This is a genomic window from Parasutterella secunda (genome assembly GCF_023336895.1).
Lineage (GTDB): Bacteria > Pseudomonadota > Gammaproteobacteria > Burkholderiales > Burkholderiaceae_F > Aphodousia > Aphodousia faecalis.
In genome coordinates this window covers 403,701-460,402 of record NZ_JAMBLT010000001.1, presented here as the reverse complement: position 1 = coordinate 460,402, position 56,702 = coordinate 403,701, and the positions used below count along the sequence as shown (strand labels likewise).

General features: G+C 48.4%; 57 protein-coding genes and 5 tRNA genes. 20 read left to right on the top strand and 42 right to left on the bottom strand.

What is annotated here, in order from left to right; translation table 11 throughout:
- Positions 1-82: 82 nt before the first annotated feature.
- The 10 genes from rplA to M3080_RS02135 form a co-directional block, all read right to left on the bottom strand.
- Entirely contained in the window at positions 83-778 is a 696-nt protein-coding gene (rplA, locus tag M3080_RS02180; protein ID WP_249091707.1) for a 50S ribosomal protein L1, read from the bottom strand.
- 1 nt (position 779) lies between these two features.
- Positions 780-1,211 carry a 50S ribosomal protein L11 gene (gene rplK / locus M3080_RS02175; RefSeq protein WP_022472607.1) on the bottom strand — a complete coding sequence of 144 codons (432 nt, stop codon included), beginning with the start codon at positions 1,209-1,211 and terminating at the stop codon, positions 780-782.
- 136 nt (positions 1,212-1,347) lie between these two features.
- Positions 1,348-1,911 (bottom strand): transcription termination/antitermination protein NusG, encoded by a 564-nt coding sequence (nusG, locus tag M3080_RS02170; RefSeq protein WP_249091706.1) that lies wholly within the window; start codon positions 1,909-1,911, stop codon positions 1,348-1,350.
- A gap of 12 nt (positions 1,912-1,923) precedes the next feature.
- The gene (gene secE, locus M3080_RS02165; protein WP_346429222.1) at positions 1,924-2,397 is read right to left on the bottom strand and encodes a preprotein translocase subunit SecE; all 474 of its coding nucleotides are present in this window, start codon (positions 2,395-2,397) and stop codon (positions 1,924-1,926) included.
- Positions 2,398-2,443: 46 nt separating this feature from the next.
- Positions 2,444-2,519 (bottom strand) — tRNA-Trp (locus tag M3080_RS02160).
- A 47-nt stretch (positions 2,520-2,566) separates the two neighbouring features.
- Positions 2,567-3,757, bottom strand: a complete 1,191-nt coding sequence (gene tuf / locus M3080_RS02155; RefSeq protein ID WP_249091705.1) for an elongation factor Tu — start codon at positions 3,755-3,757, stop codon at positions 2,567-2,569.
- Between the two features lie 67 nt (positions 3,758-3,824).
- Positions 3,825-3,899 (bottom strand) — tRNA-Thr (locus M3080_RS02150).
- A gap of 25 nt (positions 3,900-3,924) precedes the next feature.
- Positions 3,925-3,998: transfer RNA gene (locus tag M3080_RS02145), tRNA-Gly, on the bottom strand.
- Between the two features lie 68 nt (positions 3,999-4,066).
- A tRNA-Tyr gene (locus tag M3080_RS02140) sits at positions 4,067-4,152 on the bottom strand.
- Positions 4,153-4,227: 75 nt separating this feature from the next.
- Entirely contained in the window at positions 4,228-4,530 is a 303-nt protein-coding gene (locus M3080_RS02135) for a hypothetical protein (RefSeq protein WP_249091704.1), read from the bottom strand.
- Between the two features lie 81 nt (positions 4,531-4,611).
- Between M3080_RS02135 and cls the strand changes: the two genes are divergently transcribed.
- Positions 4,612-6,075 carry a cardiolipin synthase gene (cls, locus tag M3080_RS02130; protein WP_249091703.1) on the top strand — a complete coding sequence of 488 codons (1,464 nt, stop codon included), beginning with the start codon at positions 4,612-4,614 and terminating at the stop codon, positions 6,073-6,075.
- Positions 6,076-6,080: 5 nt separating this feature from the next.
- Here the strand turns inward: cls and M3080_RS02125 are convergent, their stop codons facing one another.
- Entirely contained in the window at positions 6,081-6,491 is a 411-nt protein-coding gene (locus M3080_RS02125; RefSeq protein ID WP_249091702.1) for a hypothetical protein, read from the bottom strand.
- A gap of 283 nt (positions 6,492-6,774) precedes the next feature.
- On the opposite strand from M3080_RS02125, the gene folE2 reads away from it, so the two are divergent.
- From folE2 to M3080_RS02095, 6 genes are all read left to right on the top strand, one after another.
- A complete protein-coding gene (gene folE2 / locus M3080_RS02120) occupies positions 6,775-7,578 on the top strand; it encodes a GTP cyclohydrolase FolE2 (protein ID WP_249091700.1) in 804 nt (267 codons plus the stop codon).
- 85 nt (positions 7,579-7,663) lie between these two features.
- Positions 7,664-9,382, top strand: a complete 1,719-nt coding sequence (argS, locus tag M3080_RS02115; protein ID WP_249091698.1) for an arginine--tRNA ligase — start codon at positions 7,664-7,666, stop codon at positions 9,380-9,382.
- Between the two features lie 9 nt (positions 9,383-9,391).
- Positions 9,392-9,937: an SPOR domain-containing protein gene (locus M3080_RS02110; RefSeq protein ID WP_249091696.1), complete on the top strand. Its 546-nt coding sequence runs from the start codon at positions 9,392-9,394 to the stop codon at positions 9,935-9,937.
- Positions 9,934-10,560, top strand: a complete 627-nt coding sequence (locus M3080_RS02105) for a thiol:disulfide interchange protein DsbA/DsbL (protein WP_249091694.1) — start codon at positions 9,934-9,936, stop codon at positions 10,558-10,560. The genes M3080_RS02110 and M3080_RS02105 overlap by 4 nt, the downstream gene beginning before the upstream one ends.
- A gap of 15 nt (positions 10,561-10,575) precedes the next feature.
- A complete protein-coding gene (locus M3080_RS02100; protein ID WP_249091693.1) occupies positions 10,576-11,955 on the top strand; it encodes a phosphomannomutase/phosphoglucomutase in 1,380 nt (459 codons plus the stop codon).
- 18 nt (positions 11,956-11,973) lie between these two features.
- The gene (locus M3080_RS02095; protein WP_249091782.1) at positions 11,974-12,750 is read left to right on the top strand and encodes an SDR family oxidoreductase; all 777 of its coding nucleotides are present in this window, start codon (positions 11,974-11,976) and stop codon (positions 12,748-12,750) included.
- A gap of 39 nt (positions 12,751-12,789) precedes the next feature.
- On the opposite strand, the gene recQ is transcribed toward M3080_RS02095, so the two are convergent.
- Entirely contained in the window at positions 12,790-14,703 is a 1,914-nt protein-coding gene (recQ, locus tag M3080_RS02090) for a DNA helicase RecQ (RefSeq protein WP_346429219.1), read from the bottom strand.
- Between the two features lie 55 nt (positions 14,704-14,758).
- Here recQ and iadA point away from each other — a divergent pair, with 55 nt between their 5' ends.
- A complete protein-coding gene (gene iadA / locus M3080_RS02085; protein ID WP_249091692.1) occupies positions 14,759-15,898 on the top strand; it encodes a beta-aspartyl-peptidase in 1,140 nt (379 codons plus the stop codon).
- 51 nt (positions 15,899-15,949) lie between these two features.
- Here the strand turns inward: iadA and sstT are convergent, their stop codons facing one another.
- Positions 15,950-17,224, bottom strand: a complete 1,275-nt coding sequence (gene sstT / locus M3080_RS02080; RefSeq protein WP_249091691.1) for a serine/threonine transporter SstT — start codon at positions 17,222-17,224, stop codon at positions 15,950-15,952.
- A gap of 267 nt (positions 17,225-17,491) precedes the next feature.
- Between sstT and M3080_RS02075 the strand changes: the two genes are divergently transcribed.
- The 7 genes from M3080_RS02075 (at position 17,492) to M3080_RS02045 (ending at position 22,074) form a co-directional block, all read left to right on the top strand.
- Positions 17,492-17,992 (top strand): DUF3455 domain-containing protein, encoded by a 501-nt coding sequence (locus M3080_RS02075; RefSeq protein ID WP_249091689.1) that lies wholly within the window; start codon positions 17,492-17,494, stop codon positions 17,990-17,992.
- 108 nt (positions 17,993-18,100) lie between these two features.
- Complete coding sequence (locus M3080_RS02070) at positions 18,101-18,601, top strand: DUF1801 domain-containing protein (RefSeq protein WP_249091688.1); 501 nt, start codon at positions 18,101-18,103, stop codon at positions 18,599-18,601.
- A gap of 123 nt (positions 18,602-18,724) precedes the next feature.
- Entirely contained in the window at positions 18,725-18,943 is a 219-nt protein-coding gene (gene cydP / locus M3080_RS02065; RefSeq protein WP_249091687.1) for a cytochrome oxidase putative small subunit CydP, read from the top strand.
- A 34-nt stretch (positions 18,944-18,977) separates the two neighbouring features.
- Complete coding sequence (locus tag M3080_RS02060) at positions 18,978-20,546, top strand: cytochrome ubiquinol oxidase subunit I (RefSeq protein ID WP_249091686.1); 1,569 nt, start codon at positions 18,978-18,980, stop codon at positions 20,544-20,546.
- Positions 20,547-20,552: 6 nt separating this feature from the next.
- Positions 20,553-21,689, top strand: a complete 1,137-nt coding sequence (cydB, locus tag M3080_RS02055) for a cytochrome d ubiquinol oxidase subunit II (protein WP_249091685.1) — start codon at positions 20,553-20,555, stop codon at positions 21,687-21,689.
- Between the two features lie 11 nt (positions 21,690-21,700).
- A complete protein-coding gene (locus M3080_RS02050) occupies positions 21,701-21,808 on the top strand; it encodes a cytochrome bd oxidase small subunit, CydX/CbdX family (RefSeq protein WP_022473140.1) in 108 nt (35 codons plus the stop codon).
- Positions 21,808-22,074 carry a cyd operon YbgE family protein gene (locus tag M3080_RS02045; protein WP_249091684.1) on the top strand — a complete coding sequence of 89 codons (267 nt, stop codon included), beginning with the start codon at positions 21,808-21,810 and terminating at the stop codon, positions 22,072-22,074. Before M3080_RS02050 ends, M3080_RS02045 begins: the two co-directional genes overlap by 1 nt.
- A 2-nt stretch (positions 22,075-22,076) precedes the next feature.
- On the opposite strand, the gene M3080_RS02040 is transcribed toward M3080_RS02045, so the two are convergent.
- The 3 genes from M3080_RS02040 to M3080_RS02030 all read right to left on the bottom strand — a co-directional run bounded on the left by M3080_RS02040 (position 22,077) and on the right by M3080_RS02030 (position 24,708).
- Positions 22,077-22,631 carry a YaeQ family protein gene (locus M3080_RS02040; RefSeq protein WP_249091683.1) on the bottom strand — a complete coding sequence of 185 codons (555 nt, stop codon included), beginning with the start codon at positions 22,629-22,631 and terminating at the stop codon, positions 22,077-22,079.
- A gap of 110 nt (positions 22,632-22,741) precedes the next feature.
- Complete coding sequence (locus M3080_RS02035; protein WP_249091682.1) at positions 22,742-24,094, bottom strand: OmpP1/FadL family transporter; 1,353 nt, start codon at positions 24,092-24,094, stop codon at positions 22,742-22,744.
- A gap of 191 nt (positions 24,095-24,285) precedes the next feature.
- On the bottom strand, positions 24,286-24,708 hold the full coding sequence (locus tag M3080_RS02030) for a DUF4870 family protein (protein WP_249091681.1): 423 nt from the start codon (positions 24,706-24,708) through the stop codon (positions 24,286-24,288).
- Between the two features lie 135 nt (positions 24,709-24,843).
- On the opposite strand from M3080_RS02030, the gene M3080_RS02025 reads away from it, so the two are divergent.
- The 3 genes from M3080_RS02025 (at position 24,844) to M3080_RS02015 (ending at position 28,391) form a co-directional block, all read left to right on the top strand.
- Positions 24,844-25,500 carry a response regulator gene (locus M3080_RS02025; protein WP_249091680.1) on the top strand — a complete coding sequence of 219 codons (657 nt, stop codon included), beginning with the start codon at positions 24,844-24,846 and terminating at the stop codon, positions 25,498-25,500.
- A gap of 6 nt (positions 25,501-25,506) precedes the next feature.
- Positions 25,507-26,820: an ATP-binding protein gene (locus tag M3080_RS02020; protein ID WP_249091679.1), complete on the top strand. Its 1,314-nt coding sequence runs from the start codon at positions 25,507-25,509 to the stop codon at positions 26,818-26,820.
- 137 nt (positions 26,821-26,957) lie between these two features.
- Positions 26,958-28,391 (top strand): DegQ family serine endoprotease, encoded by a 1,434-nt coding sequence (locus M3080_RS02015; protein WP_249091678.1) that lies wholly within the window; start codon positions 26,958-26,960, stop codon positions 28,389-28,391.
- A 71-nt stretch (positions 28,392-28,462) separates the two neighbouring features.
- Here M3080_RS02015 and M3080_RS02010 read toward each other — a convergent pair whose 3' ends face one another.
- Genes M3080_RS02010 through M3080_RS01995 form a run of 4 tightly spaced genes read right to left on the bottom strand, consistent with a single transcriptional unit; the run spans position 28,463 to position 34,972 of the window.
- Positions 28,463-29,068, bottom strand: a complete 606-nt coding sequence (locus tag M3080_RS02010) for a TetR/AcrR family transcriptional regulator (RefSeq protein WP_249091677.1) — start codon at positions 29,066-29,068, stop codon at positions 28,463-28,465.
- A 3-nt stretch (positions 29,069-29,071) separates the two neighbouring features.
- Positions 29,072-30,535 carry an efflux transporter outer membrane subunit gene (locus M3080_RS02005; RefSeq protein ID WP_249091676.1) on the bottom strand — a complete coding sequence of 488 codons (1,464 nt, stop codon included), beginning with the start codon at positions 30,533-30,535 and terminating at the stop codon, positions 29,072-29,074.
- A gap of 2 nt (positions 30,536-30,537) precedes the next feature.
- Positions 30,538-33,822 (bottom strand): efflux RND transporter permease subunit, encoded by a 3,285-nt coding sequence (locus M3080_RS02000; RefSeq protein WP_283162502.1) that lies wholly within the window; start codon positions 33,820-33,822, stop codon positions 30,538-30,540.
- Between the two features lie 31 nt (positions 33,823-33,853).
- Positions 33,854-34,972 carry an efflux RND transporter periplasmic adaptor subunit gene (locus M3080_RS01995; RefSeq protein ID WP_249091675.1) on the bottom strand — a complete coding sequence of 373 codons (1,119 nt, stop codon included), beginning with the start codon at positions 34,970-34,972 and terminating at the stop codon, positions 33,854-33,856.
- A 260-nt stretch (positions 34,973-35,232) separates the two neighbouring features.
- Here M3080_RS01995 and M3080_RS01990 point away from each other — a divergent pair, with 260 nt between their 5' ends.
- On the top strand, positions 35,233-35,889 hold the full coding sequence (locus tag M3080_RS01990) for a MarC family NAAT transporter (RefSeq protein ID WP_022473128.1): 657 nt from the start codon (positions 35,233-35,235) through the stop codon (positions 35,887-35,889).
- A 75-nt stretch (positions 35,890-35,964) separates the two neighbouring features.
- On the opposite strand, the gene glmS is transcribed toward M3080_RS01990, so the two are convergent.
- The 9 genes from glmS to hemE all read right to left on the bottom strand — a co-directional run bounded on the left by glmS (position 35,965) and on the right by hemE (position 46,096).
- Positions 35,965-37,791: a glutamine--fructose-6-phosphate transaminase (isomerizing) gene (glmS, locus tag M3080_RS01985; protein WP_249091674.1), complete on the bottom strand. Its 1,827-nt coding sequence runs from the start codon at positions 37,789-37,791 to the stop codon at positions 35,965-35,967.
- Positions 37,792-37,814: 23 nt separating this feature from the next.
- Positions 37,815-39,173 carry a bifunctional UDP-N-acetylglucosamine diphosphorylase/glucosamine-1-phosphate N-acetyltransferase GlmU gene (glmU, locus tag M3080_RS01980; protein WP_249091673.1) on the bottom strand — a complete coding sequence of 453 codons (1,359 nt, stop codon included), beginning with the start codon at positions 39,171-39,173 and terminating at the stop codon, positions 37,815-37,817.
- A 142-nt stretch (positions 39,174-39,315) separates the two neighbouring features.
- The gene (locus M3080_RS01975; protein WP_022473125.1) at positions 39,316-40,281 is read right to left on the bottom strand and encodes a Tim44 domain-containing protein; all 966 of its coding nucleotides are present in this window, start codon (positions 40,279-40,281) and stop codon (positions 39,316-39,318) included.
- Between the two features lie 67 nt (positions 40,282-40,348).
- The gene (gene ubiE, locus M3080_RS01970; RefSeq protein ID WP_249091671.1) at positions 40,349-41,104 is read right to left on the bottom strand and encodes a bifunctional demethylmenaquinone methyltransferase/2-methoxy-6-polyprenyl-1,4-benzoquinol methylase UbiE; all 756 of its coding nucleotides are present in this window, start codon (positions 41,102-41,104) and stop codon (positions 40,349-40,351) included.
- Position 41,105: 1 nt separating this feature from the next.
- Entirely contained in the window at positions 41,106-41,513 is a 408-nt protein-coding gene (locus M3080_RS01965) for a gamma-butyrobetaine hydroxylase family protein (protein ID WP_249091670.1), read from the bottom strand.
- Positions 41,514-41,538: 25 nt separating this feature from the next.
- Positions 41,539-41,613 (bottom strand) — tRNA-Arg (locus tag M3080_RS01960).
- Positions 41,614-41,678: 65 nt separating this feature from the next.
- Positions 41,679-42,632, bottom strand: coding sequence for an autotransporter outer membrane beta-barrel domain-containing protein (locus M3080_RS01955; RefSeq protein ID WP_249091669.1), 954 nt, complete (start codon positions 42,630-42,632; stop codon positions 41,679-41,681).
- Complete coding sequence (gene priA, locus M3080_RS01950) at positions 42,629-44,656, bottom strand: replication restart helicase PriA (protein WP_249091668.1); 2,028 nt, start codon at positions 44,654-44,656, stop codon at positions 42,629-42,631. Before priA ends, M3080_RS01955 begins: the two co-directional genes overlap by 4 nt.
- 372 nt (positions 44,657-45,028) lie before the next feature.
- Positions 45,029-46,096, bottom strand: a complete 1,068-nt coding sequence (gene hemE, locus M3080_RS01945) for a uroporphyrinogen decarboxylase (protein WP_249091667.1) — start codon at positions 46,094-46,096, stop codon at positions 45,029-45,031.
- A gap of 18 nt (positions 46,097-46,114) precedes the next feature.
- Here hemE and M3080_RS01940 point away from each other — a divergent pair, with 18 nt between their 5' ends.
- Positions 46,115-46,417 (top strand): DUF167 domain-containing protein, encoded by a 303-nt coding sequence (locus M3080_RS01940; protein WP_249091666.1) that lies wholly within the window; start codon positions 46,115-46,117, stop codon positions 46,415-46,417.
- An 80-nt stretch (positions 46,418-46,497) separates the two neighbouring features.
- Here M3080_RS01940 and M3080_RS01935 read toward each other — a convergent pair whose 3' ends face one another.
- The 13 genes from M3080_RS01935 to M3080_RS01875 form a co-directional block, all read right to left on the bottom strand.
- Positions 46,498-46,893 carry a universal stress protein gene (locus tag M3080_RS01935; protein ID WP_249091665.1) on the bottom strand — a complete coding sequence of 132 codons (396 nt, stop codon included), beginning with the start codon at positions 46,891-46,893 and terminating at the stop codon, positions 46,498-46,500.
- A gap of 145 nt (positions 46,894-47,038) precedes the next feature.
- Entirely contained in the window at positions 47,039-47,458 is a 420-nt protein-coding gene (locus M3080_RS01930) for a F0F1 ATP synthase subunit epsilon (protein WP_022473117.1), read from the bottom strand.
- 65 nt (positions 47,459-47,523) lie between these two features.
- Complete coding sequence (gene atpD, locus M3080_RS01925) at positions 47,524-48,927, bottom strand: F0F1 ATP synthase subunit beta (RefSeq protein ID WP_022473116.1); 1,404 nt, start codon at positions 48,925-48,927, stop codon at positions 47,524-47,526.
- A gap of 12 nt (positions 48,928-48,939) precedes the next feature.
- Positions 48,940-49,824 carry a F0F1 ATP synthase subunit gamma gene (atpG, locus tag M3080_RS01920; protein ID WP_022473115.1) on the bottom strand — a complete coding sequence of 295 codons (885 nt, stop codon included), beginning with the start codon at positions 49,822-49,824 and terminating at the stop codon, positions 48,940-48,942.
- A gap of 31 nt (positions 49,825-49,855) precedes the next feature.
- Positions 49,856-51,397, bottom strand: coding sequence for a F0F1 ATP synthase subunit alpha (atpA, locus tag M3080_RS01915; RefSeq protein WP_022473114.1), 1,542 nt, complete (start codon positions 51,395-51,397; stop codon positions 49,856-49,858).
- Positions 51,398-51,415: 18 nt separating this feature from the next.
- Positions 51,416-51,970 (bottom strand): F0F1 ATP synthase subunit delta, encoded by a 555-nt coding sequence (locus M3080_RS01910; protein WP_022473113.1) that lies wholly within the window; start codon positions 51,968-51,970, stop codon positions 51,416-51,418.
- Positions 51,971-51,972: 2 nt separating this feature from the next.
- Positions 51,973-52,443, bottom strand: coding sequence for a F0F1 ATP synthase subunit B (locus tag M3080_RS01905; RefSeq protein WP_022473112.1), 471 nt, complete (start codon positions 52,441-52,443; stop codon positions 51,973-51,975).
- Positions 52,444-52,532: 89 nt separating this feature from the next.
- A complete protein-coding gene (gene atpE / locus M3080_RS01900; protein ID WP_022473111.1) occupies positions 52,533-52,775 on the bottom strand; it encodes a F0F1 ATP synthase subunit C in 243 nt (80 codons plus the stop codon).
- 71 nt (positions 52,776-52,846) lie between these two features.
- On the bottom strand, positions 52,847-53,674 hold the full coding sequence (atpB, locus tag M3080_RS01895; RefSeq protein WP_022473110.1) for a F0F1 ATP synthase subunit A: 828 nt from the start codon (positions 53,672-53,674) through the stop codon (positions 52,847-52,849).
- 2 nt (positions 53,675-53,676) lie between these two features.
- On the bottom strand, positions 53,677-54,018 hold the full coding sequence (locus tag M3080_RS01890) for an ATP synthase subunit I (protein WP_022473109.1): 342 nt from the start codon (positions 54,016-54,018) through the stop codon (positions 53,677-53,679).
- A 132-nt stretch (positions 54,019-54,150) separates the two neighbouring features.
- On the bottom strand, positions 54,151-55,038 hold the full coding sequence (locus M3080_RS01885; protein ID WP_249091664.1) for a ParB/RepB/Spo0J family partition protein: 888 nt from the start codon (positions 55,036-55,038) through the stop codon (positions 54,151-54,153).
- A gap of 1 nt (position 55,039) precedes the next feature.
- Complete coding sequence (locus tag M3080_RS01880) at positions 55,040-55,831, bottom strand: ParA family protein (RefSeq protein WP_249091662.1); 792 nt, start codon at positions 55,829-55,831, stop codon at positions 55,040-55,042.
- A 10-nt stretch (positions 55,832-55,841) separates the two neighbouring features.
- Positions 55,842-56,498 (bottom strand): MarC family protein, encoded by a 657-nt coding sequence (locus M3080_RS01875; protein ID WP_249091661.1) that lies wholly within the window; start codon positions 56,496-56,498, stop codon positions 55,842-55,844.
- Positions 56,499-56,702 lie beyond the last annotated feature (204 nt).

The following is a 56,702-nucleotide window of genomic DNA, read 5'->3' as shown; positions in this document are numbered from 1 at the left end:
AACTTCCCACCCAAAGCCCTCGAGGCCTCACGACCTCTTTTTGTGAGCCCGATGACTAAATCGGACTCACGGGTAAATGTTATTAAGCAACAACAGTTGAAACGTCAACGCGAACGCCAACACCCATCGTAGAAGAGACAGAAACCTTACGGAGGTACTGACCCTTGGAGGAGGCGGGCTTAGCCTTGACCAACGCATCGATCAACGCCTTCAAGTTCGTTTCCAAGCGAGCAGCTTCAAAGGAAGCACGACCGATGGAGGCGTGAATAATACCGGCCTTATCAGCGCGGAATTGCACTTGACCAGCCTTAGCGTTCTTAACAGCTTCAGCCACGTTCGGCGTAACCGTACCCACCTTCGGGTTCGGCATCAAGCCGCGCGGGCCTAAAATCTTACCCAATTGACCCACGATACGCATGGCGTCCGGAGAAGCGATCACAACGTCAAAGTCAAGTTGACCGGCCTTAACAGTAGCGGCCAAATCATCAAAACCGACCACGTCAGCTCCGGCAGCCTTAGCTTCATCAGCCTTAGCACCTTGAGCAAACACAGCCACGCGAACCGTCTTACCCGTACCTTCGGGCAACACAGCGGCGCCACGAACAGCTTGGTCGGACTTACGGGGGTCAATACCCAATTGAATAGCCACGTCGACGGATTCATCGAACTTGGCGCTAGCCGTTTCCTTAACTAATGCCAAAGCATCAGCAACGGCGTAAAACTTTTGCGCTTCAACCTTGGACTGAGCGGCTTTCATACGCTTGGTGATCTTAGCCATATTACAGTCCCTCCACAGTGATGCCCATGGAACGAGCGCTACCGGCGATCGTGCGGACAGCAGCATCCATATCAGCAGCCGTCAAATCCGGCATCTTCGTCTTGGCGATTTCTTCGGCTTGAGCGCGAGTAATCTTACCCACCTTGTCCGTATGCGGACGAGAAGAACCCTTCTGAATCTTAGCGGCCTTCTTGATCAAAATCGTGGCCGGAGGGGTCTTCATAATGAAGGTGAAGCTCTTATCAGCGTAAGCGGTGATCACCACAGGAATCGGCAAACCGGGTTCAACACCTTGCGTACGGGCGTTGAAAGCCTTACAGAATTCCATGATGTTAAGACCGCGCTGACCGAGAGCGGGACCGATTGGGGGCGAGGGGTTAGCCTTGCCGGCGGGAACTTGCAGCTTAATATAGCCGACAATCTTCTTAGCCATTTGAGGTTTCCTTTTAGGTTCTAGCGCCTTTACAGATCTCTCTGCTCAGGCTCCCTAGTGTTTGTTTAACAAGAAAGAGCGCGATTATGCCACCGAATTTCTCAAAAAGCAAATTCTTGTCATAACCACGCGAAAATTAAATTTTTTCAACGCCGCTAAACGAAATGTCCACAGGTGTTTCACGACCAAAAATTTCAACCGTGACACGCAGGCGGCTGCGATCGTAATCCACTTCTTCGATGCGACCATTGAAATCGGCAAAGGCGCCCTCTTTAAGACGAACGGTTTCACCAACTTCAAAACTAATCTTGGGACGCGGTTTTTCAGCGGTAGCTTCTTGAGTTTGAAGAATCGCAGCGATTTCGTGATCGGCAAGAGCTGCCGGACGATTGCCGCCCAAGAAGCCGGTTACACGAGGCGTATTCTTAACCAAGTGCCATGTGTCGTCATTCATAACCATATGCACCAACACATAGCCGGCATACATACGGCGTTCGGTCACATAGCGGCGGTTATTGCGGGTTTCGACCACTTCTTCAGTCGGAACCAAAACTTCGCCGAACTGTTCAGGGAATGCGCAACGACCGATTCTTTCTGTCAGCGCTCTTTGCACACTCTTTTCCATGCCAGAATAAACGTGCACAACATACCAGCGCATCTTCGGTGCAGCAACCTGTTGTTGTTCTTGTATTTCAGTCATACGCAGACTCCATTAAAGGCTGAGCTTCAACAAAACGTCGTACAAGCCCCATTCAACGATCATATCGACCAAGAACAAAAATACCGCGACGACGACAACAAACGCAATGACCATACCGGTAGAGTTCAACGTTTCTTTACGTGTCGGCCACACAACGCGACGCAATTCGTCATACGATTCGCGACCATAAACAATGAAACGTTTGCCCGAAGGGCTAAACCATGCAATCACCACGGCGAAAACCAAGCCACCGATCAACACGCCCAAACGAACCAGTAAGGTTTGGTCGCTCAAGAAGCTAAAGCCGCAGACGCCGGCCAACGCCAGAATAACCGCCAACGACACCAGAGCCATGTCCGAGCCAGATGTTTTTTCTTCAGGTTTTGCGTTTTGTGTACTCATAATTTCTTTAGGCGAACCCTCGTTATCAACAACAGCGATTTCGCCAAATTTAATGTCAAAAAAAAAGAGCGTTTCCAACAACACCAAGCCGCGATCTTCTGACCGCGGCTTGCTTGCACTATATCTTGGGTGGCAGGGGCAGAAGGAATCGAACCCTCAACCTACGGTTTTGGAGACCGTCGCTCTGCCAATTGAGCTATACCCCTAACCCTTCTTAAGAGCCGTCATATTAACGACTCTCTTGAATCCGAGATTATTCGATGATCTTGGCCACCACACCGGCGCCAACCGTACGACCACCTTCACGAACAGCGAAACGCAAGCCTTCGTTCATGGCGATCGGGCTGATCAATTGAACCGTCATCGTGATGTTATCGCCAGGCATCACCATTTCGACGCCTTCCGGCAATTCAATCGTACCCGTCACGTCCGTCGTGCGGAAGTAGAATTGCGGACGATAGCCCTTGAAGAACGGCGTGTGACGACCACCTTCGTCCTTGCTCAAAACGTACACTTCAGCCGTGAACTTCGTGTGCGGCGTGATCGTGCCCGGCTTGGCCAACACTTGACCACGTTCCACTTCTTCACGCTTCGTACCACGCAACAACACACCAATGTTGTCACCGGCTTGACCTTGGTCGAGCAACTTACGGAACATTTCAACGCCCGTGCAGGTCGTCTTTTGCGTCGGACGGATACCAACGATTTCAATTTCGTCGCCAACCTTCAACACACCGCGTTCCACACGACCCGTCACCACCGTGCCACGACCGGAGATCGAGAACACGTCTTCAACAGGCATCAAGAACGGATGGTCAACGTCACGCACCGGCGTCGGGATGTAGCTATCCATCGTTTCAGCCAACTTCAAGATGGAGGGAACACCAATTTCAGATTGGTCGCCTTCCAAAGCCAACTTGGCAGAACCCTTCACGATCGGAATTTCGTCGCCAGGGAAGTTGTAGTTGCTCAACAAGTCGCGGACTTCCATTTCCACGAGTTCGAGCAATTCAGCGTCGTCCACCATGTCGCACTTGTTCAAGTACACAATGATGTACGGAACGCCCACTTGGCGAGCCAACAAAATATGTTCACGCGTTTGCGGCATCGGACCGTCAGCAGCAGAAACCACCAAGATTGCACCGTCCATCTGAGCAGCACCCGTGATCATGTTCTTCACATAGTCAGCGTGCCCCGGGCAGTCAACGTGTGCATAGTGACGGTGTTCCGTTTCGTATTCAACGTGGGCCGTGTTAATCGTAATACCACGGGCCTTTTCTTCCGGAGCCGCGTCAATTTGGTCATATGCACGGGCTTCGCCACCGAACTTGGCGGCCAATACCGTCGTGATTGCTGCCGTCAACGTCGTCTTACCATGGTCGACGTGACCGATCGTGCCCACGTTCACGTGGGGCTTGGTGCGTTCAAACTTGCCTTTTGCCATGGCGAACTCCTGAACTTCTATTTGTGAATGTTATAAAGCCCCGATCTATTCGAGACTGATAGAAAACTGGTGCCCATGACGCGGATCGAACGCGTGACCTCTCCCTTACCAAGGGAGTGCTCTACCACTGAGCCACATGGGCTGAATTTGGGACTGTCCACGAACTGTGGAGCGGGTGAAGGGAATCGAACCCTCGTCGTAAGCTTGGAAGGCTTCTGCTCTACCATTGAGCTACACCCGCCTGCGTCGAGAGAGTTTCCACTCCCGCCTGCAATCCTGGTTTCGCTACAGTATAAGCGAGCGATCGCTTGGTGGAGGGGGATGGATTCGAACCATCGTAGGCGTAAGCCAACAGATTTACAGTCTGCCCCCTTTAGCCACTCGGGCACCCCTCCGTAGCGAGAGTGGCATTATGTAGGGTTTTAAAATAAATGTCAAGCTATTTTGAAAAAAAATCTTTGACACGCGATTTATTCGACCAGTAACAAAGCAAAGAGCCCACCCAACATCATGTATGTTGCCAAATCAGATAACCAGCCCAATAGCGGTTTTTCATTATCCAATTCATTTTGAATTTTTTCCATTCGATCTTTGAAATCATCGAATGTTCCGCCGAAGTTATCCCAATCAAAAAGGTCTTTCGGAGTCCTGAAATAGGCCACCACCAATTTCATCGATGCGCCTAACAACATAAAGGCGCCTCCGATGGAACCATTCATCAGCATACCCATCCCGATTCCAGCCATCGGGGCGGACAAACCAATCAGAAGCATTTCAAAAGTCGTTTTCTTCATAGTTTTTATAGATTTTTCCCGCTTTCACGCGCTACACTTTGCCGAGATTTGGATGTGCGTATGAATTTTTCTTTTTCCGAACCAATCAATCTTGTCGGCCTTGCGGCTGTTTTGCTTCAGCTTACCTTGACCATCGGCGTGATTTTGCGCGTCATGCTTACCCGACACCCGCCGGGAAGCTCTTTTGCATGGATTTTACTCACAACCATTGTTCCATACTTCGGCTTTATTCTTTATTTATTGTTCGGAGAACGCACCCTTGGCCGGTGGCATGCCAGAAAATTGCGTCGCGAGATGCGCAAACGCAGGCAAATTTTTCGCCATATCATGCATACGGAAGCCATGGCTCCTGAAAATTATCGAAACATTTCAAAGCTAGCGACCCGCTTAGGCAAGTTTCCGTTGACAAAAAAATCTTCCCTGCGACTGTTAGATGATTCCGAAGAGACACTGACGTTATTGGTTAATGATATTGATAACGCTAAAGAACTTATCACAATGGAGTTTTACATTTGGGATGTCGGGGGCAAAGCCGATGATGTTTCTGCGGCTCTCATAAGAGCTGCACGACGAGGTGTGCAGTGTTATGTTCTCGTTGACGCAATCGGCTCTTCCCGTTTTTTATCCAGTGATTGGGCACGCATGTTCCGCTACGAAGGCATTCATCTTGAAAGTGCCCTGCCTGTTTCGCTTTTCAGCGCTTTGCTTTGTCGTGCAGACATTCGTCTGCATCGGAAGATTGCCGTCATTGACCAAAAAATCGCCTATAGTGGCAGCCTTAATATGGCAGATCCCCACTACTTCAAACGAAATGCCAATGTCGGACAATGGGTTGACGCAATGGTTCGCGCTAAGGGAGAGATTGTTTCCAGTCTCTATCACCTTATCCATTTCGACTGGAAGGTTCTGACCGACTCCGAAATTACCTTTCCAGAGTTCAAAAATAGTGCGGTTGTTGAATTTGACATGCCTGACCAAGCAACGGTCATGATTGTCCCTTCCGGCCCCGGAACAACTAATGATGCCAATCAACGACTGATCATTGAGGCTATTCATCAGGCTAAGAAATCCGTCGAAATTGTCAGCCCTTACTTCATTCCCGGTGAAGCATTGGCACTAGCTTTGCAAAACGCGGCTTTAAAGGGTGTCCAGGTTACACTCATCCTACCCAGAAAAAGCGACTCCATTATGGTCAACTATGCGGCTCAACGCTATTTTGACGAGCTACTGAAATCCGGCGTTCACATCAAACTTTACGAAAAAGGCATGTTGCATACCAAAAGTGTAACCATTGATGGGGAATTATCCCTTTTCGGAACCGTCAATATGGATATGCGTAGCATGCATCTGAATTACGAATTAATGCTTTTGGTTTTTGATGAAGGATTCAGTCAAAAGGTATCCGCCTTGAACGCCAGTTATGCGGAATCTTCATCAGAAATCAACCTATTTCAGTGGTACAAACGGTCCGTTTTTGTACGCATGAAAGAAGGGGCGAGTTATTTGCTCTCACCCCTTCTGTAACCACTTTATTGTGAATCGGAACGTTTGCGTTCTTCTACAACAACGGCGTCTTCTACAACTTGATCACGGCTGCGAAAACGCATTTTTCTGCCCTGTGACTGACGCTCTTGCGCTTCTCTGAGAGGTTGCTGATCGGGAGCTGCGTCCGGATTTATCCTCACTCCCTCTCTTTGTTCTCTTTGCTTGCGGTAGTAATTGTCGATGGGATTACCATAGATCCAGCGATAAATCAGACCTCCGATAACCAAAAGTGCGATAAAACCTAAAATCAGTAAAGCAATCGCACCGATAACCGGCAACAACAAAACACCTAATCCGATAATCACCGCCAAAATAGCCGCACTGACTAAAAATCGAACCAACGGGTTTTGAGGTTGCGGGTTTGGAGAACCGCCACGATAGATGTATATGGGCATCCTTCTTATATTTCCTTATTTTTTGTTGATTTCATTACGCCTTTACAATTTAAAGGTATTGAAAAAACTTTGCGAGAGAAATAGTGTCCATTTTTTACAAGTCTTCTCTTATGTGAGTTAAAAACTCCTTGAAATCCGATCATTAACCCCAATATTTTTCTCTGTCTAAACGTATTGGTAAAAACACTTAGAAACAATTTTTAGCTGCTTGCTCTCGTTTTTTTCATTTTTCGTCACAAAAGGTTCGCAAAATTTCCTGTTTTTAGCGACAATTACGCCAATCATGAATACGAAAAATTTATCTAACAACAACCTGCCCGATGTTCAGTCGAGTATGGATCCTCGCAATATTGCCATCGAATATGTCGGTGTGCGCGGGATCGAACTGCCGGTTACAGTCTCCAGCGCAAATGGCGTTCAGCCCACCGTTGCCCAGATTGGCATGTACGTTGCGCTACCGGCCGAACATAAGGGCACCCATATGTCAAGGTTTCTCGGTTTACTTGAGTCGCATGCCAAACCGTTATGCCGAGACACGCTTGTTGAACTCATCGAAGACATGCTGAAGACGTTGGAATCAGACGCCGGTCGCATCGATTTTGAGTTCCCGTTCTTTGTGAAAAAGAGTGCTCCGGTTTCCCATTTGGAAAGCCTGATGAATTACCGCGTGCACTATAAGGTGGAAAGTAAGGGCGGCGTGAATTGGGTAACCCAAACCGTTACGGTTCCGGTGACAAGCCTTTGCCCCTGCAGTAAAGAAATTTCCGCCTATGGCGCTCATAATCAGCGCTCTCACGTCACGATTTCAGCTCGCTTAAAAGGAAACTTGTCGCTTGAGCAGCAAATTCGTTACGCCGAAGAAAGTGCGTCTTGCGAATTGTGGAGCCGGTTAAAACGAGTCGACGAAAAATATGTCACGGAAAGTGCTTACGAAAATCCGAAATTTGTTGAGGATCTCGTTCGTGACGTTGCCGTTGCGCTCAATAAAGACAGCAATGTTGAGGCCTATTGCGTGCAGGCTGAAAATTTCGAATCAATCCACAACCATTCTGCCTACGCTCAAATTACCAAGGGCTCAATGGATTGATTGATTCTATGAAGCCTTTTCCCGCCTCAAGTGTGGGAGAGGGGGTTTTGTACTGAATATTTTTGTTATTGCTCGATCGAATACCATGTTAAATGAACAAAAAAATGCGATTCTTTCGCTCTTCAATGACGCGCTCGTCTCAATGAGCGTAGACAATGCTCAGATTCTGCTTGAGCGTCCTAAGGTGGCCGCTCATGGCGATTTGGCCTGCAATGTCGCTATGCAACTGGCTCGCCAATTAAAAAAGAACCCTCGTGCCATTGCCACTGAACTCATTGAGAGAATCCAATCGCTTCCTCAATCAAAAGAGCTGATTGAAAGTTTTGAAATTGCCGGCCCCGGTTTCATTAACATGCGTTTGAGCCAGCAGGCTAAGACCTTTGCAATTCGTGAAGTGCTCCGGCTGGGCAGCGACTTTGGCAAAAATAAAGATCATGCCGGCGAAAGCATTCTTATTGAATATGTTTCTGCCAATCCGACAGGACCTCTGCACCTTGGCCATGCCAGACAGGGGGCTTTGGGTGACGTTCTGTCCAATTTAATGAGAACTCAAGGCTGGAATGTTTGCCGAGAGTTTTACTACAACGATGCCGGCGTTCAAATCCAAACCTTAACCGAGTCGGTTCGTCTGCGCATTAAGGAATTATTGGGCGAAACAATCACTTTCCCCGAAAACGGCTATCAAGGTCTTTACATTAAAGACATCGCCAAGGATTTCTTGGATAAAAAAACGATCCGTACCCGTGATGGTCAGGAAATCACCGCCAGCGGCAATGTTGAAGACGTTGATAGTATCCGGGCTTTTTCCGTCGGTTACCTTAAGAACGAACAAGACAGCGACTTGAATGCATTGGGTGTGTCTTTCGACAATTTCTACTTGGAAAGTTCTTTGTACTCCGACGGCTTGGTTGAACGCGCTGTCAACGCGCTTATTGCTTCAGGCCATACCTATGAGCAAGACGGTGCATTGTGGTTGCGCACAACTGATTTCAAAGAATTCGGTGACGACAAAGATCGTGTCATGCGCAAGCAAGATGGTCATTACACCTATTTCGTGCCTGACGTCGCCTACCATTTGAGCAAGTTTGAACGTGGCTTTGTCAAGGCCGTTGACATTCAGGGGTCTGACCATCACGGAACCACAGCCCGCGTGCGAATAGGCGTTCAAGTAGCCGGTCAGCAATTGGGCTTAAATGTTCCGAAAGTCTTCCCCGTCTATGTGTTGCACAAGATGCTCAAAGTCATCAAAAACGGTGAAGAAGTCAAGATGAGCAAGCGCTCGGGTACATATGTTACGTTGCGCGATCTCGTTAACTGGGTCGGCAAGGACGCTGCTCGCTTTTTCCTCGTCAGTCGCAAAGCTGACAGTGAATTCGTCTTTGATATCGATTTGGCTTTGTCTCAATCGGATGAAAACCCTGTGTACTATCTCCAGTACGCCCACGCCAGAATTTGCTCGGTCTTTGCCCAAGCAAAAGAAAAGGGCTTCAGCATTCCGACTCAAGAGGCTATTGCCGAAATGGATCTGTCGGCGCTGTCCGATAAGAATGCTCAAGCGCTTATTGCACGCATTAGCGAATTCCCGGAAACGCTCTCGGTGGCTGCCAAGGAATGTGCTCCGCACACGCTTTGTTTCTACCTCAAAGATCTGGCCGGAGATTTCCACGCCTTCTACAATGCCGAGAGAGTTCTTGTTGAAGATGAGGCTGTTCGCAACGCCCGCTTGGCGCTCTTACTCGCTGCCCGTCAGGTGCTGCGAAATGGCTTGGATCTTCTGGGCGTCAGCGCTCCGGAAAAAATGTAAGGAATTTTTATGGCTGCCAATCAAAAAAAAGGATCTTTTTGGCTCGGTGCCATGTTGGGTGTCTTGGTAGGCTGTATAGCCTGCGCCGCCCTGGCTTTATTTATCACAAATGCTCCGATTCCCTTTGTGGAAAAAGTGCAAAAGCAGTCAACACCTGTGGATGCCGCCGCCCTTGACGGCAAAGACCCTAATACGGCTTTGTACGACTCTGGCACTCGAGGCACCCCAGCTGACGACGCGTTATCTGCCATTAAGACGGTTGAAGCGCCTACTGCCCACCAACGTGCCGATGAACCTGTCAATGCCGCTGAACAAAGCACCGGTGAAAGTTACAGTATTCAAGCGGGTGCTTTCCGCAACGCAAAAGACGCAGAAAAAATTCGAACCGAATTGGCTTTCATTGCTCTTGAAGCCGATGTGGTTAAATCAACGGACGCCGGCATCACGCTTTATCGCGTTTTCCTCGGTCCTTTTGATACGGCCAGAGAAGCCAATGAACTGCAGCAACGCCTGACGTCCAACGGTTTCGATGCCATGGTAATCAAGAACAAATGAGATTTTCCCATTTCATAACGGCCTGTGCCCTGACATTTATCGGAGCACAGGCGATGGCTTTTAATGCCGTCGAAGGTAAAGACTACCGAGTGGTCTCCCCTTCCGTCAGTTCCACTTCTGATTCAATCGAAGTCATCGATTTTTTCGCTTACACTTGTGCTCATTGCCAGCGCCTGGCACCGCTACTTGAAGACTGGATGAAAAAACTTCCGGCCGATGTAAGCGTTCGTCGGGTTCCTGTCGCTTGGGAACCAGCCACCCAATTTCTCTCTCGAATCTACTACACATTTGAAGCACTTGACCGCTTAGAAGATCTTCATCCGGCCTTTTGGCAGGATATTCTCAGCGGCGTCATCACCAGTGAAGCCGATCTGCAAAGTTGGCTTCAATCCCATAAAGTGAACCTGAACGAATGGAATGCTGCATACAATTCGTTCACGGTTACAATGAAAACACAGCAAGCGCTTCAAACTTGGCAAAACTATCGCTTGGATGCCACGCCTTATGTCGCTGTTGCCGGAAAGTATTTGACGGCTCCTCACATGGCTGGCTCCAGACAAAAAACCATTGAAGCGCTTGATTGGCTTGTTCATCATGAACGTCAAGCGCGTCAAAAACATTAATCAAGGCCTATCATCATGCAAATTGATTCTTCCATCTTTAAAGCCTATGACATCCGCGGCGTAGTGGATAAAACGTTAACTGAGGAAGCTGTTCGGGCAATCGGTCAGGCATTAGGCGCTTTAGCCAAAGAAAAAAATGTTGACACGATGTGCGTCGGCCGTGACGGTCGTCTTTCGGGCCCCAAACTCTCCCGTGCACTCATGGAAGGTATCACGGACATGGGTATCCATGTCAAGTCAATCGGCATGACGCCTACTCCGGTTCTCTATTTTGCGACAGTGCTCACAAAAACCGGTTCCGGTGTTGCCGTAACGGGAAGCCATAACCCACCTGAATACAACGGCTTAAAGATGATGATGGGTAAAGAAACGCTTTACGGCGATGGCATTCAGGCTTTGCGCGAGCGAATTGAAAAAGGAATTTCGGTCTCAGAAACAAAAGGAAAGATTGAAGAAATCGATGTTCTGACTCCTTACCTTGAAAAGATTTTGGGCGACGTTAAACTGGCCCGTCCGATGAAGATCGCCATTGATTGCGGCAACGGCGTCACCGGTCCGACAGCGTTGGAACTTTTCAAACGCCTGGGCTGCGAAGTGACTCCCTTATACGCTGAAATTGACGGTCACTTCCCCAATCACCATCCGGATCCGTCAAAGCCTGCCAATCTGGTCGATTTGATTGAAACGGTAAAAACAACGGATGTGGAATTGGGTTTGGCATTTGATGGTGACGGAGACCGCTTGGGTGTGGTGACAAAATCCGGTCAAATCATCTACCCGGACCGTCAAATGATGCTTTTTGCCGCCGATATCCTCAAACACAATCCCGGTGCGCCGATTATTTATGATGTCAAATGCACTCGACGCCTTGTTCCCTGGATTAAGGAGCACGGTGGCATCCCGACGATTTGCCGCACGGGCCACTCGCTGGTAAAAGCCAAACTCAAAGAAACACAGGCCCCCTTTGCCGGTGAGATGAGCGGACACCTGTTCTTTAACGACCAGCGTTGGCCGGGCTTTGACGACGGCCTTTATGCCGGCGCTCGCATGTTGGAGATTCTGTCTCACACAAGCAATCCTTCGGACGTTCTTGAAGCGCTTCCCACTGCTGTCAATACGCCTGAATTGCATATTGAAATGCAGGAAGGAGAAAACAAGCAGTTTGTCGAGAGACTGCAAAAAGAGTTGCATTTTGATGATGCAACCGATGTGATTACGATTGACGGCATCCGAGTGGAATGGGAAGATGGCTTTGCGCTTGCCCGTTCCTCAAACACAACACCGGTCGTCGTCCTTCGTTTGGAAGGTGATACGCCCGAAGCGCTTGAACGAATTAAAACGCGATTCGGCAATGCCATTAAAGAAATTTATCCTTCAGTTGTATTGCCCTTTTAAGGCGGATGAATCATGTCGATGAATGTCTTTATTACAGGCGCCTCCAGCGGAATCGGAGCGGCGCTCGCTCGCGAATTCGCCTCGCGGGGCGCAACATTAGGTTTGATGGCTCGACGTCAAGAGGCGCTAGATGAGCTGATCAAAACGCTTCCCAACAGCGAACGCCATCACAGCTACGCCTGTGATGTCACCGATCGCCTGAAACTGATTGAATTAGCCCGCCAATTTGATTCGACGGTCGGCGGCGCCGACATCGTGATCGCCAATGCCGGTATCAGCGTTGGGGTGAAAACCCAATACTTTGAAGACCTGGAAGTAATGGAAAAGGTTTATGCAACCAATGTGTTTGCGATGGCCAGCACATTCCATGCTTTCATTGAACCCATGATGCAACGCAAGCATGGTACTTTGGTCGGCATCGGCAGTGTGGGCGGCATCCGTGGAATGCCCGGCACAGAAGCCTATTGCTCAAGCAAATCGGCCGTTATCACTTACTGCGAGAGCTTGCGAGTTGAAATGAAGAAGTACGGCATCCAAGTGACAACCATCAGCCCGGGATTTGTTAAAACGCCGTTAACGGACGTCAATCCCTACCCGATGCCGTTTATTCTCACGCCTGAAGAATTTGCTAAGCGAGCCGCTAACGCCATTTTGGGCGGACGAAGCTATGCCACCATTCCCTGGCAAATGGGTCTTGTGGCGAAACTTCTGAGAATTCTGCCTAATCCGCTTTTTGACAAAATCTTTGGAAACAGAAAGCAAAAGCCCCGCAACTCTGAAATCCATCGGGCCTAACGACCAGATAATTCGCCCGGGTTCATACCCGGGCAATTTTTATATACGGGGATTATCTTTTGCTTTTTCTTCTGAATACCAGAGACTGACAACCTCGCAGACAGCCTGCCCGTAGCGTTCAATGCGCTTCTCACCAATACCGCTTATACCTGCCAATTGATGCGGCTGTCGTGGCTTGCGGCGAGCGATTTGAATAAGGGTTGAGTCCGGAAATACGTTATAGGCCGCTACCGCATTTTGATTGGCACACGTTTTGCGCCACTCGCGAAGCTTACCGAATAGTCTTTGTTCAGCATCATCCAAATCATCGTGATCGATGACTTTTCGAGACGAAAGCTGCTTGTCGCCCTCCACCCGAACCAAGAACTTTTCCTGTCCGTGCAAAAGCGTTCGGGCTCGATCGCTGACGGTCAACACGTTATAGACCCTGTAGTTCACATTGACATAGTGTTTAGCGATGAGCTGCCTGAGTATTCGCCGCCAATATTTCATCGTATGATCACGACCGATCCCGAAGGTACTCAATTCATCGTGACGCTTTTCAAAAATTTTGTCACTGACCTCGCCACGCAATACTTTGATAACGTGAGAAGCACCGAATCCCAAACCATTTGTCTTTGAACATCGATAAATACAAGACAATAATTTTTGGGCATCCTTCGTAGCGTCACGAGTCAAAGGAGGATTTTCGCAGTTGTCACAATTGCCGCATGGCTTATTTAGTTTCTCCCCAAAATAAGCAAGCAGTTGGATGCGTCTGCATCCAGCAGATTCGGCCAGTCCCAACATACTGTCGAGTTTATGTAAAGAAACTTGCTTATACATGGGATCGGCTTCGCTTTTATCGATAAAAAAGCGCTGCTGTACCAAATCTTCTAAGCCATAATACAAAACCGACTCTGCGGGTTTTCCGTCACGCCCCGCGCGCCCGGTTTCCTGAAAGAAGTTCTCAATCGATTTAGGCATATCCACGTGGATGATAAAGCGCACATCCGGCTTATCGATACCCATGCCGAACGCGATGGTAGCAACCATCACGCAGGGTCTGTCAAAAAAGGCACTTTGGTTGGCTTCCCGTTCTTCGTTTTCCATCCCGGCGTGATAAATTAACGCGTCTATTCCATTTTTCTTCAAGTATCCCGCCACAGCCTCGGCTTTATTGCGGGTGGCGCAATAAACGATGCCTGATTCGTGCATATGCTCGCCGTGAATAAATTGAGTAATTTGGTCCAGATAGCCTTTGCCCTTCTCATACATTCTGTAGCGAATATTGGGACGGTCAAAACTTGCCACAAAGGAGCGAGGATTAGAAAGCAGACGTGAAACAATCTCGGAGCGGGTCTGCTCGTCGGCTGTGGCCGTCAAAGCCATTCGTGGCACATGGGGAAAAAGCTCTTTTAAGCAATCCAGTGCTTGGTACTCAGGTCTGAAATCATGCCCCCAGACCGATATGCAATGCGCCTCATCAACAGCGAAAAGGCTAACCGACAGTCGTGAAAGCAACTCCAAAGTAAACGGTTTAAGTAACCGTTCAGGAGCAATGTACAAAAGTTTGATTTTCCCAGACTCTAAATCTCTGTAAACCGTTCGGGCTTCCTCTGCTGTTAAAGTGGAATTTAATGCGGCCGCGCAAATGCCCACATCGCGCAACATGTCCACCTGATCCTTCATGAGCGCAATGAGAGGTGAAATCACAACGGTCACCCCATCCATAAGTAGCGCGGGCACTTGATAGCAAATACTTTTTCCGCCGCCCGTCGGCATCAGCACCAAAGCATCCCGGCCCTGCATCACGGTATCAATAACTTCTTTTTGAAAACCGCGAAACGTTTCATAGCCGAAGTAGCGCTTCAGTATTTCTTCTGCTGTCATCATCTTCTCTTTCACAATACGCGACAGTATACAGGCGAAGCAGCCTTTTGAATTGATATACTCACGGTAGCGGGCGCGCATTTTCCGCATCCGTCGGGTGGGGTTGCGTGCTAAATTTTTTCAAAGGGACGTCATCATGTTTACGATTATCAAAAACGCCAACGTTTTTACGCCGGCTCCCGTCGGTAAAAAAGACATTTTGATTTGCGGCGAAACCATTGCCGCAATTGAAGATAGTCTTGACAGCATCCGTCTGCCGGGTGAAGTTCAAGTTATTGATGTCGAAGGCGCCACGGTCACTCCGGGCTTTTTCGATCAGCATGTTCACTTGACCGGTGGTGGCGGCGAAGGCGGTTTTGCTACCCGCGTTCCTCCTGTCATGCCCTCTCAGCTCTTACGCGCTGGTATCACGACTGTTTGTGGCGTGATGGGTACGGAAGGGACAACGAAATTCCCCGAAGAACTTTACGCCAAGGTCATGGGATTGCGTCAAGAAGGCCTGACGGCTTATATGCACACGGGTTCTTATCAATTCCCCTCTCCCACCATCACGGGCAATCCTCGCAAAGACATCATCTGCATTGAACCGGTTCTCGGCGTAAAGCTCGCTTTAGCTGACCATCGCTGCTCCTTCCCCAATGATGACGAAATGCTCAAGCTTGTTGCTGACGTTCGCATGGGCGGTATGCTCTCAGGTAAAAAGGGCGTGCTGCACGTTCACTTAGGTGATTACGGCGGAGCTTATGAACAATTTGAACGCATCATTGCTCGCGGTCTGCCCCGTCACCACTTCTCGCCGACTCACACGGGCCGCGAACCGAAGTTGTTCGAACAAGCTATCGAATTTGCGAAGAAAGGCGGCGTAATCGATATCACCTCGGGCGGCGGCAACTACTACCCGTTTGTCGAATGCGTTGAACGCACCTTGAAAGCCGGCGTGGATCGCTCCCGCATCACGATGAGTTCTGACGGCAACGGCTCTATGCCGAAGTTTGAAAACGGCATCATGGTGGCTATTGTTGCCGCTCCTGTTAACGCCAACCATCAAATGCTCAAGGAAATGGTTGCGGCAGGAATCGATTTTGAAACGGCTTTGATGATGACGACCTCTAACGTCGCTGATTCTCTGGGTGTGAAGGAAGCTCGGTTAGCTGTCGGCATGAAAGCTAATCTCTGCGTACTCACCGAGTCGCTTGATATCGACACAGTCATTGCCCGTGGCACTACTTGGGTCAAAGGCGGCAAGAGTGTGAAATTGGCCAACTTTGAAGCCTAATCAAAAAAGGGTGGTTCAAATTCGAACCACCCTTTTTTCTATATTAATCAATTACGAGCGTCTGATTTGCTCATTAATTTCCAGCTCCCTGCGGTCGCGTTCTTGTTCAATTCGCTCAGCGCGCAAGCAAGCCGCCGCTGTAAAGAGAACGTCTGAGGAAGAGTTCAGAGCCGTTTCGGCCGAATCCTGCAATACTCCAATAATGAAGCCTACGGCCACCACCTGCATTGCCAAGGCATTGTCAATACCGAATAAGCCGCATGCCAGAGGAATCAACATTAAGGAGCCTCCCGGTACACCCGATGCGCCGCACGCACAGACCGAAGCGACAACACTTAACAAAATAGCCGTCCCAAAACTGGTCTCAATATTCAGACTATTGGCCGCCGCAAGTGTTAAAACCGTGATGGTAATCGCGGCACCAGCCATGTTGATCGTGGCGCCCAACGGAATAGTGATGGAATACGTTCCACTATCCAAATTCAGACGACGGCACATGCCCATGTTCACCGGAATGTTGGCTGCCGATGAACGGGTGAAAAAGGCCGTCACCCCACTTTCTCTTAATGTTGCCAACGTCAGTGGGTAAGGATTGCGGCGAATATAGAGCCAAACAAGGAAGGGATTGAGAACCAACGCTACAAAAAACATGCTGCCGATCAAAACAAGAAGCACTTGGACATAACCGGCCAGTGTCTCAATACCGGTGCTCGCTACAGTATTGGCCACCAAACCGAAAATACCGATCGGGGCAAAGCGAATAACAACACGGACTACGAATTCCACCCCGCGAGACAAATCCGCCATGAATTCCCGCGATGAATCAGAGGCGTGTCGCATGGCCACACCAAGACCTGCAGCCCAAGCCAGAATTGCCATGTAGTTGCCGTTACTTAAAGCGTGTACCGGGTTATCCACAACGCTCAAAAGCAAATTGTGAATCACATCAATTAGGCCACCCGGCGTGGCGGTATTGGCTTCCGTTCCTGTTAAATGAATCGTTGTCGGGAACATGAAACTAACGCTCACGGCCACCAATGCCGCTCCAAAAGTTCCCAACAGATAGAGGACCAACACGGGTTTGATGTGCGCCTTGGTTTCAATGTCTTGGTTAGCGATCGCGGACATCACCAACACAAAAACCAAGAGCGGAGCAACGGCTTTTAAGGCAGAAATAAAAAGTGAACCCAAAAAAGCACTGGCCTTGGCAGCCTCGGGGGCTAAATAAGCCAAAGCTATCCCAAGAATCAAACCAATCAGAATCTGCTTAACAAGCGAAGCCTGCAAAAAAGGCATCGCAAAGCGCTTTAACGAATGACGGGCCATAAGTACATCCACCCTACAAATTAAAACGGAATGAGTACCATAACATCTTTCTGCGGCAACGGCGCTAAAACCATTAAAGTGTTTTGCTCAGTTATCAGGGTTTTTACTTACTCTTTCAAATAAAAAATCCAAAATTGCCCAATTAACACACCCAATAAATTTCTAGTTTGTCGTTTTAGAAAAAATTTTTGGCTTTAGAATGTTCAAACGAACGGAAAGATTTTCTGTATCCTTTCTGCTAAATCTTTTTCTCAATCGGAGTTTGTCATGCATTTACTGAGGCGATTGACTTTGTGTGCAGTACCTTTACTTTTAAGCGCCTGCGCTTCGTTTCAAGAGCCCACTGTCACCCCTCCGGAAAATACTCACGCGGTGATGCGTTTGGATGCTTCCGGTGAGCAGGTTTTCCGTTGCGTGCATGACATGAAGGGTTGGTTTTGGCGCTTTGAAGCCCCCAACGCCTATCTTTTTAATCCGGTAAACGGTCAGGCCGTAGCCAAACACGGCTATCGTTTTTCATTCGTTCATAACGATGGTTCGAAAATCGCCTCTTCCCGCATCACAAGCATTAAACCGGGAGACGGCAAAAATCTCGCCGATGCCCTCTTTACCGTTACTTCTCCTGCCAACCGCGGTGCATTCTTAGGTGTTCGCTACATTCAGCGATTAAACGCCAAGGGCGGGATCCCTCAAGCCAAATGCACACCCGCACGCGAAGGCAAACTCAATAAAGTCCCGTTTGAAGCCGAATTCATCTTCTGGCGATAACGCAAGTACCGAGAAATACTCAGAAAATTTCCAAAGGGACTGGAGGAACAGGGAAAATCCGTGTAAAATTAGGAGCTTGTTTTTCCCAGTTTTTTAGGGGATTTTTTCATGTCGACAGTTGGTGATTACCTGCAAAACCTGCCGCCTGATCGCCGAGTAGCGATGGCGAAAATCTGCAGCCTTATTCGTCGTTCGGCACGGGGTGTAAGGGAAAGCATGCGCCATGCCTTGGCCTTCTATGAACTTCAGGGGCCGCTTTTTGCGCTGGAGTCCGGTGAGAAATCCATGACGTTATATGTCGCCGAAGAGTCCGTGATTGAAGCCTTCAAGGACAAACTTCAGGTGGACATGGAACACCGCAGCATTTTGTTTAACGATTTGAATCGTATTCCGCTCGATAACATTGAAAAGATTGTTCGAGACTCGGTGACCGCCCGCCGCAGCCGTGTGGCTCAGGGTGAAGTGCCGACTCAGGCTCAGATGCTCACCATCTGGGGGGTAACTGAAGAGGATGCTAAAGCTCCGCCGCCCGTTGTGCGCATCTCTATGAAGAGCCGCGAGGAAGATGTCATCGAAATCATTGATGATACGAAAAAGGCGAAAAAATAAGCCTTCTGATCTCAGAGCAACGATAAGCGAGTCTTTACGGCTCGCTTTTTTCAATCGCTCTCATAGCTTTTATTGAAAGACTCTATCCAAATTTTGTATCAGTCAGTATCCTTACGTCTGATTATGTCTGATTCGAAAAACAACGCTTCCCGTAATGACCGACAATTGACCGTTAAAGTCGCTGTAACTTTAGCGTGCAAAATTGCCGTAATTGCTTGTTTAGGCTATCTTTTTTTCGGTTCAGACAAACGGGTAGAGACCGACCCGCAGTCTGTCGGACAGGCGCTTTTGGCCGACACCGCTCCGGTCTCCTCTGTGGCAGAAAAGAATAAATCCCCCTAACTGCCGCAGTTAATCTCTTCAAAAGGTTCTTTTTATGATTTCGACCGAATTAGTTGATCTTTCACGGTGGCAGTTTGCACTGACCTCCATGTATCACTTCATTTTCGTGCCACTCACGCTCGGGCTTTCGTTCATGCTGGTCGTCATGGAAGCCTGCTACGTGGTAACCGGAAAAGAAGTCTACAAAGACATGACAAAATTCTGGGGCAAACTTTTTGGCGTCAATTTTGCGCTGGGGGTTGCTACCGGTATCACGATGGAATTCCAATTTGGCACAAACTGGGCCTACTACTCGCACTATGTCGGCGACATTTTCGGCGCCCCGCTTGCCATTGAAGGCCTTATGGCTTTCTTCTTGGAATCAACCTTCATCGGACTCTTTTTCTTTGGCTGGAAACGTCTTAAAAAATCCACCCACCTTATTGTGACGATTTTCATGGCCCTGGGTTCCAACCTCTCGGCCTTGTGGATTTTGATCGCCAATGCCTGGATGCAATATCCGGTCGGCTCGGACTTTAATTTTGAAACCATGCGCATGGAAATGACCAATTTCTTTGACGTGATTTTAAGTCCCTGGGCCCAGGCTAAATTTGGTCACACGATTGCCGCGGGTTACGTCACCGGCGCGCTTTTTGTTTTAGCCGTGTCGGCTTGGTACATGCTCAAAGGCCGTGATTTGGAATTTGCTAAACGTTCTTTCCGAGTCGCCGCTGCTTTTGGTTTGATCGTCTCGATTTTCACCATTCACTTAGGTGATGAATCAGGTTACCTTGTCGCTAAAGATCAACCGGCCAAGATGGCTGCGATGGAAGCCGCCTGGGAAACGGTTCCCGCCCCGGCTCCGATGACGATTTTCGGTCTTCCTGACGAAGAAAACCAAGTCACTCGAGCCAATGTTGAAATCCCCTGGCTCTTTGGCATCATCGCCACGCGCTCCCTTGATACGCCGATTCCCGGCATTAAGGATTTGATTGAACAAAATACCCAACGCATCCAAAACGGTATTGTGGCCATGCAAACGCTGACGGCTTTGCGAAAAGACCCTGATAACGCCGCCTTGCGTGAACAATTTAGTGCCGTTAAAGACGATTTGGGCTACGGAATGCTTTTGCGCAAATACACGGAAGATCCGTCTCGTGCAACACCTGAGATGATTGCTCAAGCTGCGCAAGACACCATTCCCGGCGTCAACATCATGTTCTGGAGCTTCAGAGCCATGGTGGGCTGCGGTATTGCGCTTTTATTGGTCTTTGCCTTCGGTCTTTACTATTCAGCCAAGGATTTGATCACCTCTCGCCGTTGGCTTTTAAAGGCAAGCTTTTTAGCTCTGCCCTTACCGTGGATTGCCTGTGAATTGGGTTGGATGGTGGCTGAATACGGCCGTCAACCGTGGAGTATTTATGAAATTCTCCCCGTGCATCTTTCCACTTCCACATTGTCTGTCGGAAGTGTGATGGGCTCACTTATCGGTTTTGTCCTTCTGTATTCCGCCCTTTTGGTTGTGGAAATGTGGCTCATGATCAAACTGATTAAGACCGGTCCGAGTTTCTTAGGTACCGGCCGTTATTTCTTCGAACGCAACCGTTTAAATGACAAGGAGTAAAGCATCATGATCGATTATGAAATCCTGAAACTTGTCTGGTGGCTTTTCGTGGGTGTTCTTTTGGTTGGCTTTGCCGTTATGGACGGCCAAGACATGGGGGTGGGTTCGCTTTTGCCCTTCTTGGGTAAAAACGACACCGAACGCCGCGTGATGATTAACACGGTTGCTCCCCACTGGGACGGTAACCAAGTCTGGCTTTTAACGGGAGGCGGCGCCATCTTTGCCGCTTGGCCGCTCGTTTACGCCACAGCTTTCTCCGGACTTTACTGGGCGCTCTTTATTGTGCTTGCCGCCCTTATTTTGCGTCCGGTAGCCTTTGACTACAGAAGTCGGGTGCCCGCTGAAAAATGGCGTACCTCTTGGGACTGGGCTTTGTTTATCGGCAGTTTCGTGCCGCCCATTATTTTTGGTGTAGCCTTTGGCAATATGCTCCAAGGCGTGCCGTTTCATTTCGATGAAACATTGCGCTCGACCTACACCGGAAGTTTTTGGGCTCTTTTAAATCCCTTTGCCCTCCTGTGCGGCGTGGTTTCCATTGCCATGATCATTTTCCATGGCGCCAACTACTTGATTCTTCGCACAACCGGACAGCTGCAAGCTCGTGCCCGTAAAGTCGGTTTGATGGCTGGAACGGCAACAGCGGTGTTGTTTGCTTTAGGCGGCATCTGGGTTTACTTCGGCATTCAAGGTTATGTCGCAACCGACATCAATCCCGCAGGCGTTGCCAACCCCCTCTTAAAGAGCGTACAAGTAAGCGATGGCGCATGGTTTACGAATTTCTTCAATTATCCCGTACTCTTTGTCATTCCTGTTTTAGGCATTGCGGCTGCGTTAATTGGGGTTTTGTGTGAATACGTCTGGCGTCCGCTTTCAGCGGTTTTGGCTAGCGCCGTGAGCATTCTTTGCATTGTGCTCACGCCCTTGATCGCCATGTTCCCGTTTATTCTGCCGTCTTCGAGCCATCCGGTCTCTTCGCTCACCATGTGGGACTGCACAAGCTCTCAGCTCACCCTACAGGTGATGTTTATTGTGACGCTTATTTTCCTGCCGATCGTTTTGATCTACACAGGATGGGCTTACAAGGTGATGAGCGGGAAACTTACGGCTCAATACATTAAAGAAAACGACAAGTCGCTTTATTAAGGAGTAACTCTATGTTCTACATTTACTGGTTTGTCGGGTTGCTTTTAGCGATTGTCTTCGCTGTTTTGATGGCAGCCATGTATGAGCTCAAAAATGACGACGCTTCGCAAGAAAAATAATGGCTAAGGGCGTTATTATCACTCGCTTTATTTCCATCGTGGCGGCTTTAGCCGTCACGGTGGCTGTCGTTTGTTTTCCAAGACTCGTAGCGATTGATATGCATGCCGTACCGCACGGCTGGTTGGTATGCCTTTTATTGGGAATGAGCTTTGCCTACGTTCACGGCTTCGGCTTTATTCCTGAGAATAAAACCCTCAAAATTCTTTTCTCTCCGCTTGTCGCCTGGCCCCTGATGATCGTCGGAGCCACGATGATCTCGCTCTAATTTCAATCCCGCTTCAAAAGCCAATGCATTTGCACTTGAGCGGTATGAACACTATCGGATAACCAAACCACCCCGTCCTGAACTGTTACGGTTAAATGCATCGTGCGACTCATAAGCGGTAGCATTTGAGCAACTTCCGCATCCTTTAGCATAGCCACCGAGAGCTTATCGACTTTGCGCATATCAGCGCAATGCTGTTTCCACCAAGGATCGATTCTATCTTCACCGTAGGCGATGACGATTTCTTCATCACTGCGGCCGGCCGCTTTTCGAATCTGTTTGATATCGGGCACACCCACATCAATCCAACGGACAATGGCTCCCGTATCATCGATTTCCCATAGGGCGGGTTCCCCTTCTGTTGAAAGCCCGCGACCGAATTCTAAGCGCATGTCTGTTTCGCCAACGTATAAGCAAAAAGCTAACATGCGGATAGCCAAACGCTCCTCGGTTTCGGACGGATGACGCGCAAGGGTACAGAGGTGCGAACCGTAATAACCGCGGTCCACATCCGAAATATCAATATTGGCTTTGTAAATCGTTGCCCCGAGCGCCATGCCTTCTTCCTCTTAATTAAACGCGCCTTATGTTATTACGCACCTAAAAGAAAAGCCAGTCTCCCACGTCATGAGAAACCGGCTTTCTAGGTGTTTTAATCTAAATCAGATTAGAAACGGTATTGCATTTGAATGCCAAGGAGGTAGGCATCCAAAGAGTCGAATTCTCCAGCTTTCGTACCGTTGACATCATCGTAAAGATCTTTATCACCAACACCCATCAAGTAGGTTGCACCAATATCAAATTGGAGATCCTTTGTGGCGTACCAAGAGGCACCCAAGGACAACCAAACACGATCAGTATCCGGAATCACAGCCATACGAGTGGATTGATCATCAACCGGACTCGTTTCATAAGCGATACCACCACGGACGGTGAACGCATTGTTAATCTTGTAGTCGGCACCGACAGAGAAGAGCCACGTGTCTTTCCATTCATTAACAACATCCACATTTGTCAACATCTCACTGCTTAAACCAAGTTGACCAAGAGCAGGGTTGCTCGAAATCAAACCATCAAAAGCGCCCAAGATTGATCCAGGAACATCATTTTCAATATTAAGTTCCTTGAAATTGGACCAGTTCGCCCAACGAATTAACCCAGACAAACGTAATTTTTCTGTAGCTTCCCAAGTACCCGTTAACATAACTGTGTCGGGGGTCTTAATACTTGTGGACATACCAAAGGTTTGTCCTTCCAAAGAAGACAATGCTTGACCTAAAGCTGGCATTTGAATCCCACCGAGGGTACCATTCATTCCACTAAGCTTTGTTGTACCATCAGCGTCGTGTTCAATGGCAGAACGATAGGCTAAACCAAAGCGCAACTTATCAGTCGGGCTGATCATAATACCCAAGTTAAAGCCCCAATCCCAGCTGTCAGCTTCAACCTTACCATGACCTAAATACATATCCCCTTCTTTCAATCCCATTCCAAGTTCTGCCTTGGCATATTGAACGGAGATACCAGCACCTACGCTTAAGAAATCGTTAACCTTCCAAGCAATGTTCGGATTCATGTCAAACGTGTAGATCTTCGCATTGGTACCACGTTGGCTTTCAGACCAGTTTCGGTCATACTCCGTACCCATTCCGAAGGGCACCGTCATCGCAAAACCCAACCAAATTTTGTCATTGACTTGGTGCGTCACGTAACCTGCAGGAATCATTTGTCCTTTCAAACGACCATTTTCACTAGATCCATCTTTTCCGTTGTAGTCAGCATTCAAAGCAATCCACACGCCACCGGCTTGGAAACGCGTACCTTCCAACAAGGTCATACCGGCGGGGTTGTAGTGAACTGCAGACAAGTCGTCACCGACGATACCGGCACCGGCGTATGCACGACCAGCACCTAAAGAGGATTGTTCCGTTAATTGGAAACCGGCAGCCAAGGCCGTAGAAGTTGCGGCGGCCACACCAGTCAGCACCAACGCAGCAGCACTCTTTTTCATGAAAGACATCAATTCTCTCCAGAATGGGAAAAATTAAAAACAAAAGCGTAAAGGTTTAGGAACAAGCAAGAACAAAACCTTTACGCTTCCGAAACGACTGAATTTTGCGGATTTTTTGTGTCTAAATTTTACTATTTTTATTAGTAATAACCCTAATACTACCCAAAACGGTTTAATCTACTTAAAAATAGAAAAAACCTTTAATAATCAGAGAATACCGGCCGGTATTGGCGCAGACGCAACCAGCCTACCACAATACGGTAAGCCACCCAAATTCCCAACACTACAAAGCCGATTAACCAAATAAAGGGGCCGATCACAAAAGGCGTCAACAACACACCAACAATAGCCACCAAAACCGTCCAAATCATGCCATACCAAAAAGTTCGGATTTGCCAGGAAAAATGCGATTGAAGAAAAGTCCCCCTGGCATCAGGCGCCATAATGTAATTGAGAATAACTGCCGCAATAGAAGGCCACCCGAATAAAAAGGCCGAAATAATGGTTGCACCCGTCATTAAGCCAATCACGATACTTAAACCGTGCAAAATGTAGACGAGCTGCGTGACAAACAACAAATTCTTCTTCGGCGCCTCATTGTTATAGGGTGTCAAATCTGACATCTTCGTTTTTCCTTCTTCTATTTATAATTTTTCTTGCATTAAAAATTAGCACACTTCGGCATACGATTGCGGAAGTTTTTAAATTTACATACATTCTGATACGCTATCGAGCATTCAATTGGCAAGGAGAAAACCGTGAGACTATTACTGGTAGAAGACGACCCGATGATCGGAGAAAGTGTTGTCGATGGCCTCACCGATGAGGGTTATGCAGTGGATTGGGTACAAGACGGCCATTCTGCTCTTTTAGCTCTCCGCACAACCGAATTCTCTCTTGTCATCTTGGACTTAGGCCTGCCCGGTAAAGACGGCATCAAAGTGCTCGAAGAAATGCGAGCCGAGCGTAATCTCACTCCAGTTCTTGTGACAACCGCACGCGATACGGTTGAAGACCGCATTAAGGGGTTGGATGCCGGCGCCGATGACTATCTCATCAAACCCTTTGATTTAGATGAATTGTTTGCCCGTGTGAGAGCCCTTCTTCGCCGCTCCGCGGGCCGCGCAGAACCCATGATTGAACGCGGACGTCTGCAAATTAAACCTGCCACACATGAAGTCATCTTCAATGGCGAGTCTATTTTGCTCTCTAGCAAAGAATTCGCCCTTCTTTTAGCGCTCGCAGAGCGCCCGGGACTGGTTCTCTCTCGCTCTCAATTGGAAGAAAAACTCTACAACTGGGACTCTTCCATCGGCAGCAACGCTATTGAAGTGCATATCCACCACCTTCGCAAGAAGCTAAGCGAAGATGCCATTAAAACCGTCCGCGGTGTGGGTTACATTCTGGAAACCTAAACCATCATGTATTCCATTCGCGACAGACTATTATGGACGTTTTGTATCGCGCTGCTCTTAGCAGGGGTAGCGGCGACCTACATGACGTTTATCTCTGCCCGTGGCGAAGTTGACCGTTTTCTAGACACTGAACTGCAGCAAATTGCCCTGTCTTTAAGCGCACACACCGACGGGACACTACCGGATGTCCAACCATCCGGCTCCGACGAGCAACATATTGTCATTCAGCTCTTAGACACCGTTTCCGGCCAGACACACCTATCCAGCGGTCTTCCCTCTCCTTTTCCGGTAACCGATATCGAAGGTTTTGCCAACATTCGTCACGAAGGACAGACCTGGCGAATTTTTGCTTTAAAGACTGTTCACAATATTTCTATTATCACGGCTCAGCCCGTGGATGTCCGAGTGAAATTAGCTTTTACATCCGCGCTTCACATTTTGCAGCCTTTGGTTTTACTACTGCCTTTTTTAATCGTCGCTGTGTGGCTGTTGGTTGGGCAGGGCTTAGCAAGCCTTAATCGAACCGCCAAGATCGTTTCCACCCGCTCATCCACATCACTGGAACCGTTGCCTGTTAAAGGGCTCCCGGTTGAAGTTAAGCAGTTGGTTTTGGCTTTAAATGATTTATTGGCCAAATTGGAGCAAAGCCTTGAAGCGCAAAAGCGATTTGCTTCTGACGCTGCGCACGAGCTTAGAACCCCGCTGACCGCACTCAAACTTCAAGTCCAATTGGCCGAACGCGCTAAAACGGAAGAAAGTCGTCAAAAGGCCTTTGGACGGCTTCACGCTGGTATTGACCGGGCAACCGGTCTTGTGCAACAACTCTTGGTTATTGCAAGACTTGACCCCGATGCCCACAAAAAGCCCTTTGTTTCAGTCAAACTTGACGAAGTGATCGGTGCTGTTGCCGACGAACTCACGGTGTTGGCTCAACAGAAAAATATCTCGCTTGAAACCGCTACCAAAGCGGTTGTCGTGGCCGGCATGGAAGATGCGCTCAAGCTTTTGATTACCAACCTTACCGATAATGCGATTCGCTATACGCAACCCGATGGACGCATCCGGCTCTCTGTTAAGCGCGAGCAAAACGATGCCATCATTGAAGTAAGTGACAATGGTCCCGGGATTGCACCAGAGGAACGTGAGCGTGTTTTTGATCGCTTTTACCGCGCATTGGGAACCAAGGCTCAAGGGCATGGGTTGGGATTGGCTATCGTTAAACGCATTGTGGAAATTCATCATGGATCGATCGTCATTGATGACGGATTGGATGGAAAAGGAACCACTATGCGTATTCGCTTGCCCTTGTTAACTCAATAATTTCTAGTCTTTGTTACAAATAAAGCTTGATCGAAACAACCCGACAAACAAAATCAACGTGTTTTTTATTATCGTTTCAGTGTTTGGCAAATTACGTATTACACTGACAAAAAGAATTTATTTCGGAGTACTTTGATATGGTTAAAAAGAGTGTTTTGAAATCGGCCGCCCTGACGGTTGCATTAGCCGCGGCTTTCTCCTTTATGCCGGCGGCTCAAGCCGAAGTGCCGTTTTTCTCTTCAAATGACTCAGGCGCACAAGCCATGTTGCCTGACTTCACTAAACTTGTTGAAGAAAACGGCAAAGGTGTCGTGAATATCTCAACGATTCGAAATGCCCGTACACAAACCGTGCAGTCTCCCTTCCCTGGCATGGATGACCGTACGGCAGAACTTTTCCGCCGCTTTGGCTTTCCCATCATTCCGTTCGGTCCCCAAGAACAACGCGTGCCTGAACAACGCGGAACGGGTTCTGGCTTCATCATTTCTTCTGACGGTGTCATTCTCACGAATGCTCACGTGGTCGAAGGGGCCGATGAGATCCGCATTCGTTTGACCGACAATCGTGAATTCTCCGGCAAAGTTTTAGGTCTGGATAAAAAGACCGATATCGCCGTGGTAAAGATTGAAGCCAAGGATTTGCCTGTACTTAAAATCGGTTCCTCCGAACAATTGAAGGTGGGCGAATGGGTGGCTGCCATCGGTTCTCCTTTCGGCCTCGACAATACGGTCACAGCCGGTATTGTTTCGGCTAAAAGCCGCGCCCTCCCCTCCGAAGAGTATGTTCCTTTCATTCAAACTGACGTTGCTGTCAACCCTGGCAATTCCGGCGGCCCCCTCTTTAACATGAAGGGCGAAGTGGTGGGCATAAACTCCCAGATTTTCTCCACTTCGGGCGGCTTCATGGGCCTGTCCTTCTCCATCCCGATTGACTTGGCTATCCAGATTAAGGATCAGTTGATCGAAAACGGTCGGGTTATTCGCGGTCGAATCGGTGTCGGCATCCAAGCGGTTACCCAAGATTTGGCTGAAGCCTTTGGCATGAAGACGCCGCGTGGCGCCGTGATCACCCAACTTGAAAAGGGTCAACCCGGTGAAAAAGCCGGTCTTAAGGTGGGCGACATTGTCGTGGCTTTAAACGGTCAGGCCATCAACAGCGCCAACGACTTGCCCGTTAAGATTTCTGCCATGAAACCCGGCACAAAGGTAAAACTCACTGTTTTGCGTGACGGTAAGGAAAAGGACGTCACCGTAACCGTGGCTGAAAATCCCGAAGACAGCACCGCTCCGACCGAAGCGAAGCAAGCTCAAGGAAAACTCGGTGTGTCGGTTCGCGCATTAAATGACGAAGAATTAAAGGAATTGGATCTTACCAATGGACTGTTAGTCACGGAAGTTCGCGCTGCTGCCGCTCGCGCGGGCCTTATGCCTCGCGACATCATTCTGAGCGCTAACGGTAAGACGGTCAAAACGGTGGGCGACTTACGTCGCGCCGTGTCGGGCGCTGAAAAAGTGGCCTTGTTGGTACAACGTCAACAATCCCGCATCTTTATCGCCGTTGACTTAAAGTAGTTTCCTGTTCTTGAACTAAAACAGCCGGCTTCTGAGAATGAAGACCGGCTGTTCTTTTTAGAAGAAAGCTCTTAAGCCTGCTTGGCTTCAAGCTCTTTGAGCCTTTGTTTGAGTTTCTCTCGGGGCATATAAATACGCTCGGCAAGAACTTCGCAGATTGAATCAAAATCCATATCCGGATTTCTCAGGTATCTCAGGCCAATTCCCTCAAAGGTTGCCATTCCCATATCCACCAACGCCCAATCTTTTGCATTGTTGCCGTTTGGATTGGAAAGTTCTTTAAGGTGTCTCCGTGCCTTGACATCTGCCTCTCGAAGGACTTTTTCGAGTTCAGGATTGTGACTGGCCTCGGCCAAGAGTTCCAAAGAAAGCGCCACTCTTTCTTTTTTCAAAATACCAGACAAAATACGTCTGACTTGTTCAAGCGTCTTTTCATAACTGTCTTGGCTTTCCTGAAGGGCACAGGAATTTTTATAAAAATCCTCCATCCCTCGGGAAATCACCTCTTCGATAATGGCGGTCTTACTCGGGAAATAGTTATAGATATGGCCGGCACTCATCCCGAATTCTCGAGCGATATCGGCCATCCCCGTTGCATGAAAGCCTCGAGTGATAAAGCACTTGTGCGCCGCCCGGATAATTTCCTCACGGCGCTGCTGAGCTAAATTTTTCGCCATGGTTTAAGCCTCACTTTTGGCTTGAACCGAAGAGTCACTCTTTTGATCGGCGGATTTTTGAATGTCAACCGCACCGCCGCCCAAGGCTTTGTAAAGCGTTACCAAGCTCATGGCGCGGGCCTGTTGGGCAACAGCCAATTGCGTTTGCGCGCTCACGTATTGCCGTTGCGAGTCCAAAACCGTCAGGAAGCTCTCTGAGCCATGACGATAGCGGGCTTGGGCAAGCTCATAGGCCTTCTTCGTGGCATCCGCATAGTCTTGCGTGGCTTTAAGTTCACGCTCAATAGTGCCTTCAGTCGCTAACGCATCGGCCACTTCACGGAAAGCCGTTTGAATGGCTTTTTCGTAATCGGCTACTGCGATATCTCGTTCCGTTTCAGAGACACGAAGCGTCGCCCAGTTAGCGCCACCCGTGAAAATCGGAAGTGAAATCGAGGGAGCAAAGCTCCAGAGACGCGTACCGCCCGAGAAGAGATCATCCAATTCCGTTGAACCGGTGCCGCCCGAAGCCACAAGCGTGATTCTTGGGAAGAAGTTTGCACGTGCCGCGCCAATGTCAGCATTGGCTGCGAGCAACGTGTATTCGGCTTGAGCAATGTCAGGACGGTTTAAGAGCACTTCGGAAGGTACCCCTTGAGGCAAAACCCCGGCAAGTGTCACTACTTCCACATTGTTGGGCAATAAGTCTTCGGGAACATTTGTGCCAACCAAAAGCGCCAAGGCATTCATATCTTGAGCCACCGCACGCTGTGAAGAGGCGTAAGAAGCTTGCGCGCTTGCGTACATTTGCTTGGCCTGATTGAGTTCAAGCAAATTGATGGCACCGGCTTTATAGCTTGCTTCAGAAAGCTTGTAGGACTTCTCTTGGCTATCCAACGTTTCCTTGGCAAAAGCCAAAAGTGAGCGGTCCGCACCCAACTGTAGCCACAGATTGGCCGTTTCGGCGATGAGTGTCACACGGGCGCTCTTTCGGGCTTCTTCGGTCGCAAAGTATTGGTTCAAAGCCTCATCACTTAAGCTGCGAATACGGCCGAAAAGATCCAACTCATAAGAAGCCATGGCCAAATTGGCTGAATAAACATGGCTGACCGTATCTTGTCCGGTCGCACTCAGCGTTCTCGGCGTACCGGAATGTTCTCCGGAACCAACACCTGAGATGCTCGGTAAAAATTCCGAACGCTGGATGTTATACGCATAACGCATCTTCTGAACATTGAGCATAGCGACACGATAGTCACGATTGTTCTCTAGCGTAAGCTCAATGACTTTGCGCAAACGCTCATCGGTAAAGAACTCGTGCCAATCGGGCAAAGCCTGCTGATTGATCTTGGCATCGGCATAGGCTTCGCCGGTAGGCCAGGCGTTCAGAATCGGTGCCTGCGGTCTTTCATAGCTGGGAGCCATCGACATGCAACCGGTCAATGCCAAAGCCGCCACCAACGGTAAAAACTTAAAAGTCTTTCGCATGCTTATTCTCCCTTTTTATCGGCTTGCTGTTTTTCCTGCACTTGAGCATCAGATTCGGCAGGAACGCCGTTTTCTTTTTTCTCAGACTCTTCGTCACGATCATAGAACGTGAGCTCTCCGCTCTTTAAGGCCTTAGCTTCGAAAGCCGTTTCAGCTGCCGCTGCCTTCAAGTCGACGTTACGTTCATTGGCACTGCCTGAGACACGCATAATCATAACGTAGAAAAGTGGCACAAAGAGCACACACAAAAGCGTACCGGTAATCATGCCACCCAACACACCCCAACCGATGGCGTTCTGAGCGCCGGAGCCTGCCCCATGAGACATAGCCAAGGGCAACACACCGAGACCGAAGGCCAAAGACGTCATCACGATCGGACGGAGACGCAGACGGACCGCGTCAATAGCCGCGTGCACAATATCTTCACCGCTGTCGTGCAAGTCCTTGGCAAATTCCACAATCAAAATAGCGTTCTTACTGACCAAGCCGATTGTTGTAATCAAGCCGACCTGGAAGTAAATGTCGTTATTCAAACCTCTTAGGCCCGTCAGCGCCAAAGCACCGATCACGCCCATCGGAATGACCAAAATCACGGCAATCGGAATGGACCAGCTTTCATACAAAGCGGCCAAGCACAAGAACACCACCAAAATGGACAAGGCGTACAAGGGCGCTGCCTGACCACCTGCTTCACGTTCCTGGTAGGAAACACCCGTGTAAGCAACGCTATAGCCGGCAGGGAGTTTCTCAGCGATTTCTGCCACAGCCGCCAAGGCGTCACCTGAGCTAAAGCCCGTTCGTGGATTACCTTGAATGTTCACAGCAGACAAACCATTGAAACGTTCCAGACGAGGCGAGCCGTACTTCCACGATGTCGTTGAGAACGCGGAGAAAGGCACCATCTCACCGGCACTATTTTTCACGTACCACTTACCTAAATCTTCCGGTTTTTGTCTAAATTGACTATCGCCTTGGACATAAACTTTCTTCACACGACCGCGATCGAGGAAGTCGTTGACATACGTACTACCCCAAGCCGTTGCCAGTGTTGAATTGATGGAATTAATGGACACACCCAACGCGCGGGCTTTTTCCACATCAATATCCAAGTGCAGCTGCGGCGTATCTTCCATACCGTTCGGACGAACAGCGGTCAGATGCGGGTGAGCATTACCCATGCCAATGAACTGGTTGCGTACCGCCATCAATTCATCGTGAGTTTGACCGGCGCTGGCTTGCAGATAAATGTCAAAGCCATCGGCAATACCCAATTCAGGCACAGCCGGCGGCGGGAACGCGTAGGCATTCGCATCCTTATATTGAGAGAACTCTGCCATAGCGCGAGCCGTGATGGAATTAACGTCCTGACCATCGCCCTCACGTTCACCCCAATCCTTCAAGCGCACGAACATCAAACCGGTGTTCTGTCCCGTACCACCGAAAGAAAAGCCTGAAACCGTAAATACCGATTCAACGTTTTCTGCTTCTTTTTCCTGGAAGTACTGACTCATACGACCCAACACTTCCTGCGTTCTTTGCTGAGAGGTACCGGCCGGCGTAATCACCTGAGCAAGCAAAATACCCTGGTCTTCACCCGGCATAAAGCTTGAGGGCAACTTCATAAAGCCAAACACCACGCCGCCCAAAATAATGGCGTAAACCAAAAGCGTGCGGACGGTATGCGGAATAGCTTGACCAACTTGAGTGCGAATCATCAAGGAGAACTTTTCAAAACCGCGGTTAAAGCGGCCGAAAAAGCCCTGTTTGTTTTCGTGATGATCTTTCTCGATCGGCTTTAAAAGCGAGGCGCAAAGCACCGGCGTCAGGATCAAAGCCACTAATACAGAAAGCACCATGGCCGAGACGATCGTCACGGAGAACTGACGATAAATGATGCCGGTTGAACCGCCGAAGAAAGCCATCGGCACAAACACTGCCGCAAGCACCATAGCGATACCCACTAAGGCGCCCTGAATCTGACCCATGGATTTTTCCGTCGCCTCTCGTGGTGATAAGCCTTCAGTTCGCATCACACGTTCAACGTTTTCCACCACCACAATGGCGTCGTCCACCAGTAGCCCGATGGCTAGCACCATAGCAAACATCGTCAGCACGTTGATGGAGTACCCCATTGCCTGCAACACCCCAAACGTACCCAAAAGTACGACCGGCACGGCAATCGTCGGAATCAACGTTGCACGCCAATTCTGCAAGAATAGGAACATCACGCAGACCACGAGCACGATAGCTTCAAAAAGCGTACGAACCACTTCCTGAATAGAAATACGAACGAAAGGCGTCGTATCAAACGGCACCACCCATTCCATACCATCCGGGAAGTTCACCTGCATTTCGTTTAAGCGGGCTTTCACACGATCGCTCGTTGCCATGGCGTTGGCGCCAGAAGCCAAACTGATGGCCATACCGGTGGATTCTTTTCCGTTATAAAGAGCGATAACGTTGTAGCTTTCCTGCCCCATCTCGATTCGAGCTACATCCTTCATCAAAACACGTGAACCGTCCATGGACGTCTTCACCATAATGTTTTCGAAGTCTTCGACCGTCTCCAAAAGCGACATGGAGTTAATCGTGGCGTTTAACTCATAACGTGCTTCGGAAGGCAAGTTACCGATAGCGCCGGATGAAACCTGTACGTTTTGCTCTTCAATGGCCGCAACGATCTCGTCAGTCGACAAGGAGTACTTGTGAAGCTTTTCGGGATCGAGCCAAATGCGCATGGAGTAAGAGCTACCGAACACTTCCACTTCACCCACACCGGTAATACGTGAAAGCGGTTCCTGAACATTGTTGACCAAGTAGTCTGAAAGGTCAGCGCTGCTCATTTTGCCGTTTTTATCGACAAAGCCCACCACCATCAAGAAGTTGGCAGCCGACTTATCCACGTTCACACCCAGCTGTTGCACCACTTGCGGCAAACTGTTTTCCACAGTCTTTAAGCGGTTTTGAACCTGGACCTGCGCAATGTCAGGGTCGGTTCCTGCTTCAAAGGTGATATCAATGGAAACGCGACCGGACGAATCGGAATTAGAGGCCATATACAAATAGCCATCCAAACCGGTCATCGCTTGTTCGACCTGTTGCGTAATCGTATTTTCAATGGTTTCGGCCGAAGCGCCCGGGTAGGTTGCCGTGATAGTGACCTGAGGAGGCGCGATCTGCGGGTACTGAGAGACCGGCAATCTTGTAATCGACAGGATACCGGCCAACATGATCACAATGGCGATCACCCAGGCGAAAATCGGTCGTCCTAGAAAAAATCGAGACATAAATAAATCCTTTGCCTTGTCTTATTTCTTATTACTTTGCCGGAGCCTCAGTTGCGACGGCAGCCGGTTGAGCGATTTTGACTTGAGAGCCAATACGCACCTTACCGATGCCTTCAATCACAACTTTTTCACCAGCCTGCAGACCTGATTCAATTAACCAATTCGTACCGACCACGCGGTTGGCAACCACATTGCGTTGTTCAATCGTATTGTCAGGCTTAACCACATAAACGTAGGCCTGGCCCTTCGGGTCGCGCATCACGCAGCGTTGAGAAATAAGGACCGAATCCGGACGCGCACCTTCTTCAAGACGAGCACGCACGAACATACCGGGCAAAAGATCTCCGTTAGGATTGGGCACAACCGCACGCAAATTAATCATCCCCGTGCCTTCGTCCACTTCTTCACCCGTAAAGGTTAATTTACCTTTTTGCGGATAAACGGAACCATCTTCCATCAAAACGGTGACTTCAACCGCACCGTCCTTGGCCTTAATCTTGCCCGAAGCAATTTCGTGCTTTAAGCGCAACATATCAGAGCTTGTTTGACGAACGTCGACATAAATCGGATCCAATTGCTGCACCGTCGTCATAAATGTCTGATAGGCGTTAGCGAGTGCACCCGGCGTCACTTCAGAGCGGCCCACCCGTCCCGAAATCGGGCTTTCGACCTTGGTGTAGTCCAAATTGGTTTTAGCCGTCTTCATGGCAGCCCGTGCGGTCTTCATCTGAGCCTGGGCGGCATCATTGTCTTGTTTACTCACCGCGTTGACTTTCACCAACTGGGCAGAACGTCTGGCGTTGGCTCGGGCTAATTCATAATTGGCGACCGCTTCTTCATAGGCGGCTTCATACAAAGCCGGATCAATCTGATAGAGCTGCTCACCGGCTTTGACCATCTGGCCTTCTGTGAACGTTCTCTTTTGAATAATCCCGCTGATTTGAGGGCGAACTTCGGCTACTTGGTAAGCACTCGTGCGTCCGGCAAGCTCCGTTGTCATCACGGGAGTGGACAATTCTACGGTCACCACACCCACTTCTTGGGGCCCCTTCGGGGCACTCGGAGCATCACCCTTGCAGCCTGCCAACGACAAAGCTGCCACGACTGATAAAGCTACCGCTGCGTACTTGGGCGCAAACTTTGAAAACATGTTTTACCTTTCTCCAAACATCGATGCCGGCGTTGATCCGACAGAAAATAACCAAATGTGACTGAACGTTCATTCAGTCAAAAAGTGAAAGCTTGTTCATTATGGCAGAAAAGACCGAAAATTATTTTTTTATTGCTTGATCTTTAAGGCAAAAAATATTTCAGAATGTAACTTATATTAGGGTTACTACCTAGTGACCTTTTTGCATGAAAACGTAACAATGTCGTCGATTTTCTGTTTCGATTTTTGATCGGCTCGACATGTCTCTTGAGATCTTTCACCTGCAATACTTTTTAGCCGGCTTGGTCAGTCTTTTAGTGATCACCAATCCGCCCTCCAAAATTCCGCTTTTCATCAGCCTCACCCAGGGCATGGATGAAGCTCAACGCAAGTCTCAAGCGAGATGGGCCGCGATTTATGCCGGCATCATCATGTTTGTCAGTTTGCTGGCAGGTAATCTTTTATTAGCTTTTTTTGGCATTTCCTATGGGGCGTTACGTATCGCCGGCGGTTTCATGGTTGCGGTCATTGGCTATCAAATGCTTTTTGGCCAACAAACCCCCTCTCCCAATAAGGCTCCGTTGGTCCGTCGAGATCGAGAAGATTACGCGTTTTTCCCCATCGCCATGCCGATGATCGCCGGCCCCGGCACAATGGCGGTTATCATCGGTTTTTCCACTGAAATTGCTGAATACCCACACTGGGAAGATCAAGTCGGAACCTTTTTCATGATGACGCTTGCCATTATCTTCTGCTGTTTGGTCTGTTGGGCTGTCATGCGCTCGGCCGACTTCTGCGGCAGAAAGCTTGGGCCCTCTGGCACCATCATTGTCAGCAAATTAATGGGGTTCCTCTTGGTTTGTATTGGCGTGCAGTTTATCGGATCCGGTATCCGCGCCTTTGCTACCGGTATGTAAATTACACCCACGCTTAAAAAAAATGCCCCGAAGTTTATTTCCGATCTTCGGGGCTTTTTATTATCTTGGCAATGGTTACTCGACAGTAACGCTCTTAGCCAGATTACGCGGTTTATCCACATCGTTACCACGAATAAAGGCCGTGTGGTAAGCCAACAGCTGCAACGGGATCACGTGCAAAATCGGCGAAAGCGGTCCGTAGTTTTCCGGCATTCGAATAACGTGAATGTGTTCGCTCGATTCCAAACCGGTATCTGCGTCGGCAAATACATAAAGTTCGCCCTTACGCGCTTCCACTTCTTTCATATTACTCTTGAGTTTTTCCAGCAATTCATCGTTCGGAGCCACCGTTACGACAGGAATAGACTCATCGACCAAGGCAAGCGGACCGTGTTTGAGTTCACCGGCAGGATAAGCTTCCGCATGAATGTAAGAAATTTCTTTTAATTTCAAAGCACCTTCAAGAGCGATCGGGTAGTGAATGCCGCGCCCCAGGAACAAAGCGTGCTGTTTACTCGCGAAACGCTGAGCCCAAGCGATCACTTGAGGTTCCAGAGCCAGTACCGCACTCACTGCCTTGGGCACATGGCGCAAAAGCTTCATGTATTGGTTTTCATCTTCAGCGGACAAGCGTCCCTTGACCTTTGCCAAGCACAATGTCAGTAAAAAGAGCGCTGTTAATTGCGTGGTAAAGGCTTTCGTGGAGGCCACGCCAATTTCCACACCCGCGCGCGTAATGTAACGCAAGAGACTTTCGCGAACCATGGCACTCGTGGAAACATTGCAAATTGTCAGCGTCTGTGTCATTCCCAAGTCTCGTGCATGCTTTAATGCCGCTAACGTATCGGCCGTTTCACCGGACTGAGAAATAGTGACAACAAGGGTCTTCGGATCCGGAACGCTCTTACGGTAGCGATATTCGCTTGCAATTTCCACATCGCAAGGAATGCCCGCGATGCCTTCAATCCAGTACTTGGAGGTCAAGGCCGCATAATAACTGGTTCCGCAAGCAACCATTAAAACACGGTGAATATCTTTGAAAACTTCTCCGGCCTTTTCGCCAAAAAGAGTTGGCGTTACTTCGCCCACCGCCTCAAGCGTATCGGCAATGGCTCGCGGTTGCTCAAAGATTTCCTTTTGCATGTAATGACGATACGGTCCTAACTCCACGGCATTGCTAAACGCTTCCATTTGGCGAACTTCTCTTTCAACCGGGATAAACTCCGTCCCTTGGTGAGAGTAGATTTGATAGCCTTGCGGCAACAAATCCGCCACATCGCCGTCTTCCAGATAGATAAAACGGTCTGTTTCGCCGGCAAGCGCCATCGTATCCGAGGCGGCAAACATCTCACCATCGCCCACCCCTAAAACCAAGGGGGAACCTTGGCGGGCCACAACGACACGATGGGGATCTTCCTTACAGAAAACGGCAATAGCGTAGGCCCCGCGTACACGATTTAAAGCCGCTTGAACGGCGCCCAACAAATCGCCTTTGTAATTGTCACGAACCAAGTGGGCTAAGACTTCCGTGTCGGTTTGACTGGAGAATTGAACGCCTTTAGCAGCCAATTCCTCACGGATTTCTTCATAGTTTTCAATAATGCCGTTATGAATTAAGGCAATTTGGTCGCCGGAAAAATGCGGATGCGCATTGCAAACTAAAGGAGCGCCGTGCGTGGCCCAACGAGTATGAGCAATTCCTAAAAAGCCTTGCAGCTGATCTTTACTGATTTGTTCAGAGAGTTCAGAGACGCGAGAGACGCTTCTGACACGCTTTAAACCTTGATTCCATACGGCCACACCGCAGCTGTCATAGCCGCGATACTCAAGGCGTTTTAACCCTTGAACCAAAAGCGGCACTACATTCCGATGTTTAGAAGTCGCAGCAACAATACCGCACATAATGTTTTCCTTTATCGCTAAATTTATTTGTTTTTCGTCGGACGCTTCCAACCTTTAATGGTCATCTGGCGTGCTCGGGCAATTGTCAATTCACCATCCGGAGCATTCTTAGTAAGGGTCGTACCCGCTCCAAGCGTTGCCCCCTTTCCAACCGTCACCGGTGCGACAAGTTGTGTATCCGAACCAATAAAGGCGTCATCCAAAATCGTGGTCCTGAATTTATTAACACCATCGTAGTTACAGGTAATGGTACCGGCACCGATATTGACCCGTGCCCCCATATCAGTATCACCGATATACGACAAGTGATTTACTTTACTGCCCAGACCAACCACGGATTTCTTAATTTCAACAAAGTTGCCGATATGCGTCTGATCGGCCAAAGTCGTTCCCGGACGCAGGCGGCTGTACGGCCCCAAACGAGCCTCTTTACCCACCTGTGCGCCATCAAAGTGGCAAAACGGCAAAATTTCAGTTTCTTCGCCGATTTTAACGTCCTTGAGTACACAATAGGCACCAACATGCACGCCGTCACCTAAAACAACCTTACCGCTAAAAATACAACCAACGTCAATAGTGACATCTTTTCCGCAGATCAATTCCCCTCGAACGTCAATCCGATCGGGATCAATCAAGGTCACGCCATCATTCATCAAACGCAGGGCGTTCTCTTTCTGATAGGCTCGCTCAAGAGCGGCCAACTGAACCTTATTGTTAACACCTTCGACTTCCGTGGCTGTTTGTGCCGTTGCTGAATTGACAGCGATTGCCTCGGAAACCGCACGGGCAATAACATCGGTCAAATAGTATTCACCTTGCGCGTTTTCATTTCCCAATTCATTGAGCCAGCGTTCAAGATACCGAGTCGGCAACACCATAATGCCTGTATTGACTTCTTTGATGGCTCGTTGCTCATCGGTGGCGTCTTTTTCTTCCACAATGGCACAAACGGCACCATTTTGACGAACAATTCGACCGTAACCCTTGGGATTATCCAATCGGACAGTCAGAAGTCCGACGCCTCTACCGGCCGCTTGAATCAAGTCTTTCAGCGTCTCTGGGCGAATCAGCGGCACATCTCCCAAAAGCACTAAAGTAGGCTCACTTTGATCACAGTACGGCAACGCCTGAAGCAATGCATGCCCCGTTCCCAACTGCTCAGCTTGTAAAGCAAAAGTGATATCTTCGTCTTTTTCAAAATAGGCTTTTACTGCCTCGGCACCATGGCCAATGACAACGATTAAGCGATTATTGGAACCTAAAAGACGGGCTTTTTCAATGACATGCTCAAGCATGGGCTTGTCAGCAAGGGGCTGAAGCACTTTCGGCAGACGCGAACGCATCCGTTTACCCATGCCGGCGGCAAGAATAACGATATTCATAAAATGACTTTTAGTACAGATATGTCAATTAACCGTATTGTACTCGATTCGTTCTCTGCACTTCTGAGTAGACAAGACCAGAAACAAAATGGGCCACATTAAAAAATGCAGCCCTTTGTTTTTTAAAGACGTAGTGTGCGATTTACGCTTCGGATTCCTGGTGAATACCAGCCAAAAGCCAACCGCCCTGACCGTGAACGGGTTTGGTCAAAATCCACGTTTCATCCACGCGTTCAGCTTCGCCACTCACATTTAACGTCCCATCAAAATGAACACCAGCAAGGTACTCTTCACCATCGCGCACAATTCCACGGAAGTCTGACTTCAACGTCACAATTTCAGTTTGATAATCCTGTGCTCCCCGTTCACGTAACTGATGGGTAACGGTACGGAATACTTCATCGGTCGTAAAGTCTGAAAGCGACGTCACATTACCGGTATCCCAAGCCTTTTGCATCTTAGCGAAATTGGCCTCTGCCACTTTCAAGAACTGCTCCACGTCAAAATCAGCTGGCAGTTCCACTTTTTGAGCAGAAGTCGGATTGTTAAGTTCATCCAAAACGCTTCCGGCCATGGGAGAAGAACCACTGAAAGTGCTTTGCGAGCTCTGCGGCTCCGAAGAGGCATAATCGTAGCGGCTTTGCATGGGATCTTGGCGAGGAACTTCAGCGGAGTGCCCCGGCATTCCCGCTGGCCTACGTTTCACGAGGAACAATCCCAAAAGCATTCTGATAACGTAAAACGCCACAAGCGCCATTAAAGCAATCATCAAAAATTGGGCAAAACCTTCACCAAGACCCAAGGCATGGGCCAAAGCGGTAATACCTAATGCGGCGGCCAAACCCATCAACATGCCGCGCATGGGGCTGGGAGCCGCGGTTTGAGGACGCGGCTGCTGAGCAGGAGCGGCCTGTTGTTGCCGTTGTTGCTGCTGGGGATTGACACGTTGTTGGTTAATGCCCGCCGAAGGCGCCGGTGTTGCCTTCTGAAGCGTGGGGGCGGAACGGCCGAAACTCATACCGCCTCCGAAACGTCTGGCCGCATCAGCAGAAACTGACAGCGACATCATGGTCAAACCAATCGCTAAAATCGCAATCCATTTTTTCATTGAGAAAAACTCCAAAAGACCTGAAACAAAATCCTCTTCAGGTTAAGAGGGCAAACTTATTGCTCGACTACTTTATCGGTTTTCTACCGATATGCAAGGCACAAACACCAAATGTTAAATTGTGCCAATGAACATCTTCAAGACCGGCCGTACGCATCATTTCGGCCAACACGGGCTGACTCGGATGCATACGGATTGACTCCGGCAAATAACGGTAACTCTCACTGTCGCCGGATATCTTTCCACCCAACCAGGGCATCAGACGGAAAGAATAAAAGTCATAAAACGGCGCCAGTAATTTGTTAATTTTGGAAAATTCCAAAACCATCACTTTGCCGCCCGGTTTGCACACTCTTTGCATTTCACTGAGTGCGCGATCCTTATGCGTCATATTGCGCAAACCAAAACTAACCATCACCACGTGAAACGTATCATCCGGGAAAGGCAACTTTTCGCAGTCGCATTGAACAACCGGCATGTCAAATCCGGCCTCACGCATACGCTTTGCTCCGATACTCAGCATGGAGCGGTTAATATCCGTCGGCCAAACCTCGCCATCGCGACCCACGAGCTTAGCAAATTGAAGCGAAAGGTCCGCGGTCCCGGCCGCCAAGTCCAGAACTTTCATCCCGCGGGCCACATCGGCTTTATGAATGGCATATCGCTTCCAGAGACGATGCATTCCAAAAGACAAAACATCATTCATTAAGTCATACTTGGGAGCGACCGAATCAAATACTTCCCTGACTTGTTTAGCCTTATCTTCTTCTGCAATGCGTTTAAAACCGAAGTCGGTTTCGTGGCGGTTATTTTCCTGAGACATATCAGTGGTGACAAGTTTTCTTTAACTGTAATTCAAACGGCTTGTTTCTGGGATCATCGGGCTCTCGGCTCGCCCCAAGCTCCCCCAGTCGAGCCAAGTAATTTTCCCACAAGGCCTCTTTATCGACTGCAAGTTTTCTCAAATAATCCCAGTCGTAATAACCCGAATCATGGCCGTCTGAAAAAACTATTTTGATCGCATACAACCCGACAGGCTCTATTGCAACAATACTGACTTCACGTTTTCCGACCGGAAGTCTTGCCTGATCAGGCGTATGTCCCTGCACTTCAGCCGAAGGACTCAATACCCTCAAAAATTCCGCCGGCAGCCGAAAGTTTTCTCCATTCTCGTAGGTGAGCTCCAACTCTCGGGATTGACGGTGATAGGCAATATCTACAGGGACAAACATGGCTTTTTTGCCAACTATTATTAGGTGGTACCTCCGACAGGAATCGAACCTGTGACGCGACCTTCGGAGGGTCGCATGATATCCACTTCACCACGGAGGCAGGAATTGCAGATTATAAAGGACTTTTTGTCAAACGAATGACGACTGTCTCGTAATTAAGTGTAATTAAAAACGGTATCGGGCTGAGCAACTTAATCGGGTGTGATCCTGATACTCCCGTCCGAAAGTCTTCTCTGCTTCAATAGAGGCCGTAATTCGATCATCAACCTGATAATCTGCGCCGAAACTTGCCCGTCCCCATGTGTTAAACACAGAATCGGTAAACGTTTGTCTATCTTGAGCTTGCAAATACCGCCCCGAAACGCGTCCTAAAAGATCCCGATAGTAGCCTAATAAAAAATAGGTGGAAGCGGATTCGCCCAATGCCACTTCACTTTTTAACCTTAAGGCCACAACGAGATTCTCAATTGCATCGTATTGAACATCGGTTTTATGAATTTCCATACCTTCCGAACCCAGACGGCTGTAGGTCAAACGAACTTGCGGGTCTAAAACCACCCAAGACCAAGGCGTCATACGTCGACCGTACTCTGCCCCAAGGTAAAGTCCCTGCATGGAATTTTCTTCTTTTGCTCCGGAAAACAAACTCTTGAGGCGCAGCACACCAAGCTTTAATAGCCCGCCGACATAAGAACCGTCCTCCCAACGATAGGTTCCGTAAACACTTGCTCCCATCGTTTCGGTTGCAGAGGATCCTTGTGTGTAATAGGACGAGCCTTTGCCAAAATCCATGGTACTGCCAAGAATCAAGTGATCTGAAAATTGATGATCCACTCCCAGCAAAACAAAACGGTGATCACAACTCATCTCGCCTTGTTCCCAATTTTGGTACCGCTTGACGGACCACCGTCCTGCCTGATCAGCATCGTTTCTGACAGCATCCATCCGTTCATAAAGATGGCGCATACCGCTGCGCCGCCAGGTCAAAGAATTTGACAATGCGACTTCCTTGGCGCTGAGCATTGAGGTGGACTCGGGTTGGCTTTCAGAGGCAAAGGCAACACCCATGAGACAAAAGACCGACACCGCCACTAAAGACTTATTGAGCAATTTCATCATACGTCGATAGGATCCACGTCCATTGTCCAATGAACCGATGAGCGTATTTCACTGAGCGCCCGATACCATTGTTTTAAAAACAGCCCCATGGCTCCCCTTGAAGAGGCCTCTACCAATAGTTGACCGCGTTCCTTGTCCGCCACCTTCATCACGGCCATGGGGATCGGATCATAGATGACAACCTGTTGATTGGCTTGAGCCGCCAAAATATCCTCGCCCAGCCTCAGGGCTTGCGTTAAGAACGCAAGAACCTTGTCGATTTTGACATCATCAGCCAATAAAAGTGCCTGGCAAACGAAAGGAACCGTGTTTTCAGCCTTTCGAATTGCCAAAAGGGAGTCTGCATAACGGCAGTAGTTCTGTTCGGCCAACGCCGCAAACAATTCCCTGTCACCAAAACGACTTTGAACAATCATGCGGGCCGGCAAACCAAAGCGGCCGGCACGACCGGCGACTTGCATTAAATTGGCAAACGCTCTTTCCTCGCTTCTGGGATTGGCACTTACTAACTGAGCATCAATATTAAGGACCACCACCAAGGAGACTTTTTGAAAATCGTGCCCCTTGGCCACCATTTGAGTACCGACCAAGATATCAACATCGCCGGCATGGACAGCATCAAAAGCCAACTTCGCTGCATTTTTTCGCTGTGTCGTGTCTCGATCTATTCTTAAAATCCTCGCCTGTGGCCAGAGCTCTTCCAATGTTTCTTCAATTCTTTGCGTGCCGGCTCCCATTGGCTGCAAATCCACATTGCCGCAATCCGGACAGCGACTGTAAACAGGCGTGGACCACCCGCAGTGATGGCAAATCAGTTTCGCGTGAAACTTGTGATAAACCGCATAGGTTGAACAGTGAGGACACTTGGAGAGCCAACCACAACTCGGACAGGTTAAAACAGGGGCATAACCTCGTCGATTTAAGAAAATGATGACTTGTTCATTTTTCTGAAGTGTCTCACTAATAGCGTCAATGACTTCAGAACAAAGTCCTTTGACCAATTTCTGATTTTTAGGATTGACGACACTTAAAGTCGGCAGTTTCGCCCCTTGCACAGCCCGTTTACTCAAGGTTAACAAGTGATAGCGACCGCTTTTAACTCTGCTCCAGGTCTCAAGTGATGGCGTTGCCGATCCTAACACAACCGCAATGCCACGCAATTGGGCCAATTTCACGGCCAAATCTCGAGCTGAATACCGGATTCCGTCACCAGCCTTATAAGACAAGTCGTGCTCTTCATCAACAATGATCAGATCAAGATCGGGCATATCCGCAAAGATTGCCATGCGGGTACCAATCAATATTTGGACACGTTTTTCATGCGCCGCCAACCAGGCCCTGGCTCTTTCTCCATTGGCCAATCCCGAGTGCAATGTAGCCATGGATCGATCTGGGAAATGGCTCCTCACTCGTTCTTGTAGTTGTGGTGTCAAGTTGATTTCGGGAACAAGAAAAAGCACTTGTGCCTGTGGGTTGACCGAAAACACTCTTTCCATCATCCGCAGATAAACCTCTGTTTTCCCGCTGCCCGTCACACCATGCAAAACAAAAGTCCGAAAACCTGAGCTTGCAGCTAAAGCTTCTACCGCTGCCGTCTGCTCATTGTTGAGTTGCAAGGCGGGAACAGCTTGACTGGTCTTTTTAATTTTAAATGGCTTTCTCAGTCTTTCCAAAGACTGTTCATATTTAGGTCCGGGCTTACTGCGGAAAAAAGGCGGTAAGGCAGCAATGGCCACTTCTCCCCAAGAGTGTTGATAATAATCTGATGCAAATTTCGTCAGCTTCAGCCAACTTTCCCCTAACGCCTCAGTTTCATTGAGCAACCGAATATAGCTTTTTTGTTTTTCTTCAGCGATATCCGTCTGATTGCTAACGCCAACAATAAGACCCACGGCCGAACGGTTACCAATGGGTACAACACAGCGGTCCCCAATCTTAGGGGATGTCCCATCCATCACTTTGTAGGTCAACGGCGGCAATAAAGGAATATCCAGTGCCACACTGACAAAACGGGGGCTAGGCATTAACAACAAAATCCTCAGTTAACTTGCGTGTCATTGTATCCGAGAGCTGTTTAAGAGAGAAAAAGAATTACATTTCTAATCAAATCTCTCGTTTTGATCCTGTGGAAAAGTCAAATTTCTGAAAACTCCATAATTTCAAACGATTAGCGCAATCTTGTGCATTTTTGTGGATAACTTTGTGGATAACCTTTCTCGTGATTACTTTTTAAGCAAAATCCTCTGATTCGAGCTTAACTTGCTGAAATCAGAGGATTTTTATAATATTTCTTAAAAATCAAATACTTATAACTGTCACATTTCTGTAACCATTTAATTTTCAAGGATTTTTACTTGTTCACTTTTTCTGTGGATAACTTTGGGGACAAGTCCTCTTTAGCGGTGAAATGAGGTGCTGTATCGATGAACTTCATCGACCAATACAGCCACAGCCTCGGGTGGAGTAAATTGATTGATACCATGTCCGAGATTGAAAACATGTCCGCCGTTACCGACAACACCAAAATCGTCAATTACTCGTCTGACCTCTTGACGTATTTTTTCTTCCGAACCAAATAAGACCATCGGATCCAAGTTGCCTTGCAGGGCAACCTTATCTTGAATCTTGGCTCGCGCTTCAGAGAGATTGGTTGTCCAATCCAAGCCAACCGCATCCGCTCCGCAAGAGGCGATAGCTTGTAGCCACTGCCCGCCTCCCTTTGTAAACACAATCACCGGTACTGTCTCGTTGTCATAAGTTTTATGCAACCCGGCAATAATTTTTTGAATGTAAGCCAAAGAGAACTCTTTGAAGGCCGGCTCTGATAACGTGCCGCCCCAGGTATCAAAAATCTGGACCGCCTGTGCTCCTGACTCAATCTGAGCATTCAGGTAGGCCGTGACGCTTCTGGCATTAATGTCCAAAATTTGATGCAGGAGATCCGGTCGGGTATACATCATCGTTTTAATTGTTCGGTAATCCTTACTTGAGCCCCCTTCAACCATATAACAGGCCAAAGTAAAGGGACTTCCTGAAAAGCCAATCAGCGGAACACGATTGTTCAATGCTTTCCGAATGGTCGAAACAGCATCGGTTACATAACGAAGAGTCTTTTGAATATCCGGCACCGTCAATAATTTGACGTCTTCTTCATGGCGAACCGGCTTGGCAAATTTAGGACCTTCTCCTGCCACAAAAGATAAGCCCAGTCCCATGGCATCGGGAACCGTCAGAATGTCCGAAAATAAAATCGCCGCATCAAGATTAAACCGTTCAACCGGCTGCAATGTCACCTCACAGGCCAACTCAGGCGATTGAGCTAATTTCATAAAGCTGCCCGCTTGTGCCCGTGTTGCATTGTATTCAGGGAGGTAGCGTCCAGCCTGCCTCATTAGCCAAACAGGCGTAAAGTCACATTTTTGACGCAAAAGTGCTTTTAAAAAAGTATCATTATCCGGTCTCATGGTTAACAGGAACCCAATATGGCTCCGCCTTCTTGGTTGATTGTTAGAAATTCTGATGTTCTTATCGACGTTCATGCCCAACCCGGCGCCAAACGATCGGCTATTGTGGGAGAGCACGGTGGACGTTTAAAAATTGCCATCGCTTCACCACCGGTTGATGGCAAAGCCAACAGCGCACTCATCGCTTTTTTAGCGAAAACTTTATCCGTTTCCAAATCAACCATAGAAATTGTCAACGGAGAAACTTCCCGACAAAAACGCTTCCTCATCAAACAGATGACGCAATCCGAGTGCCTGAACAAAATCTTTGGGGCACTATAGTCAGTGGGGCTTAAATGAGTGTTAAAAGCGCCTGTCTCCGATTAACAGAGACAGACGCCAAGATAGGAAGAACGTCAGGTTTAGCGGACAACGAGCACCGGACGGTCAATTTGCGCAAGCGTCTTTTGAGTTTCACTACCGATGAACAAGCTGCCAATACTACCCATACCGCGACTTGCCATTACCACATAGTCAACGTCTTCATCTTTAGCAAGCTTAATGATGCACTGCCAAGGTGCTTCACCGTGAATAGCCATAACACGGCACGGCAATTGAGCAGCTTTAGCCGCCTCATAAATCACGCTCAAGCGCTTTTGAACCTCTTCGCTCTCGCCGGCCAAACCGTCCTTAGGTTCCACACCCTTAACAGCTGTCATTCCGATCAATTCAGCCTTTAAAGGCAACGCCACTCCGACAGCAGCTTCAATCGCTTTTTCGCTTAATTCAGAGCCATCCGTACAAACAAGAACCTTCATACTTCCTCTCAAATAATCACAGGGACGCACACCCAATGGCGTCCTCTTACGTTTATCCTACGCCGATTGAATTTAAAGGGTTATGACACAAAACAAAAAAGGACAGATGTCTTCACACATCTGCCCTTCTTCGTCGCTTTTGCGCTTAGTGATGGCGTTTGAGCTTTTCGATAGCTGCCATTTGAGCAGCCAAGAAAGCCAATTGCGCATCGAGCTTGGCCAAATCGGCTTCGCTCGTAGCCTTGCTGCGCGCTTCGCGAGCAGCTGCCATAGCCTTTTCCGTCTTGGCGCGATCCATTTCTTCGGAACGAATAGCGGTATCAGCCAGAACCGTGACGTGCTGAGGCTGCACTTCGATTACACCACCAGCAACAAACACTTGTTTGACCTCTTTAGAGCCAGGCATTGTGATGCGCACAAAACCCGGTTTAATCAAAGAAATCAACGGTGCGTGTTGCGGCAGAATCCCCAATTCGCCGGCCTCACCCGGAAGGGCGACAAACTCAGCGTCACCGGAGAAAATCTGCTCTTCGGCGCTAACGACGTCAACTTTAATCGTAGACATAAGTTGCTCCGTAGTCGTGTTTCAGCGTCAGGTGAAGATTGACTTCACCTGATCACCGAACCCGATTAGTGCATCGTCTTAGCCTTTTCAAAGGCTTCGTCGATCGTACCAACCATGTAGAAGGCTTGTTCAGGCAAAGCGTCGCATTCGCCGTCAACAATCATGCGGAAACCGCGGATCGTTTCTTTGAGCGGAACATATTTGCCGGGAGCACCCGTGAACACTTCAGCCACATGGAACGGTTGGGACAGGAAGCGTTGGATCTTACGAGCACGCATAACCGTAAGCTTATCTTCCGGAGCCAATTCATCCATACCCAAAATGGCGATAATGTCACGCAATTCCTTGTAACGTTGCAAGGTTTCTTGAACGCGACGGCAAATCGTGTAGTGTTCTTCACCGATGATCAACGGATCAACTTGGCGGCTCGTGGAGTCCAACGGGTCAACAGCCGGGTAAATACCTAAAGCGGCGATGTCACGAGACAACACAACCGTGGCGTCCAAGTGGCCGAAGGTCGTGGCCGGAGACGGGTCAGTCAAGTCGTCAGCAGGCACGTACACAGCTTGAATGGAGGTAATAGAACCAACCTTCGTGGAAGCAATACGTTCTTGCAACTTACCCATTTCTTCAGCCAGGGTCGGTTGATAACCCACAGCAGACGGCATACGACCGAGCAAAGCGGACACTTCCGTACCAGCCAAGGTGTAACGATAAATGTTGTCGATGAACAACAGAATATCGCGGCCTTCGTCACGGAAAGCTTCAGCCATTGTCAAACCGGTCAAAGCCACACGCAGACGGTTGCCCGGAGGTTCGTTCATCTGACCGAACACCATGGCCACCTTATCGAGCACGTGGGATTCTTCCATTTCGTGGTAGAAGTCGTTACCTTCACGGGTACGTTCACCCACACCGGCGAACACGGAATAACCACCATAAGCCTTAGCAATATTGTTGATCAATTCCATCATGTTCACGGTCTTACCCACACCGGCACCACCGAAGAGACCGACCTTACCGCCCTTAGCGAACGGGCAAATCAAGTCAATCACCTTAATACCGGTTTCGAGCAAGTCCACGGACGGGCTCAATTCGTCAAACTTAGGTGCAGCTTGGTGAATCGTACGACGTTCGTCTTCACCGATCGGGCCGCAGTTGTCAATCGGGCGACCCAACACGTCCATAATGCGACCCAAGGTCTTCGGGCCGACAGGCACCGAAATACCGGCGCCGGTACTACGAACCTTCATGCCGCGTTGCAAACCTTCAGAGGCGCCCATGGCAATGGTACGAACCACGCCGTCGCCCAATTGTTGTTGCACTTCAAAGGTCAAGCCTTCTTCGGCAAGAGTGTTCTTTTCATCCTTTTCTAAGATAAGGGCATCGTATACTTTGGGCATTTGGTCGCGCGGGAACTCAATGTCCACCACAGCGCCAATGACCTGAACGATCTGTCCGATACTCATGGGATATCCTCTTTAAGACACGGCGGCAGCACCACCAACGATTTCAGTAATTTCCTTCGTGATGGCCGCTTGACGGGTCTTGTTATAAACCAATTGCAGATCACCGATAAGCTTCTTGGCGTTGTCGCTGGCGGCCTTCATAGCAACCATACGAGCACTTTGTTCAGAAGCCATGTTTTCTGCAACGGCTTGGTAAATTAAAGCTTCGATGTAGCGCTTTAACAGCACATCGAGAACCGTGGCGTCACTGGGTTCGTAGAGATAATCCCACGAATAATCCCGACGTTTTTCGCCAATCATCTCAAGTCGATCACTCGACAAGGGCAAAAGCTGTTCAATGACAGGTTCTTGCTTCATTGCATTCACAAAACGTGAATAGGCAAGATAAACCTTGTCCAACTTTCCGGCGCTGTATTGTTCAAGTTGAACATTGATCGCACCAATCAATTTTTCCAATTGCGGACGATCACCCAACTGTACGGCATGCGAGAGCAAATCCACTCCGGCATGCTGCATAAAACCAAGGCCCTTATTACCGATAGCCGTACCCTCAACGGTTACGCCTTCAGCCTTCCAATCCTTGATCTTATTGAGCACCATACGTTGAATATTGGTGTTCAAAGCACCGGCCAAACCTTTGTCCGTCGTCACCATGATCAGACCAACTTTCGCAGCAGTAGTGGGATGCGGACGCAAGAAAGGATGCTTGTAGCTCGTCGTCGCCGTGGCCAAATGAGCCACGATATTACGGATACTTTCTCCGTAAGGACGAGCCGCATGCATGCGATCCTGCGCTTTGCGCATCTTCGATGCCGCTACCATTTCCATCGCCTTAGTGATCTTGCGCGTATTTTGTACGCTCTTGATCTTGGCGCGAATTTCCTTGGTACTAGGCATGTGGTCCCCTTAGGTGTTTATCGACTTCCAATTAGTAGGTGCCGTTTTTCTTAAATTCATTCACCGCAGCCAAAAGAAGTTCTTTGTCTTCTGCGACCAATTCCTTCTTTTCTTCGATGCGTTGAACCAAATCAGCGTGGTGGTTGGCCACAAATTCACGGCAAGCCTTTTCAAAGCGCAGTGCATCCTTAGCGTCGACATCGTCATAAATGCCTTGTTCCACGCAGAAGAGCACCAAAGCTTCTTCCCAAACCTGTAACGGTTGATATTGCGGTTGCTTCATCAGTTCGGTCACAACCTTACCGCGATCCAATTGCTTACGAGTTGCTTCGTCCAAGTCAGAGGCAAACTGAGCAAAAGCAGCCAATTCACGATACTGAGCCAAAGCCAAGCGAACACCGCCGCCCAACTTCTTAATAATCTTCGTTTGAGCTGCACCACCCACACGGGACACAGAAATACCCGGGTTGATAGCAGGACGGATACCAGCGTTGAAAAGGTCGGTTTCCAAGAAGATCTGACCGTCAGTAATAGAAATCACGTTGGTCGGCACGAAAGCGGTCACGTCACCGGCTTGCGTTTCAATAATCGGCAAAGCGGTCATGGAACCCGTCTTACCCTTGACAGCACCCTTGGTGAAACGTTCCACGTAATCCGCATTCACACGAGCCGCACGTTCGAGCAAACGGCTGTGCAAGTAGAAAACGTCACCAGGATAAGCTTCACGTCCCGGCGGACGACGCAACAGCAAGGAGATTTGGCGATATGCCCAAGCTTGCTTGGTTAAGTCGTCATAAACGATCAAAGAATCTTGGCCACGGTCGCGGAAGTATTCACCCATCGTAGCACCAGCGTACGGGGCGATGTACTGCAACGCAGCAGATTCAGAGGCAGAGGCTGCTACAACGATCGTGTAGTCCATTGCGCCGTGTTCTTCTAACTTACGAACAACGTTTGCAATAGTGGAAGCCTTTTGACCGATTGCGACGTATACGCAAATCAGATCTTTGCCCTTTTGGTTAATAATCGTGTCCAAGGCCACAGCGGTCTTACCCGTTTGACGGTCACCAATGATCAATTCACGTTGACCACGGCCGATCGGCACCATGGCGTCAATGGACTTCAAACCGGTTTGAACCGGTTGAGAAACGGATTGACGATCAATAACACCAGGAGCCACTTTTTCGACCACGTCATATTCGTCCGTGTCGATCGGGCCCTTGCCATCGATCGGTTGACCCAAAGCATTGACCACACGGCCAATCAACTTCGGACCAACAGGCACAGAGAGAATGCGGCCCGTCGTCTTAACGATGTCGCCTTCACTAATGTGCTCATAACTACCAAGAATAACCGCACCCACAGAGTCACGTTCAAGGTTCAAAGCCAAACCGTACGTGCTGTTGGGGAATTCCAACATTTCGCCTTGCATCACGTCAGAAAGACCGTGAACACGGCAAATACCGTCGGTCACAGAGACCACGGTACCTTGGGTGCGAAGATCAGCGGAGACCCCAAGGCCTTCGATACGCTTTTTCAGCAGATCGCTGATTTCACTAGGATTGAGTTGCATGTCTTACAGCTCCGAAATTTATGCGGTGAGTGCCTCTTGCATTTGAGCAAGTCGCGTCTGAATCGATCCGTCCAAAACTCTGTCGCCAACGCGCACGCGAACACCACCGATCAAAGCTTCATTGATCGTGACTACCGGCGTGAGCTTCAAGCCAGGGAAACGTTTTCCGAGGCCAGCAACCAAGTCATCTACTTCCGCTTGCGTCATAGGCATAGCGGATTCAATATAGGCGTCTGCAACGCCTTCGGATTGATTTTTAAGTTCGCGGAATTGACGTGCGATTTCCGGCACGGCTTCCAAGCGACCGTTCTCAACGACCACCTTCAAAAGATTGGCGGCCTCTTCGGGCAATTTTGTTTGTCCGAGACCGGCAATGATGAGATCGTAGATTTGTTCCGAACTCAGTTTAGGATCTCCGATCACAGAAACTAATTCGGGTGTGGTCACCACTTGGGCAATACCATCCAGAACAGCAGCCAAATCGGCAGCTTCTTCGGGTCCCTTATTGGCGTCTTGCAAAGCCAAAAGCATTGCATGCGCATAGGGACGGGCAATCGTCGAAAGTTCAGCCATAATTAAAGCTTAGCCTTCAATTGTTCAAGCATTTGAGCGTGAACTTTAGTGTCAACTTCGCGACGAAGGATTTGCTCGGCACCGGCAACAGCCAAGCGAGCGACTTCTTCACGCAACTGTTCGCGCAAACGTTCGGCTTCTTGAGCCACTTCAGCCTTAGCAGCTTCGATGATACGATCGGCTTCAACTTGGGCCTGGGCTTTTGCTTCTTCAACAATAGCCTGACCGCGCTTTTCGCCGTCATTCATGATCGCCAAAGCTTGAGCACGGGCTTCAGCCTTAATCGCTTGACCTTCCTTTTGGGCTTCCGCTAAGGCCATTTCACCTTTGTCGGCAGCTGCCAAACCTTCGTCAATCTTCTTTTGCCGTTCTTCGATTGCTCGAATAAGCGGCGGCCAAATGTACTTCATGGTGACCCAAGCACCGAAGAAGAACACGGCCATCTGTACAAACAGAGAAGCGTTGATGTTCATTATTTGAACCCCGTTATGTCAGTTCGCAGGCCCACCTACTTTGTGAGTGCTCACTGACGTCGTTAATAAAAGAAACTAAAAAGCTTTTATTAGCCGACGAACGGATTGGCAAAAGCGAACATCATGGCGATACCAACACCGATCAAGAAGGCGGCGTCGATAAGACCAGCTAACAAGAACATCTTGGTTTGCAAGGCATTCATCAATTCAGGTTGACGGGCAGCGGCTTCGAGGTACTTGGAACCCATGATACCGATACCGATACAAGCACCGATAGCACCGAGACCGATGATGAGGCCAGCAGCCAAGGCAACAAAAGCGACGTTGGTCATTGCAAAACTCCTTAATCCTTAAAAATGGAGTAAAAGTTAATAAAAAGAAAAAGTTAAGTTAAAAGCTAGTGTTAGTGACCTTCATGAGCTTGACCGATGTAAACCAAGGTCAACATCATCATGATGAAGGCTTGTAAGATAACAATCAACACGTGGAAGAGCCACCAGCAGATCCCTGCCACAGCGTGTCCGAATACACCGAAGATGCTCAGGCCGTCAAAACCGACCCAGAGACTACCCAACAGTGCAATCAAGAAGAACAACAATTCCCCTGCATACATATTACCGAACAACCGCATGCCCAAAGAGACGCACTTGGCCAAATATTCGATGATATTCAATGCGAAGTTAAACGGCCAGAGCAAAGGATAGTTACCAAACGGAGCAACGAAAAGTTCGCGGCTAAATCCGCCAACACCTTTGATCTTAATGCCGTAATAAATCATGAGGAACAGCACGCCCACAGAAATACCCATCGTACCGTTTAAATCGGCAGTGGGCAGCGGACGCAAATAATGAATACCTAACCAACCGGCGATCGTCGGCAGTAAATCTACCGGGATCAAGTCGATGGCATTCATCAAAACCACCCAGACAAACACCGTCAATGCCAACGGAGCGATAAACGTACGATCGCCGTGGACAATGGATTTAGCCTGTTCATTCACAAATTCGACGAGCATTTCAACGGCACATTGCCATTTACCGGGCACGCCAGATGTAGCCTTCTTTGCTCCTTTGTACATCAAATAGAGCGCACAAGCCATCATCAAAATGGAAAAAACAATGGTATCCATATTGAGCACAGAGAAGTCAATAATAGATGACTGCTCAGTGGTCGACAGGTGATGAAGGTGGTGAGTAATATACTCGGTAGCGGTGAGAGCTTCAGCTGCCATGTTTATTCTCGGGTTAGAAGTCCCAAAAAGGAACAATTTAAGACCACAATGACCGAAGCGATCATTGCGGGCCAAATCAAGTCCTCATACAACATCACAATCAAGCACAACAACAGCACAATTGCGATGATCTTAACGAACTCGCCAATAAAGAAGAAAAGCGGAGAATATGAAGGACTTAACTTAACGAAGACACTCAAATTCAACGCAAATAACGCATTCGGCACCAAACAAGCTAAGCCCGCCAGGAACGCCGAAAGAGCTGCACTCTCCCCTCCGAGCAGAGCGGAAACTACAGCAACTCCAATAGTGGCAACGATTTGCAGAAGTACTATTTTCTTCATAAAAGTCAGTAGATACCCTACAAACCATTATTCTGCGCGAATTATACGATAGGTAACCTATAGAAACAAGGGTTTACACCAAGGTTTTAACGGTGTAAACCCTTAATCCTATCGGACATTTTTCAGAACGTTTTAATCGAACGTTCCAAAATGAGAAATGATCCCGTCAAACTGATCTAGGTTAGAGAATTCAATAATAAGTTTCCCCTTACCCTTTTGGTTCGACTGAATCTTCACCGTTGCACCCAAATAATCAGAAAGATCCTCTTCTAAACGAAGAGTGTCAGCATCCTTGTGAATTTTCTTGACCTCTTTCCCCTTTTTCTGTTTTCTCTGAGCCATATCGGCCACAAGTGTTTCAACTTGTCTGACAGATAGACCCTTTTTAATAATTTCCTGAGCGATAGCCACTTGCATAGCCGGTTCAAGACTGAGCAAAGCGCGTGCATGTCCCATGGATATTTCATTGGCCATTAAGTGATCCTGAACAGGTTTGGCCAAGTTCAATAGTCTTAGTAAGTTAGTGGTCGCGGTACGACTTCTTCCAATTGCTTGAGAAGCCGTTTCATGAGTCATATGAAATTCATCGAGCAGTCGTTGAATGCCTGCCGCCTCTTCCAAGGGATTGAGATCTTCTCTTTGAATATTTTCAATAAGAGCCCAAGCCAGTGCTTTCTCATTTGAAATCTTTCGGATAAGTACGGGGACTTTTTTTAATCCGGCCATTTTTGAGGCTTGATAGCGTCTTTCGCCGGCAATAATCTCATAACGATTTTTACCAATCGGCCGCACTAAAATCGGAGAAATTAAACCTTGCTCACGGATAGACTGAGCGAGTTCCTCCAAAGAATTTTTATCCATCTTCGTGCGAGGCTGATACTCACCCGGTTGGATTTTTTCAATTTCTAATTCCCCGGCCGCATCACCCTTGGCATCAGAAATGGTAATCACCACCTCATCTTTCTTACCAAGCAAAGCATCGAGCCCTTTGCCCAGACCACTTCTTTTTTTCACAACCATTCTATTTCTCCTTGCTTTGCTTCTTATACTTTTTCATTCGTTTTAGAAATTCAGCGCCAAATTCCTGATAAGCCTTTGCTCCTTTGCTGGACTTATCATACAAAACCCCAGGCAGACCATAACTCGGAGCTTCAGCCAAACGAACATTACGTGGTATGACTGTTTTAAATACTTTGTCACCAAAATATTCCTTCAATTGCTCACTGACTTGCTGCTGCAAAGTCACTCGCGGGTCAAACATCACCCGCAATAAACCAATCAAGGTCAAATCAGGATTTTTTGCCGCTTGAATTCTTCTGACAGACCCAATCAAATCCGTTAACCCTTCCATTGCAAAGTACTCACACTGCATAGGAACAATTACACCACGGGCCGAACACAAGGCATTAATTGTGAGCATGGACAAGGAAGGAGGACAGTCAATAATTACAAAATCGTAATTTCTATCCTGTTCCTTCAGAATGTTCTTAAGCCTTTCATCGCGATCTTCTAGTTGTACCAACTCGACTTCTGCACCAGCCAATTCGCGATTCGCCGGCAAAATATCATATCCAGCGTCTTCAGAATGAACAACAACTTGCTCAAATGTTGCTTGACCAAATAAGAGTGGATAAACCGTCTCGGTAATGGAATCCTTACTTACTCCACTACCAGTCGTTGCATTTCCTTGAGGATCCAAATCAATTAAAAGGACCTTTTGTTTTAATTTAGCCAAGGCAGCAGAAAGATTGACAGCTGTAGTTGTTTTTCCTACACCACCTTTCTGATTAGCTACACAGAATGTTAAAGCCATTTATAGACCCTTATGCTTTCGGCATGGCTAACCACAATTCGGTAAAACCTTGCCAGAGAATTGATATACCAATACACAGAAGAATGAAAGCAAACACTCGAGACAAAGCGTCCGCACCGGTTGCTCCAACGGCCTGACTTACCCTATCGCAGTATCTATAACATACGTAGACCGTTAAAAGAGTAGCTATAGTTGCTAACAAACAACCTACCAAATTCGCCGTTCCATGACCGATCATACCTGTACCAATCGCCGTTGATACAGCAATCATCCCTGGCCCCATGGTTAGAGGCAACGTAATAGGATAAAAGGCCATTGAAAGTAATTTTTTTCTAGATTTTGGAGGTTCAATGGATGTATTTTCCGTATCATCATGAGTTGCTTCATTTAAGGCTTTCCAACCCGCAGAAATCAGAACTAAGCCACCCCCTACTCGCAAAACACCCATTGAAATACCAAAGAAACTCAGTATTAAATGTCCCGCAAAAAGACTCACTAACATAATGATCATCGAATAAAAAACTATTCGATTAACCATCATTTTTCTCGTTTCGTCATCAATATTAGGCGTAAGGGCCAAAAAGAACATTGCCCCACCAAAAGGATTTAAAACTGGAATAAATGATGCGAAAGCAAACAAAAAAGTGCTGATAACTTGATCAAACACCACAAACCTCTTTCCAATGGACAAAAAGTCAGATCAAGTTGCATTCTTACATAACAAACAAAAAAAATCTCGTTTTTTAAGAAGTTATTTCAAAAAAAACAAAAAAACCTTTTTCCACATGTTCCACATGAAACATATCAATATTAATATCTTTTTAAATATTTACTTTGTTTGCCTATTTATTGATCAATGTAAATTAAACTG

What these genes read in the sequence shown, in the direction of transcription:
- M3080_RS01935 (WP_249091665.1), bottom strand. Translation starts at nt 46,893, where the DNA reads ATGAAGGTTCTTGTTTGTACGGATGGCTCTGAATTAAGCGAAAAAGCG.
- M3080_RS02050 (WP_022473140.1), top strand. Translation starts at nt 21,701, where the DNA reads ATGTTCTACATTTACTGGTTTGTCGGGTTGCTTTTAGCGATTGTCTTC.
- M3080_RS02075 (WP_249091689.1), top strand. Translation starts at nt 17,492, where the DNA reads ATGCATTTACTGAGGCGATTGACTTTGTGTGCAGTACCTTTACTTTTA.
- M3080_RS01890 (WP_022473109.1), bottom strand. Translation starts at nt 54,018, where the DNA reads ATGAAGAAAATAGTACTTCTGCAAATCGTTGCCACTATTGGAGTTGCT.
- M3080_RS02035 (WP_249091682.1), bottom strand. Translation starts at nt 24,094, where the DNA reads ATGTCTTTCATGAAAAAGAGTGCTGCTGCGTTGGTGCTGACTGGTGTG.
- cydP (WP_249091687.1), top strand. Translation starts at nt 18,725, where the DNA reads ATGTCTGATTCGAAAAACAACGCTTCCCGTAATGACCGACAATTGACC.
- M3080_RS02040 (WP_249091683.1), bottom strand. Translation starts at nt 22,631, where the DNA reads ATGGCGCTCGGGGCAACGATTTACAAAGCCAATATTGATATTTCGGAT.
- M3080_RS01930 (WP_022473117.1), bottom strand. Translation starts at nt 47,458, where the DNA reads ATGTCTACGATTAAAGTTGACGTCGTTAGCGCCGAAGAGCAGATTTTC.
- atpD (WP_022473116.1), bottom strand. Translation starts at nt 48,927, where the DNA reads ATGAGTATCGGACAGATCGTTCAGGTCATTGGCGCTGTGGTGGACATT.
- cls (WP_249091703.1), top strand. Translation starts at nt 4,612, where the DNA reads ATGAATTTTTCTTTTTCCGAACCAATCAATCTTGTCGGCCTTGCGGCT.
- M3080_RS02095 (WP_249091782.1), top strand. Translation starts at nt 11,974, where the DNA reads ATGAATGTCTTTATTACAGGCGCCTCCAGCGGAATCGGAGCGGCGCTC.
- M3080_RS02005 (WP_249091676.1), bottom strand. Translation starts at nt 30,535, where the DNA reads ATGCGAAAGACTTTTAAGTTTTTACCGTTGGTGGCGGCTTTGGCATTG.
- M3080_RS01990 (WP_022473128.1), top strand. Translation starts at nt 35,233, where the DNA reads ATGTCTCTTGAGATCTTTCACCTGCAATACTTTTTAGCCGGCTTGGTC.
- M3080_RS01910 (WP_022473113.1), bottom strand. Translation starts at nt 51,970, where the DNA reads ATGGCTGAACTTTCGACGATTGCCCGTCCCTATGCGCATGCAATGCTT.
- recQ (WP_346429219.1), bottom strand. Translation starts at nt 14,703, where the DNA reads ATGCGCGCCCGCTACCGTGAGTATATCAATTCAAAAGGCTGCTTCGCC.
- M3080_RS01965 (WP_249091670.1), bottom strand. Translation starts at nt 41,513, where the DNA reads ATGTTTGTCCCTGTAGATATTGCCTATCACCGTCAATCCCGAGAGTTG.
- M3080_RS02000 (WP_283162502.1), bottom strand. Translation starts at nt 33,822, where the DNA reads ATGTCTCGATTTTTTCTAGGACGACCGATTTTCGCCTGGGTGATCGCC.
- M3080_RS02060 (WP_249091686.1), top strand. Translation starts at nt 18,978, where the DNA reads ATGATTTCGACCGAATTAGTTGATCTTTCACGGTGGCAGTTTGCACTG.
- rplK (WP_022472607.1), bottom strand. Translation starts at nt 1,211, where the DNA reads ATGGCTAAGAAGATTGTCGGCTATATTAAGCTGCAAGTTCCCGCCGGC.
- M3080_RS02020 (WP_249091679.1), top strand. Translation starts at nt 25,507, where the DNA reads ATGTATTCCATTCGCGACAGACTATTATGGACGTTTTGTATCGCGCTG.
- glmU (WP_249091673.1), bottom strand. Translation starts at nt 39,173, where the DNA reads ATGAATATCGTTATTCTTGCCGCCGGCATGGGTAAACGGATGCGTTCG.
- iadA (WP_249091692.1), top strand. Translation starts at nt 14,759, where the DNA reads ATGTTTACGATTATCAAAAACGCCAACGTTTTTACGCCGGCTCCCGTC.
- cydB (WP_249091685.1), top strand. Translation starts at nt 20,553, where the DNA reads ATGATCGATTATGAAATCCTGAAACTTGTCTGGTGGCTTTTCGTGGGT.
- M3080_RS02015 (WP_249091678.1), top strand. Translation starts at nt 26,958, where the DNA reads ATGGTTAAAAAGAGTGTTTTGAAATCGGCCGCCCTGACGGTTGCATTA.
- atpA (WP_022473114.1), bottom strand. Translation starts at nt 51,397, where the DNA reads ATGCAACTCAATCCTAGTGAAATCAGCGATCTGCTGAAAAAGCGTATC.
- folE2 (WP_249091700.1), top strand. Translation starts at nt 6,775, where the DNA reads ATGAATACGAAAAATTTATCTAACAACAACCTGCCCGATGTTCAGTCG.
- M3080_RS01975 (WP_022473125.1), bottom strand. Translation starts at nt 40,281, where the DNA reads ATGAAAAAATGGATTGCGATTTTAGCGATTGGTTTGACCATGATGTCG.
- nusG (WP_249091706.1), bottom strand. Translation starts at nt 1,911, where the DNA reads ATGACTGAAATACAAGAACAACAACAGGTTGCTGCACCGAAGATGCGC.
- hemE (WP_249091667.1), bottom strand. Translation starts at nt 46,096, where the DNA reads ATGAGACCGGATAATGATACTTTTTTAAAAGCACTTTTGCGTCAAAAA.
- M3080_RS01880 (WP_249091662.1), bottom strand. Translation starts at nt 55,831, where the DNA reads ATGGCTTTAACATTCTGTGTAGCTAATCAGAAAGGTGGTGTAGGAAAA.
- M3080_RS02110 (WP_249091696.1), top strand. Translation starts at nt 9,392, where the DNA reads ATGGCTGCCAATCAAAAAAAAGGATCTTTTTGGCTCGGTGCCATGTTG.
- M3080_RS01885 (WP_249091664.1), bottom strand. Translation starts at nt 55,038, where the DNA reads ATGGTTGTGAAAAAAAGAAGTGGTCTGGGCAAAGGGCTCGATGCTTTG.
- atpB (WP_022473110.1), bottom strand. Translation starts at nt 53,674, where the DNA reads ATGGCAGCTGAAGCTCTCACCGCTACCGAGTATATTACTCACCACCTT.
- sstT (WP_249091691.1), bottom strand. Translation starts at nt 17,224, where the DNA reads ATGGCCCGTCATTCGTTAAAGCGCTTTGCGATGCCTTTTTTGCAGGCT.
- M3080_RS02045 (WP_249091684.1), top strand. Translation starts at nt 21,808, where the DNA reads ATGGCTAAGGGCGTTATTATCACTCGCTTTATTTCCATCGTGGCGGCT.
- glmS (WP_249091674.1), bottom strand. Translation starts at nt 37,791, where the DNA reads ATGTGCGGTATTGTTGCTGCGACTTCTAAACATCGGAATGTAGTGCCG.
- M3080_RS02135 (WP_249091704.1), bottom strand. Translation starts at nt 4,530, where the DNA reads ATGCTTCTGATTGGTTTGTCCGCCCCGATGGCTGGAATCGGGATGGGT.
- atpE (WP_022473111.1), bottom strand. Translation starts at nt 52,775, where the DNA reads ATGACCAACGTCGCTTTTGTTGCCTTGGCTGCTGGCCTCATCATCGGT.
- ubiE (WP_249091671.1), bottom strand. Translation starts at nt 41,104, where the DNA reads ATGTCTCAGGAAAATAACCGCCACGAAACCGACTTCGGTTTTAAACGC.
- M3080_RS01995 (WP_249091675.1), bottom strand. Translation starts at nt 34,972, where the DNA reads ATGTTTTCAAAGTTTGCGCCCAAGTACGCAGCGGTAGCTTTATCAGTC.
- M3080_RS02105 (WP_249091694.1), top strand. Translation starts at nt 9,934, where the DNA reads ATGAGATTTTCCCATTTCATAACGGCCTGTGCCCTGACATTTATCGGA.
- rplA (WP_249091707.1), bottom strand. Translation starts at nt 778, where the DNA reads ATGGCTAAGATCACCAAGCGTATGAAAGCCGCTCAGTCCAAGGTTGAA.
- priA (WP_249091668.1), bottom strand. Translation starts at nt 44,656, where the DNA reads ATGCCTAGCCCCCGTTTTGTCAGTGTGGCACTGGATATTCCTTTATTG.
- M3080_RS02125 (WP_249091702.1), bottom strand. Translation starts at nt 6,491, where the DNA reads ATGCCCATATACATCTATCGTGGCGGTTCTCCAAACCCGCAACCTCAA.
- atpG (WP_022473115.1), bottom strand. Translation starts at nt 49,824, where the DNA reads ATGCCTAGTACCAAGGAAATTCGCGCCAAGATCAAGAGCGTACAAAAT.
- M3080_RS01905 (WP_022473112.1), bottom strand. Translation starts at nt 52,443, where the DNA reads ATGAACATCAACGCTTCTCTGTTTGTACAGATGGCCGTGTTCTTCTTC.
- tuf (WP_249091705.1), bottom strand. Translation starts at nt 3,757, where the DNA reads ATGGCAAAAGGCAAGTTTGAACGCACCAAGCCCCACGTGAACGTGGGC.
- M3080_RS02010 (WP_249091677.1), bottom strand. Translation starts at nt 29,068, where the DNA reads ATGGCGAAAAATTTAGCTCAGCAGCGCCGTGAGGAAATTATCCGGGCG.
- M3080_RS01940 (WP_249091666.1), top strand. Translation starts at nt 46,115, where the DNA reads ATGGCTCCGCCTTCTTGGTTGATTGTTAGAAATTCTGATGTTCTTATC.
- M3080_RS02070 (WP_249091688.1), top strand. Translation starts at nt 18,101, where the DNA reads ATGTCGACAGTTGGTGATTACCTGCAAAACCTGCCGCCTGATCGCCGA.
- M3080_RS02030 (WP_249091681.1), bottom strand. Translation starts at nt 24,708, where the DNA reads ATGTCAGATTTGACACCCTATAACAATGAGGCGCCGAAGAAGAATTTG.
- M3080_RS02100 (WP_249091693.1), top strand. Translation starts at nt 10,576, where the DNA reads ATGCAAATTGATTCTTCCATCTTTAAAGCCTATGACATCCGCGGCGTA.
- argS (WP_249091698.1), top strand. Translation starts at nt 7,664, where the DNA reads ATGTTAAATGAACAAAAAAATGCGATTCTTTCGCTCTTCAATGACGCG.
- M3080_RS01955 (WP_249091669.1), bottom strand. Translation starts at nt 42,632, where the DNA reads ATGATGAAATTGCTCAATAAGTCTTTAGTGGCGGTGTCGGTCTTTTGT.